We start from the raw sequence: 57,671 nt of genomic DNA on the forward strand, positions 1-57,671 counted from the left end.
TTTTATTCGTCTCCTCTTTCAACCAACCTCAACCGAAAGTGCATATGCGTATCTACGTTGCTGGTCATCGCGGCATGGTGGGACAGGCGCTCGTGAAGCGCCTGCTGGATCTCGGGCATGAGCTCGTCACGCGCAGCCACGAGGAGCTCGATCTCCTCGACCAGGACGCCGTGCGGCGGTTTTTCGCCACGGAACGCATCGACCAGGTCTACCTCGCGGCGGCGAAGGTCGGCGGCATCCACGCCAACATGACCTACCCGGCGGAGTTCATCTACCAGAACCTGCTGATCGCCGCCAATGTCACGCACCAGGCGTTCCTTGCGAACGTCAGGCGTCTCCTGTTCCTCGGCTCGAGCTGCATCTACCCGAGGCTTGCCGACCAGCCCATCCACGAGAACGCGCTGCTAGGCGGAAAGCTCGAGCCGACGAACGAGCCCTATGCGATCGCCAAGATCGCGGGCATCAAGCTGTGTGAAAGCTACAACCGGCAGTACGGCGCCTCGCACGGCATCGACTACCGCAGCGTGATGCCCACCAATCTCTACGGCCCGGGCGACAACTACCACATCGAGAACAGCCATGTGGTGCCCGCGCTGATCCGTCGCTTCCACCTGGCCAAGACCACCAACGCGCCCGAGGTGCTGATCTGGGGCACGGGCCGGGCACGACGCGAGTTCCTCTTCGTCGACGACATGGCCGAGGGTTGCATCACGGTGATGGGGCTTTCGCGCGAGACCTATGCGCAGCACACGACCCCGACGTGCGCGCACATCAACCTCGGCACCGGCGAGGACCTGACCATCGCCGATCTCGCGGCGCTGATCGGCGAGGTGGTGGGCTACCGCGGCCGCATCCGCTTCGACACGTCGCAGCCCGACGGCGCCCCGCGCAAGCTGCTCGACGTGGCGTGCGCCGCCTCGCTCGGCTGGCGCGCCACGGTGCCGCTGGCCGAGGGCCTGCGCCGCACCTACATCGACTACCAGCGCGCGCTGCGCCCCATCGAGGAAGTGGCGCACGCCTGATCCGCGGACACCACCGACACGTTTCGAAGAGGCTCATATGAGAACACTCTGCTTCTGGTTCGGCATTGCCGCGGCCTTCGTCTGCGGCTGGGCAGACCCGGCCTGGGGCTATGCGGCCATCTGCGCACTGGCGCTGGTGCAGATCGCGATGCTTGCCGCGCCCGGCGCGAGCATGTTCCTGCTGATCCACTACACCACGGTGCTCACCTACTTCTCGCTCGCGCCGGCGCTGCAGATCGCCGCCGACGTGGCATTCTGGGACACCGGGCTCCTCGGCACCGAAGCGCACCGCCAGGCGCTGCTGCTGCTGTTGCTCTACATGGCAGGCATCGAGGCGGCGCGCCTCGGCATGCCGGCCCCGCCCGCACGACCGGCGCGACCGGTGCCCGCGGCGGGGCTGCAGCCGCTGCGCTCGGCAACGCCCATCGTGCTGCTGCTGGGCGGCGCGCTCGCGGCGTTCGCGGCGCTGTTCGTCCGGCCCGACCTCAACTTCGTCGCGCGCGGCATCATCCCCGTAGAGATCAACCAGCCGGTCGACTACATCGTCTTTTCGACGGTGCCGAAGCTCATGGTGGCGATGTGCTTCGTGGCACTCGCGATGCATGCCCTGCAACGCCGCACGGTCTGGGCCTGGAGCACCGCAGGCGTGGCCTTCGCGCTGGCGGCGCTGGCGGCCAACCCCGTCAACACGCCGCGGCAGATTTTGCTCATCGGGCTGCTGCCGCTCGCCATCCATGTCTTCAGCCAGCGGCGGCGCTGGGTGCTGCCGGTGCTCGTCTTCGGCACCATCGCGGGCCTGGGCCCGGTGCTGAATTTCATCTCGCGCGGCAGCTATTGGGACGAGGCGCTCACGGCCTTTCCGTTCAGCCCCGACTTCGACGCGATGTTCATCGTGGCCGGCATCATCGAGCGCGCGCCCTCGCCCGACCTCGGCATGGGACGCTACCTGCTGTCGGCGTTCTCGTTCTTCCTGCCGCGCGACCTGAAGATGTTCCCCGACTTCGATCCGCTGGGCTGGCCGTCGATCCTGAACAACTTCTCGCAGGCCAATCTCTCGCTGCCGCCCTTCACGACGGCGTACTTCGACTTCGGTTTGCTGGGGCCGGTGCTGCTCGGGCTTGCTATCTCGGCCGCTGCTCGCGTGGCCGACAGGCTCGTCGACCGGCCGGTCGCGGTGACGGGCAGCTACCTGGTGGCGCTGGTGCTGATCGCGGCGTACGTGCCGTTCTTGCGTGGGCCGATCCTCGGCTGGGGTCCGTTCGCTGCCTCGGGCGTGATCGCCGCGGTGCTCGCGGGCGTGCTGAGCGCGCGCGCCGCTGCCGGGCGGCATCGCCGCATCGCAACGCTGGCGCCGGCCGGCACGGCCTGATACCGCCATGGCGAGCTACCTCTTCTACGACACCATCCGCCTGAACCGTGGCGCGGGCGGCGTGCTGAACGTGTCGGACCTGCTGCTGCGCGGCATGCAGCTTTCCGAAGGCGACCGCATCGTGCCCGTCAGCGAGCGGCATCCGCGGCTCTTTGCCGCGGCGCGGCGCGTCGGGTTCAGCCGCTTCCTGCTCGAGACGCTGATCTACAACTACCACCGCCTGCGCATGCTGGCCACGGGCGAGCGGATGCTCTCGCTGTTCCCGAACTACTTCCTTCCGTTTTCGCCGTTCGGGCGGCACCGCGATTCGATCGTGATCGTGCACGACCTGCAGTACAAGTCGTACCCGCAGTATTTCAGCGCCGCCAAGCGGCTGTGGCTCGACTGGAGCCTGCGCCGCGCGGCGCGCAGCCAGGCCCACGTGGTCTTCATCAGCCAGAGCAGCCAGGAGGATTTCGAGCGCCACTTTCCGCGCTGCCGGCATGCCACGGTGATCTTCAATCCCGTGGACGCGGTGCAGGCACCCGCACCGGATGCCGCGGCCGGGGCCGCGCCCGGCGAGCGTTACCTGATCGCCGCCTATCACTACTACCCGCACAAGAACTTCAGCGGCACGCTGGCGTTGTTCACGCGCATGAAGCGCGAAGGCATGGTCGATTTCCTCGACATCACCGGCAACGGCGCGGCCGAGGTGAAGCGCATGGTGGCGGGCCTCGATCCGGCCCTCCGCGCCTGCATCCGGCACCGCGGCCTGGTCTCGCGCGACGAACTGATCCGCCTGTATGGCGGGGCGGCGGCGTTCATCTCGCTGTCGACCTTCGAGGGCTTCAACCTGTCAGCTGCCGAGGCCGCGACGCTTGGCGTGCCGTTGGTTCTGTCGAACATACCGGTGCACCGCGAGCTGTTCGGCGGCTACGCGTTCCTCGTCGACGACGAAGCCTGCGACCTCAATGCGCTCGGCCACTACCTGGCCACACACCGGGCGACGAAGCGGCCCTGGTCGCTGGCCGAGGCCTGCACGCCGGGCGCGGTGGCGGGGCGCTACCTCACGCTCAAGCAACGCGAGCCGGCTGTGCTCGCGGGAGCGCTGCCATGAAGATGATGAAGAAGAAACAAGCCCTGCGCGCGGTCCGGCGGCTCGCGGCGACGGCGCTGCTCGGCGCCGCGCCGGCACTCGCCATCGCCCAGCCGCAGGAGGCACCCGTGCCCGGCTTCGGCGTGATGATTCACTACCTGCCCGACAAGCAGACCGTGGCCGACGTCGCGCGCTTCGACGTCGAGGCGCTGGCCGCCGCGCTTGCGGGCATGCGCGCCTCGTACCTGGTGCTCACGCTCGGCCAGAACAACGGCCAGTTCATCGCCCCCAATGCCGCACTCGAGGCGCTCTGCCCCGAGAGCGCGCGGCACCGCCCGCCGCGCGACCTGCCGCTCGAGATCGGCCGCGCGCTCGAACGCCGCGGCATCGGGCTGGTGCTTTACTTGCCGTTCCGCGCGCCGCAAGCCGACCCGTACCTGATGGCGTGCCTGGGCGACGTGTCGGAGCAGCAGCCGCCGCCCGCGCGCTTCACGGCCGCCTGGAGTGCGGTGATCCGCTACTGGTCGGAACACTACGGGCCGCTTGCCCGCGGCTGGTGGTTCGACGGCACCTACAACACGCAGGGCATGTCGCCCGAAAGCTGGAACGCGCTCTGCGCCGCGGCAAAGAGCGGCGGCGGCGCGAACCGTTGGCTGGCTTTCAATGCGGGCGAGGGCCCGGCGCGCTTCAGCGCACGCGCCGCACCGTGCCAGAACCTGATGGCGGGCGAGTTCATGCAGCCGCCCCCGCCGACGTCGCTGTCGGCAACCCTGGCCGAACGGCCCTCGAACCTGGTCTTCCACCTGCTCACGCCGCTGGGCGCCTCGTGGGGCCAGACCACCGCGCCGCGCTTCTCGGCCGACCAGCTGCGCGGCTGGATCGCCGACGCTCGGGCGCGCGGTGGCCTCTTCACGCTCGACCTGCCGCTCGACAACGGACTGCGCCTGTTGCCCGCGCACGTCGCCCTGGTGCGCAGCGCGACCGCACCCACCCGGCCCTGAAACCAGCCAACTCCGATCGACCCATTCCATGAACATGAACAACACGCCCCTGGTCTTCGTCGTGGTGGAAGACCGCCAGAACAAGACGCTGCAACTGTGCCGCGAATCCGCCGCGCGGGCGCAAGAGCCGCTTGTGGTGCTTTCGGGCACCGACGCCGGGCCCGCCTACGAGCGCCTGTGCAGCAGCTACGTCCACTTGTCGAGCAACCCGCCAGAGTTCGAGAAGATCTGCTTTCGGCGCTATTTCCTGCTGGCCAATTTTCTCGACGCCAACCCCGACTGCCGCGAGTTCGTGCTGATCGACAGCGACGTGCTGCTGTTCCGCGGCATCGGTGCGCACATCCGCCGCGTGGCTGGCAAGGCCGATTTCTCGGGCTCGTACATGCGCCCACCGGCCGGCTGGGACCCCTGCCAGGTCTCGCCGCATGTGAGCTACTGGACGGCCATCGGCCTGCGCCGCTTTCTGGCCTTCGTGCTCAACACCTACGCCACGCCCTCGGGGCGCCGCAAGCTGCGCGCGATCGCGGCGCGCTTCGGCGCGCGCGGTGTGCGCGGCGGCGTCTCGGACATGACGCTGCTGCATCTGTGGGCGCAGGCAAGCGGAAACTTCGAGCCCATCAATCGCGTGTTCGGTGGGCGCGTGATCGATCACAACATCAATGGCGGCCACAACCTGCATCCGAACGAATTCGAGGTGCGCGGCGGGGCCAAGCGCATCGTGCACATCGACGGGCTGCCGCGCGTGGTCAAGCCCACTGGCGAAATGATCGACGTGCTGGCGCTGCACTTTCAGGGCAGCGCCAAGATGGCGATGGCGCATGCGCTCGAAGGCCGCACCGGCATGGTGGCGCTGCTGACCTATGCGCTGCATTTCGCGCGCCGCGCCAAGAACTTCGCCTTCGTCTTCGGTCTGCGCTCGCGGCGCGCTGTGGACGCCGGCCTCCTGGCCGACGCCCGCGTGTCGAAATGACGAGCCCGCTCCTGCACCGCGCGATCGGACTGGCCGGCTTCGGTGCCGCGCCCGGTGCCGGGCTTCGCGGGCTGGGCGCGCTGGCTTCGCGGCTGTACGTGTACCTCGCGGGCTTCGTCGCGCTGTTCGCCATGGCGGCCTATGTGCCGCCGGCGGAGTTCGGCGCCTACTCGATCTACCAGTCGGTGCTCGAGGTGGCGATGGTCATGGCCACGCTCGGCAGCTCGCTGCTGTTCTCGCGCGAAGCCGCACACGTGCCGCCCGGTGTGCAGAGCGGCGACATCGGGCGCACGCTCGCGATCGGGCTGCCGGCGGGCATCCTGCTGGTCGCGGGCATCCTCGCGCTGCAGCACCTGCCGGTGATGGGCGCGCCCTTCGCATTGCTGGCCGTCACGCTCGCGCTGTTCTCGGTCATCAGCCTGCGGCTGTCGTTCAGCCGGGGCATGGGCTATGCGGGGTTGCTGAACCTCGAAGCCGGCATCCGCGCGACCGTGCTGCTGATCGGCGTCGCCGCGCTCGCGGCACTGGGCGTGGGCATCAGCGCATCGCACCTACTGCTCGTCAACCTGGTGGCGCTGCTGCTCGTGGGCGCGGCCAGCCTGCGCACCGGTTGGGCCGAGGGGCCGCCCGCCGGGCCCGCGGCGCTTGCGCTGCCTGCGCAGGCGCGCGCCACCGGCTATTCGCTGCTGATGTTCCTGCTGCGCAAGTCCGACCTGCTGGTGGTCGCGTTCTTCATGCCGCTCGGCTATGTGGGCGCGTTCAAAATCGCGTTCCTGCTGGCCGAGGCGCCCTCGCAGTTCGTACAGGCCTTTCTGTACACCCGCACGCGCGCCATGCTGGGCGTCGAGGGTGGCAGCCACGAGGCTTCGACGCTGCAGCTCGCGAAGCAGTCGCTGCTGCTCGGTGCGGTGCTCTTTGCCGGGCTCGCCGTGGTCATCACGCTGGCCGCGCCGCTCCTGAAGATGGGTGGCGAGGCGCTCGAGATCTTCCTCTGCATTGCGCCCTACTTCCTGCTGCGCACCTACACCATCCACCACGAGATGCAGCTCGCGCTGAAGACGCCGATGGGCGCGCTCGGGCGCTGGGCCTTGCTCGAGGTGCTGCTGCGGCTGGCGTCGTACGCGGTGGTGGTGCCGCTCTACCCCACCAAGCCGCACTACGTGTTCTTCATTGCCTGCCTGACCGACTTCGTTCTCTATGAAGTGCGCATGCGCCGGCAGTTCGGCTTCTATCCGTTCGTGCGGCTGGTCCGCGGCTCCCCCGAAAGATCGACCCCGTGAAAATCCTTCTGTATTCGATGAACTTCACGCCCGAGCTCGTCGGCATCGGCAAGTACTCGGGCGAGATGGCCCAGTGGCTGCACGCCAAGGGCCATGAGGTGCGCGTGATCGCGTCGCCGCCCTTCTTTCCGCACTGGGTGCCATTCGAAGGGCATCGGGCCTGGGCCTACAGCAAGACCGAGTGCGGCGGCATCACCGTGTGGCGCGCGCCCACCTGGGTGCCCGCACGGCCGCGCGCACTGGCCAGGCTGGCGCATCTGCTGTCGTTCATGGTGTCGAGCGTGCCGCTGCTGTTCGGGCAGATCCGCTGGAAGCCCGACATCGTCTTCGTCGTGGAGCCGCCGCTCATGTGCGCGCCGGCGGTGCTTTTCTTCTCGCGCATGCTCGGCATCAAGTCGTGGCTGCACATCCAGGACTACGAGGTCGATGCCGCTTTCGACCTGGGCCTGGTGCGCGGCGCGCGCGTGCGGCGCCTGGCGCTGTCGGCCGAGCGCTGGCTGCTCGGGCGCTTCCATCGCGTGTCGACCATCTCGGCCGCCATGCTCGACAAGGCGCGCGGCAAGGGCATCGACGAGACCCGCCTCGTGCTGTTGCCCAACTGGGTGGACGTGCGCACGATCTTTCCGCAGCCCGCCGCTTCGGCGGCCGATGGCGTCCCGGCGCCGAACGGCTACCGCGCCGCGCTCGGCATCGCAGCCGACGACGTCGTCGTGCTCTATGCGGGCAGCCTCGGCAACAAGCAGGGCATCGAGCTGCTGGCCGACGCGGCGCACCGGCTGGTGGCGGCGGCACACATCCACTTCGTGCTGTGCGGCAACGGGCCGAGCCGTGAGCCGCTCAAGGCCGCCTGCGCCGACCTGGCGCGCGTTCATTTTCTCGATCTCCAGCCCGCCGATCGGCTCAACGAACTGCTCGGCATGGCCGACATCCACGTGCTGCCGCAGCGCGCCGATGCCGCCGACCTCGTGATGCCCTCGAAGCTCGCGGGCATGCTCGCGAGCGGCAAGCCCGTGATCGTCACCGCGCATGAAGGCACCGAACTGAGCCGCGTGGTCGCGGGCCGCGGCCTCGTGGTGCCGCCCGGCGACGCCGACGCGCTGGCCGACGCCATTGCACGGCTCGCGGTGTCGCGCCCGCAACGCGAGGCCATGGGCGCCGCCGCGCGCGCGTTCGCGGAAACCGAGCTGGACCGAAACGCCATCCTGCTGCGGCTCGAGCAGGAGCTGCTGCGCTGCGTCGCCGACTGATCCGACTGATCGACCCGTACAACCGCCATCCCACAGGGAAATCACATGCCCGATACCGTGCCTCTTTCTTCCGACAGCCCCGACGGTAGCCGAGCGCAGGAGCGCCGGCCCATGTACCCGGGTGGCGTCGTGCCACCACCCGAGCCGCTGTGGCCGCACTTCCTCACGGGCCAGGAAGATGCGCCCGTGCGCGTGCTGCTGGTCGACGACGACGAATTCATGCGCCGCGTGATCGCCCAGGAGCTGCTCTCGGACCTGCGCATCCAGCTCGAAGCCCAGGCCGGCAGCGTGCGCGACGGGCGGCGGCTGCTCGCCACCCACCAGTTCGACGTGCTCATGGTCGACCTGCGGCTCGGCGACGGCTCTGGCTTCGACCTGATCCGCGAAGCGCGCAAGCTCAACCGGCACTGCGAGATCATCGTTATCTCGGCGCTCGAGGACGATGCCCACGTGATCCATTCGTTCGAGCTCGGCGCCACCGGCTACCTGCTCAAGCACGCCTGGCTCCAGAGCTTCGCGCAGGCTGTGCTGCACGTGGTGAACGGCGGCGCCGTCATCACGCCCAAGCTCACGCGCCGCCTGCTGTCGCGCATGAACCTGCAAGGCACCGAGGAGCCGCCCGCGCCCGAGACGCCGACGCGCGAAGTCACCCTGACCGCGCGCGAACGCGAGGTGCTGCGCTGCGTGGCGCGCGGCTGCGTGTCGAAGGAGATCAGCCTGCGACTCGGCATCTCGGGGCAGACCGTCAACGCCCACATCAAGAACATCTACAAGAAGCTGCACGTGCATTCGCGCGCCCAGGCCGTGAGCCTTGCCACCCACACCGGCCAGCTCTGAGAACGAGCGCCATTCCAAGGAACATTTCCATGAACATGAACACCGACATCCTCCACTTCAGCGACAACGCGGGGGATCCCGTCATCCACCCCGTCGTGCTGTGCGGCGGCAACGGCACGCGCCTGTGGCCGCTGTCGCGCAAGGCGCTGCCCAAGCAGTTTGCGCCGCTCATCGGCAGCAAGAGCCTGTTGCAGCTCACGCTCGAGCGGCTCGGCCGGCTCAATCGCAACATCACCTGCATCGCGTCGGAGGAGCACCGCTACCTGGTGCGCGAGGCCGTCGAGAACGCCGGCATCACCGGCCGCCAGATCCTCGAGCCCGTGGCGCGCAACACCGCGGCCGCCATCGCCGCTGCCGCGCTGCTCGCCGAGCACGACGACGACCTGCTGCTGTTCGCGCCGTCGGACCACCACATTCCCGACAGCGCGCTCTTCGCCGACACCGTGCGCAGCGGCATCGGCGCCGCGCTCGCGGGCCGCATCGTCACCTTCGGCATTGCGCCGAGCTTTGCGAGCACGGCCTACGGCTACATCGAGGCCGGCCCCGAACTGCCCGATGGCTGTGGCCGCGCCGTGATGCGCTTCATGGAGAAGCCTTCGGCCGACGTGGCCGAGTCGCTCATCCTGCATGGCGGCTATTGGTGGAACGCCGGCATCTTCCTGGCGCGCGCCGGCACGCTGCTCGGTGCACTGCGCACGCATGCGCCCGACATCGTCGAGGCCTGCGAGCGCGCGACCGCCGCCGTTTCGGTCGACGGCAGCTTCCAGCGGCTCGACCCGCAGGCCTTCGCCGCCTGCCGCAGCGAGAGCATCGACTACGCCGTGATGGAGAAGCACCGCGACATCGCCGTCGTCAAGTTCAACGGCAACTGGAGCGACGTCGGCAGTTGGAACGCCGTGGCCAAGCTGCACGAGGCCGACAGCGCCACCGGCAACCGCCTGAGCGGCCGGGCCACCGCTATCGGTTCGCGCGACACCTTCATCCATGCGCCGCACCGCCCCGTGGTGGCGCTCGGCACCGAGAACCTCATCATCGTCGACACCCCCGACGCCGTGCTCGTGGCCAGTGCCGATTGCGCCGAGCGCGTGGGCGAAGTGGTGAAGATGCTCGCGCTCGACGGCCAGGCCGAGGCCACCGAACACCGCCGCGTCGTCCGACCGTGGGGCGCCTACGACCGGCTCGACATGGGCGAGCGCTTCCAGGTCAAGCGCATCACCGTGAAGCCGGGCTGCAAGCTCTCGTTGCAGATGCACCACCACCGCGCCGAGCACTGGATCGTGGTGCAGGGCACCGCCAAGGCCACCTGCGACGGCCAGGTCAGCCTGGTGCGCGAGAACGAATCGATCTACCTGCCGCTCGGCGCCATCCACCGCCTGGAGAACCCCGGCATGACCATGCTCGAGGTGATCGAGGTACAGACCGGCGGCTACCTCGGCGAGGACGACATCGTGCGCTTCGACGACACCTACGGGCGCTGTGCGCCGGGGGCGGTGGCGAAGAGCGAACCGGTGATCGATCCGGTGCTGCTGCAGTTGGCGGCGCAGCAACTGGCTGCGCATCCACTGGCGGGGGCGGAGCGGCACTGAGTGGCGAATCAGGCAGGTCATGAGCGTTGCGGGCATCGCTGAGGGGGAGAATGCCTGTCCCCCTCTTCGCCATGGAGCCGCGCATGAGCCAACCCGCCACCACTCCGACAGCCGGACGCCCTCCGGCCATCCCCGTCATCACCGCCTTCGAAGCGTCGCCCGACGAGGGCCAGGGGCTGGCGCGCGACATGCGCGTGCGCTGGGCCTTCGAGGAAGTGGGCCAGCCCTACGCCGTGCGCCTGGTTTCGTTCGAGGCGATGAAGCAGGCGCCGCACCTCGCGCTGCATCCGTTCGGGCAGATCCCGACGTACGAAGAAGGCGATCTCGTGCTGTTCGAGTCGGGCGCGATCATCCTCCACATCGCGCAGCGGCACGCCGGCCTGCTGCCGGACGATGTCGATGCCCGTGCACGCGCCATTGCCTGGATGTTCGCAGCGCTCAACACCGTCGAACCGCCGATCGTGGAACGTGAGCAGGTGCCCTATGCCGAAGCCGACAAGCACTGGTACGCGGAGCGCCTGCCGCTCATCGAGGACCGGGTCCGGGTCCGGCTGGATCAGCTTTCACGCCGGCTCGGCGACGCCGAGTGGCTCGACGGCGCGTTCAGCGCCGGAGACCTGACGATGGTGCTGGTGCTGCGCCGGCTGGAAGGAACCGGCATCCTCGCCGAATACCCGAGCCTCGAGGCCTACGTCGCTCGCGCCGAGGCGCGTCCGGCGTACCGGCGCGCGTTCGATGCCCAACGTGCGGTCTTCACGGACAGGCGACCGAGGCGTTGAGAAGCTGGGTCCAGGTTTCCGTCAGCGGGCGAAATCTCCCCGCAAAAGCTATGCTTCGCTCTCCAGAACGAGGCCCCTCCCCCGGCCCATTGCCGCGAGACACCCCCCACCTTGCACCCCACCGGAACCCTGCGCGGCATCGCCGCAATGCTGCTGGCCTGCGCCTTCTTCGCCTGCATGGACGCACTGCTCAAGAACCTTTCGGGGCACTACCCGCCGGTGCAGGTGATGGCGCTGCGCGGTCTGACCGCGTTGCCGCTGGTGTGCGTCTACATCGCCTGGCGGCGCGAGGCTGCGGGCGTGTTCAACCGGCGGCTGCGCTGGCGCCTGCACCTGCTGCGCGCCACGTTGAACATGACGATGCTGGTGCTGTTCGTCTATGGCTTGAAGACCCTCGGCCTGGCCCAGGCCTACACGCTGAGCTTCATCGCGCCGCTCTTGATGGTGCTCATCGCGGTGCCGCTGCTCGGTGAGTCGGTCCAGCCGCGGCACTGGGTCGCGATCGGCCTGGGGTTCGTCGGCGTGGTGATCGCGCTGCGCCCCGAGCGGAGTTCGTTCCTGTCGATGGGCGCGATCGCAGTGCTCGCGGCCGCGGTCTGCTATGCGCTGTCGAACATGCTGGGCCGGCTCATCAGCCGCACCGAATCGAGCGCCGCGCTGGTCTTCTGGACCACGGCGGGCATGGCCGTGGGCGGCAGCCTGTTGGCGGCGCCGCAATGGGTGCCGATCCAGTCCGCGCAGCTGTGGGTGCTCGGGGGCCTGGCCGTCAGCGGCTTCCTGGGCCAGATGTGCATTGCCGAGGCGTTTCGCCACGGCCAGGCCGCGGCCATCGCGCCCTTCGAATACAGCGCCCTGGCCTGGGCGCTGGTGCTCGACTGGCTGTTCTGGCGGGCCACGCCCGACGCATGGACGCTGGGCGGCGCGGCGCTGATCGTCGCAAGCGGGCTGTGGCTCGCGCGAAGCGAAGCGCCGCGGTCGGCAAAGCCGGAGCGGCAGGCTGCTTGATGGTGGACTGCGGCGCGGTCTAAAATGATGCGATGCACAAGTGCCGCACCGCCATGACGCACCGCCCAGGCTTTCCTGGCAGCGGGCTTCCGCGCGGCTACTTCTGCACGGTGACCCCGCCCTGAGGTCCCGCCGATTCCGCTGCGCTGATTCGCGCACGCCTCTTCGCAAGCCTCGGCTTGCGCTTGATCTCTTCTGAATACCTGTGGCCGCCGGCTTCTTGCCCGGCGCGGCCCTTCTTTTTTCATGCTCCTTTCATCCATTCGCAAAGATTGGCTGTCCAACGTGCGCGGCGATCTCCTGGCCGGCCTCGTCGTGGCACTTGCCCTCATCCCGGAAGCCATCGCCTTCTCGATCATTGCCGGCGTCGATCCCCAGGTCGGTCTGTACGCCTCGTTCAGCATGGCCGTCGTCATCGCCATCGCCGGCGGGCGGCCGGGCATGATCTCCGCCGCCACCGGCGCCATGGCGCTGGTGATGGTGCTCCTCGTCAAGGAGCACGGGCTGCAGTACCTCCTTGCGGCCACCGTGTTGACGGGCCTGCTTCAGATCGTGGCCGGCCTGCTCAAGCTGGGCTCGCTGATGCGCTTCGTGTCCCGCTCGGTCGTCACGGGCTTCGTCAACGCGCTGGCCATCCTGATCTTCCTCGCACAGTTGCCCGAACTCACGAACGTCACCTGGGTCGTCTACGCGATGACGGCCGCCGGCCTCGCGATCATCTACGGCTTTCCGTACATCAGCCGTGCGATCCCCTCGCCGCTGGTGTGCATCGTCGTGCTGACCATCGTCGCCGTGGTGCTGAAGCTCGACATCCGCGCCGTGGGCGACATGGGCCAGCTGCCCGACAGCCTTCCGGTGTTCCTGCTGCCGGACGTACCGCTGAACCTCGAGACCCTGAGGATCATCCTGCCGTATGCACTGACGCTGACCGTCGTCGGCCTGCTCGAATCCATGATGACCGCGTCCATCGTGGACGACCTGACGGACACCACCAGCAACAAGAACCGCGAATGCATGGGCCAGGGCGTGGCCAACATCGCCACCGGGTTCATCGGCGGCATGGCGGGCTGCGCGATGATCGGCCAGTCGGTCATCAACGTGAAGTCGGGCGGCCGCGGGCGGCTTTCCACCTTCTGCGCCGGCTTGTTCCTGCTGATCCTGATCGTTTTTCTCGGGCCCTGGGTCAAGATGATTCCGATGGCGGCCCTGGTCGCCGTGATGATCATGGTCAGCATCGGCACCTTCAGCTGGGACTCGGTTCGCAAGCTGCGCGAGCACCCGCCGAGTTCATCGCTGGTGATGATCGCCACGGTGGCCGTGACGGTTTCCACGCACGACCTGGCCAAGGGCGTCTTCGTCGGCGTGCTGCTCTCGGGCATCTTCTTCGCGCACAAGGTCGGCCGCGTGCTGCGCATCGACCGCAGCAGCGACGCCGAGGGCCGCATGCGCAACTACGCGGTGGTTGGGCAGGTGTTCTTTGCCTCTTCCGAAGCGTTCGTCGGTGCCTTCGACTTCAAGGAAGTGGTCGAGAAGGTCCGGATCGACGTGAGCCGTGCCCACTTCTGGGACATCACCGCCGTCAGCGCGCTGGACAAGGTCGTGCTCAAGTTCAAGCGCGAAGGCACGGATGTCGAAGTCATCGGCCTCGACGAGGCCAGCGCGACGCTGGTGGACCGCTTCGCGCTCCACGACAAGCCGGGCGCCGTCGAAAAACTCATGCACTGAAGGAGACTCGCCATGAACAAGGTCTACGCCTGTATCGACGGGCTCGGCAATACTGCCGCGGTGATCGACTGGTCCGCCTGGTCGGCGCAGCGGCTGGATGTGCCACTGGAATTCCTGCATGTGCTGGAACGGCATCCGGGCCGCGCGTCGGCCGGCGACTACAGCGGCGCGATCGGGCTCGACGCCCAGGAGTCGTTGCTGCAGGAACTGAGCGAACTCGATGAGAAGCGCAGCAAGCTGGCCACCGAAAGCGGCCGCCGCCTGCTGGCTGCCGCGCGCGAACGCGCCGAGGCCGCAGGCGTCGGGCGCCACGATGCGCGGCTTCGCCATGGCGAGCTGGTCGACAGCGTGCTCGAGGTCGAGACCGAGGCGCGCCTGTTCGTGCTCGGCGAGCATCGGCGCGCAGAGGCGTCGCACGGCAGGGTTCATCTCGACCACCACGTCGAGCGCGTCATCCGCTCGGTCAAGCGCCCGGTTCTGGTCGCCACGAGCGACGGCTTCGCGGCCCCTGCACGGTTCGTCATTGCCTTCGACGGCAGCCCGACGGCGCGCAAGATGGTCGAGACCGTGGCGCGCAGCCCGATGCTGGCCGGTCTTCCGGCACTTCTGGCGATGGCCGGTTCCGAGACACCGGAAGCCCGGCGCCAGCTCGAGGATGCACGGCGCGTGCTCGCGGACGCAGGCTTCGCGGTGGAAACGGTGCTGGCCGCCGGCGACCCCGAGGATGTGCTGCCCGCGCTGGTTGCGGGCCAGGCGCCGGCGCTTCTGGTGATGGGCGCCTATGGCCACTCGCGCATCCGGCAACTGATCGTGGGAAGCACCACCACGACGCTGCTGCGCACGAGTGTGGCGCCGGTTCTCATCCTGCGCTGATGCGGGTACATCGATCGCCGCGAGCGCTTCCCGGGGGGCTGGAGCCTGTGCTGGCCGCAGCGCTGCTGTGCGCCATGTACCTGGCTTTCGACATCGGGTGGCGCGACTCGGCGAAAGCGGCACTGGTCTTCTGCCTCGGTGCCTGCGCACTGCGTGCGGTGCCTCCCCTGGCGGGGCTGCGCGCCGTTCTCGAGGTGGCATGGCGCCTCGGGTTCGCGGGGGACCTGCTGCTGCGCTCCTTTCTCATGGCCGTCTACCGGACCCATCCCGACGCGGCGCTCGTGCTCGATGCGGTCGGGAACACCTCGGCTGCGGAGTCGATGGAGTTCGCCCGGCACCATGCCGTCGACCTGGCGCTGCACCTGGCTGCGGCCGGCGCGGCGTCGTTGCTGCTCATTTGGTCGTGGCATCGGCGCAGGCGGGCGCGTTCGCATCCCGCCGCCGGCATCGTGTGCGTTGCGCTCTTTCTCGGCGTGCAGGTCAATGCAACGGCACGGGGATCGAATCCGTTCCTGTACTGGCCAGGGCAAGCGTCCAGCTACGTCGAGTACCAGGCGGGCATCCGCATGCTGGCGCTCAAGCGAGCTGCGACCGAGGACAAGCTCGATGCACTGGACGTCGCCTACACGGGGCCGGAGCGCAATACCGTTGCATTCGTCGTCGGAGAGAGCATCAACCGCAACAACTGGAGCCTCTACGGCTATGCGCGCGCGACATCACCCCGGCTCGATGCACGACAGGGCCAACTCGTGGTGTTCAAGGACGTGCTGTCGGCGAGCAGCCACACGGTCGGTGCGTTCCAGCACATGCTGACGGCGAGGGACCTGGAGAACGAGGTCGACGACGAAGCCGTACCGAGCGTGACCTTGATGGCGCGCGAGGCAGGCTACAAGACGTTCTGGATCTCGAACCAGCACGACCGCTACATCAACAACCGCTTTGCCGAGGAGGCCGACGTCAGGTTCCTTCCCAATCCGGGCGGAAGGCGCGGCGATCGAAGCCTGGATGAACGCCTTCTGCCTGCGTGGGCGGCCGCACTGAAGGACCCGGCACCGAGGAAGCTCATCATCGTTCACCTGCTCGGTGCGCATCCTCACTACGACCAGCGACGCCCGGATGAATTCAAGGTATTCAATGGCGTTGCCGACAGCGTGACGGCGCAAATGCGCAAGGCTGGCCGCATGCCCTGGATCGTGGCCCAACGCAATGAATACGACAACGCACTGCGCTATCACGACCACGTGGTCTCCAGCCTTCTCGATGGCTTCATGCAGCACAAGACGAACCAGCCCAGCGCCTTCCTCTACACCTCGGACCACGGCCAGGATGTCGGCCACACACGCAACCATGCGGGGCACGCCGAGAACCGGGCCGGCTACGAGGTGCCGATGCTGCTCTGGACATCCGGGGCCGTCAGCGCATCGACGCGCGCCGATCTTTCGGCGAGGCGCTTTCAAAGCGACATCCTCGACTGGACACTGCTGGACCTGCTCGACCTCAGCATTCGCAACGCTCAGCCGTGGCACTCGCTGATCAGCCCTGACTATCGCAGCCGCGACCGGAGCGTCAGTCCTTGAGGTGCGTTGCGGGCCGTCTCCCGCGCCGGCAAAATAACTGTACATCCATACAGTTCACCCTCTAGAATCGATCGTCTCCAAGAGCAACATTCGAGGCGACACCATGACCACCGCCCGCCCGCCGGCACCCTCTTCCCCCTCTGCGCGGGTCCTGTTTTTCTCGCCGCTGCTGCGCCAGCTGCCGCGGGCGCATGCGGCAGCGCGGCTGTCGACCTGGCCGTTCCGGGTGGCGATCGACGCGCACCCTGCCAAGCTTCGCGAAGGCGCCGACATCCGCGTTCAGGCGGCACGCGTCATCCGCACGACCGCGGTGTATTGGGGGTCGAAGGCCGGCTGAGCGGGTTGGCGTTGTGCTTCTTTTCTTTCGAGAAAGGCGCCGCGTTACCCGGCCAAGCTATCCGGCCGCGGCCGCGAGTTCGCCCAGCATGTCCTGCGCATCGTCGTCGAAGCCCGCAATGGGCTGCGCCTTCGCGAGCGCCATCCACACGCCGAAGGGAATGCGTTCGAAGGCGCGGTGCACGGCGGCGCGCGCGACGACGAGCCGCTCGCCGTCGAGCAAGAGCACGCCGCATTCGGCCGGTATCTCGTCGGGTGACGCGATGCAGCGGCCGCGCGCATCGTTGCCCAGCACGTACCAGCACTCGCCGCCCAGGTCGAGGTAGGCCGCGCGCTTGTCGGACTTGCGCAGGTCGCCGAGCAGGTCGGCGCGGCTGACCTTGACCTCGTGCACGATGGGGTGCGCATAGGCCTCGACGCTGGTGTTCCGGATCGAGAACACGTCGGGCCGGGCCATGCACCAGCGCGGCTTGCCGCCCTCTTCGAGCGCGGGCAGGCGCGCCCGCAGACCCAGGCCGCGCCAGGCGATGCGGCCGCCGCGGGTCATCTCGCGCGCCACGCGCTCGACCAGCGCCTCGTGCGGCGAGAGCGCCGCGCGGTTGAGGGTGAGCGTGGTGGCGATGCGTGCAATGCCGGCATCGGTGACGCGCAAGGTCTCGTGGCCGTGTGCGGTGCGCACGCGCTCCAGAAAGCCGCCCGCGAGCAGCTCGACCTCGATGGCGTCGCAGCAGGGCCAGCCGGCCGAACGGTAGATCTCGCGCAGCCGCCGCGCATGGTGCTTGCCGAACGGCACCTCGGCGCGCTGCATGGGCGGCGGCGGGTCGCCCACGGGCGGCGGAAAGCCGGGGTCTTCGATTGGCGGCACGACGGGCGGTGGATCGCCTTCGGGTGGCGGAGGCGGCGGCGGCATGGGAACCGGCACGTCGGGCGCGGGCGGCGGCGGACCGATGGGCCCGGCCACGGGAAGGTCAAGGACGAGTGCGGACATGGGCTACAGGTTAGCGAAAACGAGCGTCGGGCGCGAGCCATGGAACGATCGGTTGCATGGGGGTCTTCATGGGCATGCGGGCCGGCTTCAATGGAAATCGCGGCTGGTGTTGCTCTCGGCCAGTCGGCCCATGAGCGGGGTCAGGTCCTTGAAGCCGGTGGCAATGAGGTGCTGCACCTTGCCTTGGTTGTCGTCGTCGCGCTGCCAGGTGCCCTGCACCGCGAGCAGGTGCGACTTGAGCAGCGGCTCGCGCCAGGCGTCGATGACGTGGTTCCAGACGATGACATTGACGTTGCCGGTCTCGTCCTCGAGCGTGACGAAGATGGTGCCGTTGGCGGTGCCGGGCCGCTGGCGGCCCTTGACGATGCCGCAGGCGCGCACGGTCTGTCCGGTGGGCACCTGCCGAAGCTGCTCGGCACTCATGAGCTTCATGCGCGCGAGGCGCGGGCGCAGCAGCGCGAGCGGATGGCGCCGCAGCGTGAGGCCGAGCGCGGCGTAGTCGCCGACGATCTCTTCGCCCTCGGGCGCGGCGGGCAATTGCAAGGCCTCTTCGTTGACGGGCACACCGCGCAGCAAAGTGGCGCCGCGGCTGCCCGTGTCGCGCGTCGCGGTGGCGTCCCAGACCTGCTGGCGCCGATGGCCCGACAGCGACATCAGCGCATCGGCGGCGGCAAGCGCGGCCATGTCTCTGGCGTCGAGCTCGGCGCGCAGCGCAAGGTCTTCGGTGCTGTTGAAGGGCGCCTGGGCGCGGGCCGCGAGCAGGCGCTGGGCGCCTTCCTCGCCGAGCCCCGAGATGCGGTTGAGGCCAAGCCGCACCGCGGGCTGGTTGGGGTTGCCGAGGCGATCGGCATGGCGTTGGTCGGTGCCGGGCGGCATGCACGGCGCATCGGGCGCGCGGGCCTCGAGCGTGGTGTCGATCTCGCTGCACGCGACATCGACCGGCCGCACCTCGACGCCATGCCGACGCGCGTCCTGCACCAGTTGCGAAGGGCTGTAGAAGCCCATCGGCTGCGAATCGAGCAGCGCGGCCAGGAAGCAGGCGGGCTCGTGGCACTTGAGCCAGCTGCTCACGGTGACCAGCTTGGCAAAGCTCGCGGCATGGCTTTCGGGAAAGCCGTAGTCGCCAAAGCCGAGGATCTGCTTGAAGATGGCTTCGGCGAACTCGCGCTTGTAGTCTCTCGCAACCATGCCGTCGACGAGCTTCTGGTGGAACTTCTCGAGTCCGCCCTTGCGCTTCCAGGCGGCCATGGCGCGGCGCAGCTGGTCGGCCTCGTCGGCGCTGAAGCCGGCCGCGATCATCGCGATCTGCATCACCTGCTCCTGGAAGATGGGCACGCCGAGCGTGCGCCCGAGGGCCTCGCGGAGTTCCTCTTTCTCGTAGTGGATCGGCAGGCCCTTGGCGACACGCTCGCGCTGCTTGAGGTACGGATGCACCATGCCGCCCTGGATCGGGCCGGGCCGCACGATCGCGACCTCGATCACCAGGTCTTCGTAGCAGCGCGGCTTGAGGCGCGGCAGCATCGACATCTGCGCGCGGCTCTCGATCTGGAACACGCCCACGGTGTCGGCATCGCAGATCATTTCAAACACGTTCGGGTCGTCGTGCGGCACCTGGTGCATCTCCATCGTCGTGCCGCGCCAGCGGTTCATGTGGTCGAGGCCGCGTCGGATGGCGCTGAGCATGCCGAGCGCGAGCACGTCGACCTTGAGCATGCCCATGGCCTCGAGGTCGTCTTTTTCCCACTGGATGACGGAGCGGTCTTTCATCGATGCCTTCTCGACCGGCACCAGCCGCGTGAGCTTGGTGTGCGTGAGCACGAAGCCGCCGACGTGCTGGCTCAGGTGGCGCGGAAAGCCCTTGAGCCGCCGCGTCATCTCGATCCAGTGTTCGAGCCTGAGCGCGTCTTCCTGCACGCCGACGCGCTCGGCGGCCTTCTGCAGCTGTTCGCCGAGCACGGTGTCGTCGAACCAGTAGTGGTCTTTCGCGAACTCGTCGATCAGCCGCTCGTCGATGCCGATGGCCTTGCCCGCGTCCCGCAGGGCGCTGCGCGCGCGATAGCAGATGACGACGGCGGCGATGGCGGCGCGCTCGCGGCCGTACTTCTGGTAGATGTACTGAATGACTTCTTCGCGGCGCTGGTGCTCGAAGTCGACGTCGATGTCGGGCGGCTCGTTGCGGTGGCGGCTCAGGAAGCGTTCGAACAGCAGGTGGCCCTTGTCGGGATCGACTGCGGTGATGCCCAGGCAGTAGCAGACGGCCGAGTTGGCGGAAGACCCGCGGCCCTGGCAAAGGATGTTCTGCGAACGTGCGAAGCGCACGATGTCTTCCACCGTGAGGAAGAACATCTCGTACTTCATCTCGGTGATGAGGGCGAGTTCCTTCTCGACCTGCGCGCGCACCTGGTCGGGAATGCCCGCCGGATACCGCCCTGCCGCGCCCTCCCAGGTCTTGCGCAACAGCGTTTGCACGGGCGTCTCGTGGGTGCCCACGGTTTCGAGCGGGTATTTGTAGTTCTCGCGGATCACGGCGGGATCGAAGCGGCACCGCTCGGCCACGACGAGCGTGTTCGAGAGCATCTCGGGCATGTACAGCGCGGCCAGCCGCACGCGCTGCCGCAGATGCCGCTCGGCATTCGACTGCAGCGCGAAGCCGCACTCGGCCACCGCCTTGCCCTGGCGCACGGCCGTGAGCACGTCGTGCAGCGGCTTGACCGAACGCGCATGCATGTGCACGTCGCCTGCCGCCACCAGCGGCACGCCGGCCCGTTCGCCGGCCTGCACCAGCGAGACGAACCAGAGGTCGTCGTCGAGCTCGTTGAAGAGGCCGAGCGCGAGCCAGAGGTTCTCGCCGTAGAGCGCCTTGGCCGCCAGCAGGTCTTCGTGCAGCGTGGCGGTGTCCGGCGCCTGGCCGGGCTGCCGGTGCGGCACGAACAGCACCTGGCAGTGCTGCAGCGAGGCGACGTCGCTCTCGTCCCAACCCACGCGGTATTCGCCCTTGGGCAGTTCGGTGTTGCGCGCGGCGGTGATGAACTCGCAGAGGTTGCCCCAGCCCTCGGTGTCGTTCGCGATCACCACGAGCCGAAAGCGCTCGAAGCGGAACTCGCTGCCGAACAGCAGCCGGAAATCGGGGTTGCGCGGAATTTTCGGTTCGTCGGGGTGTTCGCGCTCGTATTCCGCCAGCTTGGCCGGCAGTTCGCGCAGGCAGACATGCGCGCGCACGATGCCCGCCACCGAGCATTCGTCGGTGATGGCCAGGGCCTTGTAGCCGAGCTGGTAGGCGCGCTCGACCACTTCTTCGGGCGTGGAGGCGCCGCGCTGGAAGCTGAAGTTGGTCAGGCAATGCAGCTCGGCATAGTCGGGCAGGCCAGGCACGGCGCGTGCCTTTGGCGGCAGCGCATGCACCTTGGCGGTGTTGCGTCCGCGCAGCTGCTTCTCGCTCAGGTCAGGCATAGAAACCCTGCAGGTACCAGCGCACTTCGCCCGACGGCGAAAACCGCGCCGAGGGCCGCTCGCGGAAGATCCACACCAGGCCGGCCTCGGGGCTTTCGGCGATGTAGTAGTCGCGCATGGCGGGCTGGCCGCCCTCTTCCTTGTCGCCCCACCAGCCGGCCTCGACGCGCTGCGGGCCGATGAGCCTGGCGAGCGGTCCGCGGTAGCAGGGGCGTTCGCCGTCCATCTCGAGCAGCAGGGGTTCGGGCAGCAGCCAGGCGGGGTAGATGGCGTCGGGCTGCTGCTGCGCCTGTTCGGCCTTCGGCTGCCTGCGCGCCTTGCCGGACGGTGCCTCGGGTTTCGCGTTCGCCTGCAGCGCTGGCCGCCAGGCCTGCTTGCGCTCGGGCCGGTGGTCGGCCTGCGCAGCGGGCACCACCACCCGCTCGGGCCCGAGCCGCACACTGAGCCGCTCGACCATCTCGTGCAGCTTGTCGCCCTTGCGGTTGTCCTCGGGCAGGAAGCTGGTGCTGGCGCCGGCCCACGGATCGGTCTCGAGCGTGCGCAGCCGAATCCAGCTGGCCGGCGCGGCGAGCGTGGCCAGCGCGAGCTTTTCGGACAGCAGGCGGCGCAGGTGCGCCATGTCCTGCGTGGGCTCGGCCGTGCGCACGGTGACCTGCTGGTACGGCGGCAGGTCGGCGCCGTTGAAGCGCCGCAGGTCGAGCGTCCATTGCAGCTCGAGCGCGCGCGCGCCGCGCTGGCGTGCGCGCAGCCAGATCTGCAGCGCCGACAGCAGCCGGTTGGCCGACCACATGAGCTCGGGTGCCGTTTCGGCCAGCGCGGGGAGTTCGAGCTTCTGCTCGAACACGTCGGGCAGCGTGAGCCACTGGTGGCTTTCTGGGCAGAAGCCCCAGGCAGCGTCGAGCGCATCGCGCAGCTCGGTGCCGAAGCGGCGCACGAAACCGCCGCGCGGCAGCGCCGCCACGTCGCCCCAGGTGCGGCAGCCCAGCCGCGCGAGCAGGTCGAGGTGGCCGCGCGCGGCGCTCAGGGTGTCGAGCGGCAGGCCCGCAGGCAAATCCCGAGGCCGGCGCTCGTTGCGCTCGAACAGGCGCAGCCGCGCGAGCGCGACCAGGCTGGTGGCGCCCTGCGCGCCGCGCATCACGGCGCCGGGCGCGGGGTTCTCGTGGGCCAGCTGGCGCATCAGCGACGTGCGCCCGCCCCACAGGCGTTCGCAGGCCGAGACTTCGAGCATCAGCGCCTCGTCCTGCCAGGCGACATGCGGCGTGTAGCGCAGCGCCCACCAGCCCAGCGCCTCGGGCGTGGGGAGCGTGGCGGCATCCGGCGCGTCGGGCGTGTCCGGCGCGTGAGGCTCAAGCGACCACCGCAATGCGATCCAGTGCATCGGGTCCCCCTTTCCACGCGTCGATGCGCACCACCGTGGCCGACGACGACGGCGCTGCGGCGGCCGGGTCGGCGGGCAGCATGCGGCCCTGCTGCTGCAGGCGCAGCTTGCGGCGCACCCGCGCGGCCGCGAGCAACGCACTCATGCGCTCGTTGCGTGCGGGCAGCACGACGGGCGCAGCCAGCGGCGGGCCGCGCCGCTTGAGGATGTGCAGCGCCATCTGCGAGGTGTCGGCCGGGTCGGTGTCGAGCTGGATGCGCAGCCGCGCGGGCGATGCCCCCTGCGCGGCCGAAGCGGGCCGGCATACGAACAGCAGCACCTCGTGCTGGGCGGCCGCGAGCTGCAGCCGCCGCAGTTCGCCGACGCGGGCCTGCGGCAGCCAGGCCAGCACCGCGGCCACCTCGGCGCAGCGCAGCGCCTGCTCGCAGGCCCAGAGCCGCGCGGGCGGCGCATGGCTCTTGATGCACATGAGCGCCTCGAGTGGCAGGCCCCCGGCCGCGAGCGAGGCGCCGCAGGGCTCGAAGGGCGCGCCGATCAGCACCACGGGACCGCCCCGCGCCTGCACCGCCTGGGCCAGCGCAGGCAGCAGCAGCTGCCAGACATGGGCCTCGGGCGTCGCCTGCAGCAACTCCGTCATCGCGCCCACGGGCCAGCCGCCGCCCGGCAGCTCGGCGTCGAGCGCGGCATGGCCGGTGGCGGCGACCTGGGCGTCGGCCAGGCCGAGCTCGTCGGCATGCCAGACGCCCCGGCCTGCGGCGGCGGAGAAGGAGTCGAGTGAAGGAAGACCCATGGTGATTGCGATTTAACTGTATTTTCATACAGTATTTGCCGCATTGGCAAGCGGCGGAAACCTTCTTTTCGGACGCCTTTCTCACATTCCTATGACTCATGTCACACGGACCAGAAAGCGTTTGAACGCCGACCGAGGCTCCGCTCCAATGCCTCTTTCGAAGGAGCCCCGCAATGACACCCAGCACCCCCATCACCGCCGGCCTCAATTACCTGCAGCCCGATGCGCTGCGACCTTTCAGCTACACCTTCCCGCCGCCGCCCGGCACGCCTTGGGAAAGTGGCCGCTATGCACTACACGCTGTGCCGATCGCGGATGCGCGCACGGCCACCGAGCCGCCGCGCATCGAACGCGAAGGCTTCGAACTGCGTGATGCGCCGACCGCCGTTTCGAACTTCCTGGACGACAACGAGGTCGCGGCCGTGTACCACCGCGAGGTGGCCGAACTGGCGCTCGCGGTCACTGGCGGCAGCCGCGCCCATGTGTTCGACCACCTGGTGCGCCGCCGCGAGGCCGACCGCACCGCGTTGAGCTTCGGACGGCGCGGTGCCGACGGCCGGGCCGCGGCCAACGGCCGCATCCACAACGACTACACCGAAGAGTCGGGCCGGCGCCGGCTCGCGCTGGTGCTCGGCGATACCGCCGAGGCGGCTTCGGTGCGGCGCTACTGCATCGTGAACGTGTGGCGCTCGATCCGCGGGCCCGTGCTCGACACGCCGCTGGCCGTTTGCGACGCGCGTTCGGTAATGGCCGCAGACCTGGTGAGCGCCGAGGTGCGCTACCCGCGCCGCACCGGCGAGATCTACCTGGCCACGCATTCGCCGGCGCATCGCTGGTCGTATTTCTCGGCGATGGACCGGCACGAGGCACTGGTCTTCAAGCAGTACGACGCGCAACTCGGCGGCGTCTCGCGCTTCACGCCGCATGCGGCCTTCGACCACCCCGACGCGCCGGCCGACGCGCCGCTGCGCGAGAGCATCGAGGCGCGCTGCCTGGTGGTGTTCGAATGACGTCGCCGCAAGCCCGCCCGGCGCTCGACTTCTGGTTCGACTTCGGCAGCAATTACAGCTATCTCAGCACCATGCGCATCGAGGAAGAGGCGGCCCGGCGCGGCATCGACATTCGCTGGCAGCCCTTTCTGCTGGGACCGATCTTCCGTTCCTTCGGCTGGGCCACGTCGCCCTTCGTGCTGCAGAAGGAAAAGGGCGACTACATGTGGAAGGACATGGCCCGCCAGTGCCGCAAGTACGACCTGCCATGGACGCAGCCCACGCGGTTTCCGAGAGCCGCCGTGCTGCCGCTGCGCATTGCGCTGGTGGGCGCATCGCAGCCGTGGATCGGCGCGTTCTGCCGCCGCACGATGGCGATGAACTTTGCGGACGACCGCGACATCGATTCGCCGCATGCGATGCGCGACGTGCTGGCCGCGCTCGGCCTGCCCGCGCACCGCATCCTCGAGGAAGCGGCTTCCGATGCGAACAAGGGGCCCTGCGGCGACAGACGGAAACCGCTGCAGAGGAAGGCATCTTCGGCGCGCCCACCTTCTTTGCAGGCAACGAGATGTTCTGGGGCAACGACCGGCTCGACGATGCGATGGACTTCATCGCACCCGGCGCGGACTGCTCAGGCGCTGGCGGCCCCGGCCGCGCTTGAACGCCCGGCCTCTTCCAGAAGCCAGGCAGCCACATGACGCACCTCTTCGCGCGGCGTGCCGTCGGCCTGGACCAGCCAGTAAGCGTGGCCCGAAGGCTGCACCGGCGCGAGCGTTGCCACGCGCACGAGCCGCTTGTCGGCAAGCAGCGGCCCGATGAGTTCGAGCCGCCCGAGCGCCACGCCCTGCCCCGCCAGCGCGGCCTGGATCAGCTGGTCGTACTGGTTGAAATGCAGCGCGGCCTGCGGCCGGGCATCGGCCCAGCCGGCCGAGGCCAGCCAGCCGCGCCACTGCAGCCACGGATGCTGCGGATCGTCGAAGTCGAGCAGGCACAGGTCCGTGAAGGCCGCAGCGCCATCGAGGGCGGTGAGCCCAAGCGACGGATGCGCCACCGGCGCCACCGTTTCGCCGAAGAGCCGCAATGCACCGGCCGGCGCAAGCGCCGGCGTGGTGTAGCGGATCGCCAGGTCGATGCCTTCGGTGCGCAGGTCGACCAGGCGGTTGTTGGCCGACACGCGAACGTCCACGCCCGGATGCAGGCGCTGCACCCGGCTGAGTCTGGGCAGCAGCCAGAGGCCGGTCATGCCGATGCTGGCGCTGAGCGTGACCGGGCGCTGCTCGCCGCGCCGGCCGATCGCGCCCATCACGTCCTGCAGTTGCTGCACCGCGCCGTCGGCGCTGCGAAAAAGCCGCTCGCCCTCGGCCGTGAACGAGATCGACCGGTGGCCGCGCACCAGCAGCTTCACGCCGAGCTGCTCCTCCAGGGCATGGACCTGCTTGCTGACCGCCGACTGGGTGAGGCAGAGGTCCTGCGCGGCGAGCGAGATGCTCATGCGCCGGCCGACCGCGACGAAGCCCCGCACCAGGTCGAGCGATGACAGGCGAAGCAGCGAGAGTGGCATTCCCATGGTGAATATCATGCCCGATCGAAAACGGCGGCCCGAGCCGCCATCGCCTCAACGCACTTCGCGCAGGCCCGCTCACGGTGGGCGCTACAGGGTAATCAGGGCATTCATCACGACCTCGGATGTGAAGATTTCACATCCCATCGTACGCCTGGTTACGCGTTCATGCCAGCCCGCCGAAAAGCAAGCGCGCGGGGCTACAGCGTTTTCTCGAGGACCTCCCTCGGCACAGGAAGCTGCGCGTCGGGCCGCGCCCGGTGCTATCGTGAGCGCGGTTTTTCGCCCCGCCGCAATGGAAACACCGCCGCCCTTCCCATGAAAGACCTCGGCCCGCACGATGCCTCGCCAGCGCATTGGCCCGGCGCACGCCTGACCCGCGCAGCATTCCTGCGGCTGGCCGCCGCACTGCCGCTCGGCGCCGCCGCCATGGCGAATGCAGCAACAGCGCCGCAACAACCCGCGAGCAAGATGAACACCCGCCCCATCCCGTCGACCCGCGAAGCGCTGCCGGTGATCGGCTGCGGCACCTGGATCGGCTTCGACCGCCGGCCGGGCAGCGACGAATACCAGCGCCTGCCGGGCGTGCTCGACGCGCTGTTCGCGGCCGGCGGCAAGGTGATCGACAGCTCGCCGATGTACGGCCGCTCGGAAGAAACCACGGGCGAACTGCTGGCCGCCGCCAGGCAGCGCGACCGGGCCTTCCTGGCGACCAAGGTCTGGACTTCGGGCCGGAAGGCCGGCATCGCGCAGATGGAACAGTCGTTCGCACGCCTGCGCACCAATCGCATCGACCTGATGCAGGTGCACAACCTCGTCGACTGGAAGACCCATCTCGCCACGCTGCGCGCCTGGAAGAAGCAGGGCCGCGTGCGCTACATCGGCATCACGCACTACACGGCCTCGGCCTACGGCGAGGTCGAGGCGGTGCTGCGCGCCGAGAAGCAGCTCGACTTCCTGCAGATCAACTACTCGCTCGACGCGCGCGACGCCGAGCACCGGCTGCTGCCGCTTGCGGCCGACCTGGGCGTGGCGGTGATCGTCAACATGCCCTTCGGCGGCGGCGGGCTGCTGCGCCGGCTGCAGGGCCGGCCACTGCCCGCATGGGCGGGCGAGATCGGCTGCACGAGCTGGGCGCAGGTGCTGCTGAAGTTCGTGCTGGGCCATCCGGCCGTGACCTGCGCGATCCCGGGCACCGGTCGCCCCGAGCACATGGCCGACAACGCCGCCGCGGGCGCGGGGCCCGTTCCCGATGCCGCGTTCTGGCGCAGCAACGCGCCCGCCATCGAGCGCTGAATCGCGCCGGCTACTCGAACTTCACGTTGTGCTCTCGCACGGTGGCGCCGAAGGCCTCGTACTGCGTGCGGAAGAATTCGGTGAACTTCGCGGGGCTCATGCCGTAGCCCTCGAAGCCCTGCTGCACCAGCTGCGCATGCACCTCGGGCCGCTTCAGCGTGTTCTGCAGCTCCTGCGACAGCCGCTCGGTGATGGCCTGCGGCAGCCCGGGCGGACCGAAGAAGCCGGCCCACGGCGTGATGGTGAGCTTGCCGAGCCCGAGCTCGCCGCCCGTGGGCACGTCGGGCAGCAGGCCGCTGCGCTGCGGCAGCAGCGTGACCAGCGCGCGGATGCGCCCTTCCTTCACGAAGCCCGGCGCCAGCGTGCCGGTGGTGAACATCATGTGGATCTGGCCGCCGAGCAGGTCGGTCATGGCCTGCATGTCGCCCTTGTAGCGCGCGTTGACCACCTTGCGCTCGCCCAGCAGCTGCAGCATCGCGAGCTCCGAGGCGCTGTTGCTCGAGGCCGAGTTGTAGGCGCCCGGCTTGGCCGCCACCAGCGCGAGCAGCTCGTTCACGCTCTTGGCCGGCAGGCTCGACGGCACCACCAGGAACATCGAGAACTGGCCGGCCGAGCTGATCGGCGTGAAGGCCTTGAACGGGTCGTAGGGCGGCGTCGGCCGCAGCGTGGGCGCGGCCACCATGGCGGTGTTGGTGCCCATCAGCAGCGTGTAGCCGTCGGGCTTGGCCGACGACGTGGCCTGCGCCGCGAGCACGCCGTCGGCGCCGGGTCGGTTCTCGACAATCACCTGCTGGCCGAGCTGCTTCGAGAGCCCTTCCGCAATGATCCGCGTGAGCACGTCGGCGCCGCCGCCGGGCGCGAAGCCGACGATCAGCCGCAGCGGCTTGTCGGGGAAGGCGCCGCCGGCGCTCCACGCCGCTGTGGCGGGCAGCGTGGCCGCGGCAAGTGCGGCGAGATTGAGGTGTCTGCGTTGCATGGGGTCGCTCCTTTCAGAACAGGTGCCGCACGCCGAACTCCCAGCCCGACGAACGCTGTCCGCCCGCCGGCGCCACGCCGCCGCTGACGACGTAGCGCGCCTGGCCGCTGTTCATGAGCCGTGCATAGGTGCCGTAGAGCGCGGTGCGCTTCGAGAGGTTGTGCACGTAGCCGATGCCGAACTGCCGCGCGTTGTCGCGGTTGCGCGGCATGCCGTCGGCATGGCGCAGGCTGTCGTCGCTGCGGTCGTCGAGGTAGGCGTAGCTCAGGCGGATGCGGCCGACCTCGAACGCCGGGATGTGCGCGCCGATCTCGGTGGTGCCTTTGCGCACCGTGCCGGCCGCGAGCTTCACCGTCACGCGGTTGTAGAGCGCGAAGAACTTCGCGAAGCCCGCGTCCCAGCTTGCGCCGACGTTGGCGTGCGTGTAGTTGCCGATGGCCGCGGTGGCGTCGAAATGCGTGCGCGTCACGGCCGCGGCGATGTCGAAGGCGCCCGAGGCGAAGCCGAAGCGCGCGCCGGCGAAGTTGCCGTCGTCGCGGTTCGGCGCCGTGGAGTCGTTCTCGCCGGTGCCGGCCATGGCCATGCCGTAGAAGCCGCCGAGCCCGGCCGGCAGCCAGTAGCTCACGGTGTTGCTGCCGGTGATGCCCGTGGGCAGCGGCCCCGTGCCCGCTCCCGCGAACGTGAGGTTGCCCGCGCGCGCCACGCCGTTGGCATTGAAGGGATCGAAGTAGATGCTGTTGTAGTGCGTGGGAATGAAGTCGCGGCCGAGGCGCACTTCGCCGAAGCGCTGGTGCGAAAGGCTCACGAAGGACATGCGGTCGAAGGCGATCGGCCCCGCCGTTCCCGCGCCGCTCGGCTGGTTGTTGGTGTTGCTGGCGCGGCCGCCGCCGGTGTCGGGGTTCAGGCTGGCTTCGAGCCAGAAGCCCGCGCGCAGGCCGCCGCCCAGGTCTTCGGTGCCGCGAAAGCCGAGGCGGCTGGTCGAGAGCCCGCCGTTCGACAGCGCGGTGACCGAGCCCCCGCCGCCGCTGCGCGTGTGCTGCACGCCGAGGTCCATCACGCCGAACACGGTGACGGACGACTGCGCATGCACTGCGCCGCCCGCCAGCCCCAGCGCCGAACACATCAATAGTCTTTTCATGGCTGTCTTGTCTCCTGCTTCTTCTCTTGGTTGAACAACAACTCGGGTGCGCGCAGGGCTGCGCCACCGGGGGCGGAACTGCGTCCGCGCCGGTTGCGAAAGCCGTGCGAGAAAAACTTACTGCTCGGTGCGCACGAGCACCGCGCCTTTCGAGAGAGGGCTCACGTTGCGCCGGTACTGCTGCAGCCATCCGGTGTCGTGCATCGGCGGCGGCGCCTGCCAGTCGGCGCGGCGCGTCTGCAGCTCGGCGTCGCTCAGGTCGACGTCGAGCCGGCGCGCATCGAGGTCGATGGTGATCCGGTCGCCGTCTCGCACCAGGCCGAGCGGCCCGCCGAGCGCGGCCTCGGGCGAGACCTCGGCCACCACGAGGCCCTTGCAGACCAGGCCCGAGAGGTGGCCGTCGGTCAGTATCGCGACCTGGTCGCCCAGGCCCGCGCCGTCGACCGCGAACACCACACGCGAGGCACCGCCGCCCATCGCAGGGCCGCCGCAGGCACCGGCGCCGCGCATCACGACCACTTGGCCCGGCACGATCTCGCCCTTTTTCAGCGCCGCGATGGCGGCATCGGACGTCCAGAAGCACACCGCCGGGCCGGTGAAGCGGCGCACCTTGCGCTCGGCGATGCCGGCCTTGACCAGCCCCGATTCGGGCGCGAGGTTGCCGCGCAGCAGCACGATGGCGGGCAGCGGTGCCACCGGGCGGTCGATGGGGCGGATCACCTCGGCATCGGCCACGGCCGCATCGCGCAGGTTCTCGGCCACGGTGGCGCCGGTGACGGTGAAAGCGTCGGTGTCGAGCAGCGGCGCCAACTGCTTCATGAGCGCGCGGCAGCCGCCGGCCGCCTCGAAGGCCTCGATGCTGTGCTCGCCGATCGGGCGCACGCCGGCCAGCACCGGGGTGTCGGGGCCGAGGCGCTCGAACAGGCCATACACGTCGACGCCGCATTCGCCTTCGGTCGACACGGCCTGCAGGTGCTTGGCCGTGTTGAGCGACGCGCCGGTGGCGAGCACCGCACGCACCGCGTTGGCGAAGGCGCCGGGCGAGAGGATGTCGCGCGGCTTCAGGTCGTCCCACACCATCTGCACGATGCGTGCGCCGGCGGCGCGCACGTCGGCCATCATCTTCGGGCTCAGTGCGGCGACCGGCGCGCTGCCGGGCAACGCCATGCCGAGCGCCTCGCAGACGATGTGCATCGAGTTGGCCGTGCCCAGGCCCGAGCACACGCCGGGGCCGCGGATCGCCTCGCGGCTCATGGCCACGAGTTCCTCGACCGGCAGGTTGCCCGTCACCGCATGCATCGCGCCGATGAACACCTCCTCGATGTCCATGTGCCGGCCGCGGTACTCGCCGCTGGGCTGGTAGCCGCAGGGCACGAGCAGGGTCGGGATGTTGAGCCGCGCCGCCGCCATGAGTTGGCCCGGCACGGTCTTGTCGCACGAGGTGAGGCAGACCATGCCGTCGAGCTGCGCGCCCTCGACCGCCACTTCGATGTCGTTGGTGACGAGGTCGCGCGCGCCGAGCATGTAGGCGCCGCGTGCGCCGGCGCCGGTGATGAAGTCGCTCGGCGCGGCGGTGCGGATCTCGAACGGCACGCCGCCCGCGGCGCGGATCGCGGTCTTGATCTCAGCCGCCACCTGGTCGAGGTGGCTGAAGCAAGCGGCCAGCTCGGACGAGCTGTTGACGATGGCGATCTTGGGCTTCTCGCAGTCTTCCTCCGGGATGCCGAGCGCGCGCCAATGCGCATTGCGCACCGACCAGAGGTAGGAGCCACGCGGGAAGTTGCTGCGCAGGGGGCGGGTCATGGGCGGTCTCCGGAGAGGTTCTTCTTCTTGGTGATCTCGATCACGCCGCGGTCGGCGTCCACGCGCACCCAGTCGCCGGTCGCGATGCATTCGAGCGGATCGCGTTCGAAGTCGGTCATGGCGGGCGCGTGGGTGACCACGGCGCCGAGCGCCATCTTGGTGGTCATCTCGTTGAACAGGAATGCGGCGGGCGCGACGTTCATGAGCCGCGTCATGTGGAACATGGCCGACCAGCCCGACGATCCCTTGGCGCCGGGAAACACCAGCACCTTGCCCGCGAAGCTCTGGCCGCGCAGTTCGTGCCGCGTCTCGACAATGCTGCCGGTGCGCGGGTCTATGCCGCCCCAGCCCGAGATGCGGTCGCGCGTGACGAGCGCCTCGCCCTCGGCGACGCCGCCGACGACCTTGCGGCCGCGGATGATCAACATGGTTTCGCTCAGGCTCGCGGCGCTCATTGCATGCCCCCATTCCACCGCCCCGTGCAGGCCGCATCGATGCATTCCGCCGTGCTGCCGAACCACGCCTGCACCCCGAGGATCGCCGGCAGGTAGTGCGCCTGCTTGGCGGAATCGAGCGCGACGGTCTTCGTGCCCTTGGGCACGGCGCGGCTCATCGCCGAGCAGCTGTCGGTCATGAGGATGCCGCCCGCGTCCTCGATGATCTTCGTGTAGCCGTTCCGGTCGGCAAGCGACTTGATGGCCCGCGGCGTGAAGATCCAGAGCTCGCAGCCGTCATGCACCTTGCGCCCCTCGATGAGCTGCGCGGCTTCCCAGATCTGCTCGATGGTGTAGTGCGGGCAGCCGAGCATCACGTACTGCACGTCGGCATCGCGGCCGGTGGCGTTGATCTTCTCGTAGGTGGCGCGGCGCTCGGCCTCGCCGTAGTGCAGCACCGCCTGCGGCTTGCGCCCACCGAGCGCCTGCTCGAGCGTCAGCGCCTCGGGCGTGATGCCGACGATGTGGTACATCTCCACGCCGCCCGACGACGACGCGGCCGCGCCGAAGTGCTTGAGCCGCGGCAGGTTCGGCACCCGGGCGATGCCGCGCCGGCTGTGCACCACCGGCACGCGCTCCTGCACGTGCTCGCCCATGAAGTAGCCCAGCAGGCCCCAGTCCTGCACCGACTCGACCTCGATGCCCGCGTCGAGCTCGATCACGTGCGTGGCATGGCGGTTCTCGTCGAGGTGGTAGCCCCAATAGGGAATGCGGCCGGTGAGCATGGCCGCGCCGGTGCTCTCGCGGCCCTCGGTGTTGGTGCGCGCGCCGAGCACCGAGTTGCAATACACCACCGCCGACGATTCCATCCACGCGCAGTGCTCGCCGCGCGTGGGGATGTTGCCTACCTGGTAGGGCGTGCAGGTGTTCATGATCTGCGCGCCGAGGCCGGCCGCGTGGCGCTCGCTGCGCTCGTAGAACTGCACGATCTCCTCGCTCACGCCCATGCGCTCGGGCTGGCCGGGGTCGAAGCCCAGCTGCAGGTGGCTCGTGAAGACCTTGAACTTCGGGATCTCGACGGTCTCCTGGCTGTCGAGGCTGAATTCGGAGAACACCGCGTCCATGCCGCCGCCCTTGGCGAGCGCGAAGTCGCGCTGGAACGGCGTGGTCGAGGTGATCGATGCGCAGACGTTGCGCGTCTCGACCAGCCGCTCGGCGCCGAGCGCTTCGCCGTAGCGCATCAGCAGGTCCATGGCCTTCTGCACGGCCGGTCCGTCGCGGCCGTCGTACATGGCTTTTTCTTCATCGCTCAGGTGCATGGCCTGTGTCTCCGTTCTTCTTTTCCGTCGTGGGGGGAATCTGGTGGTCGCTAGCCCGATGTGGGCGACGGCACGTGGCCGCCGATGTCGCGCGCGATGGTGAGTGCGATGTCGTGCAGCCGCGGCGCGAGTTCGTTGCGCAGCCGCTCCTCGGTGAACACGAAGGCCGCGCCGCCGCCGTTGAGCGCCATCACCTCGCCGTCGGGCCCGACGAGCGGCACCGACACCGAATTGATCTCGCGGTGGAACTCCCCGAGCGACAGGCAGTAGCCGAGCCGCTTCGCCTCGCCGATGGCACGCGCCATGGGCGCCGCAATGCCGTCCCATTCGGGGCCGCGCAGCAGGCGCAGCGAATCGACGAGCTGGTTGCGCGCGGCCTCGGGCAGCGCCGACAGGTAGGCGCGGCCGAGCGCCGAGTTGGGCAGCGGCGCGCGCGAGCCCACGTCGAGCCGCGCCGACAGCATCGACGAGCGCGGCCGGCAGGCTTCGATCAGCACCATCTCCATGCCGTCGCGCACCGCCAGGTAGACCGAGGCGCCGACCTCCTCGGCCATGGCCTGCATGCTGGGCCGCGCGGCGGCGCGCACGTCGAGGCTGCCGAGGAACACGCGCGAGAGCGACACCACGCCGGGGCCGAGCATGAGCCGGTCGGCCGCGGGCGCGCTCTTGAGCATGCCGAGCGAGAGCAGCGTCGCGACCAGCCGGTTGACGGTGGCGCGCGGGATGCCGGTCATGCGCGCGATGTCGGCATGGCCCAGCACCGGCCGCTCTTCGCTGAAGCAGCGCAGCACCGAGATGCCGCGCTCGAGCGCGCTCACGGTGTCGGAGCGGTCGGCACGCGACTCAGCGGCGTCGGGCGATGCAGAAAGTGAGGAGGTTTCGTTCTTTTCAGTGGACATGGGAAAACCCGTTGCAAGACCCAGGACCATGCAATGTAGAGGTTCAGGCTTCGGCCGCTGCTGCCGGCGCCTGCGCGCCCTGCCCCGCACCGGCGCGCAGGTACACGCCCTGCGCGAGCAGCGCCGACTGCAAGGCGCCGATGCCGACCGCGCGCGGCGCGATGCCGCCCTGCGAGGCCAGCGCGGCGGCCACGCCCGCGGCCTGGCCGGTGATCCAGCATTGCGGGATCTCGCGCATGAAGCCGTGCGAATTCCGGTCGCACGAGATGTGCCGGCCGCAGGCGAGCAGGCCGTCGAGCTGCTGCGGCACCAGCGCGCCGTAGGGAATGGAGATGTTCGGGAATTTCGGCGACACCGCGGGCGTCACGCCGATCTCGTCGGCCAGCGCCACGCCGTCGGGCCACTGGCTGCGCAGCACCGCACCCACGCCCGTGAGGCGCCGCGCATGGCGCACGCCGATCTGCGGCGCGCTGAGCATCAGGTAGGCGTCCTCGAAGCCCGGCGCATGGGCACGGAAATAGTCGAGGTGCGCGGCCATCGCGCGATGCGAGCGCACCTCGACCGCGGTGAGGTCGTCGACGTCGAGCGCCGAGTAGCCCGACTGGCGCGGCCCCATGAACAACGCCACGTCGTTGCGCCAGGAGACGAAGGGGCGCTCGAACAGGCCGAGCTGCTCGCGTCCAAGCGCCATGAAAGCGCTGAACGCCTCGGGCTGGCCGGCCTTGAACGCGATCCAGCGGTTCATGTCCACGCCGCCGAAGAGCCACGAGGTGTTCATGCAATGGTGCACGTCGGCTTCCTCGATGTCGTTGACGAAGGCGGCGCCGGCGCGCGCGAACAGGTCGCCGTCGCCGGTGGCGTCGACCACCACGTCGGCCATGATCGCCATGCGCCCTTCCTTGCTTTCGAACACCACGCCCTTCACGGCGCCGTCCTGCACGATCGGGATCGCGGCCCACGAGTGATAGATGAGCTTGACCTGGCGCTCGAGCACGATCTCCTGCGACAGCAGCTTGAGCCGCTCGGGGTCGATGGTGGGCGACCAGGTGACCACGCCGTGGTAGGCGGCGGTGCGCTGCGACCAGTGCGCGGCCTTGGCCGGGTCCTGCGAGCCCCAATCCTCGCGCGCCGGGCCGGCGATGGCCTCGGCCGGCAGGCGGTCGAACAGCTCCTCCGCAAAGCCGCGGATCACGAGCTGGCCCTCCCAGTCGGTCATGCGGTCGATCCAGATCACGAGCCCGCCGGTGGAAAGGCCGCCCAGGTGGTTGTAGCGCTCGAGCAGCGCCACGTCGGCGCCGGCGCGCGCGGCCGCCGCGGCCGCGGCCGTGCCCGACGGGCCGCCGCCGACCACCAGCACGCCGCAGCGGTGGTAGACCGGAATCTGCTTGCCGGGCTCGGCCCAGCTGCCATGGTCAGGGCGCTTGACACGGCTGTCGCGGTCGAAGATGTCGGAGGACAGGATGCGCTCGTCGGTGCGGACGACAGTTTTCATGAATGCGTTCTCGGCTAAGCTGGTTTCGTCATATTTTGATTTCAACTTCCATTTTGTCAACTTGATTGATGTATGTTCGGGGTATTCCCTAGTGAATATGGCTTTTTATGGTTTTCAAGATCAATATACGCGCCGAAAACCAACGGAGACATAGATGAACAAACTTCCAGGCACCCGCCGCGCGTTCAGCTCGGCGCTGGGCGCCGCGGCCCTGCTGGGGTTGGCGCCGCGCGCCTTCGCGCAGGAAGCGCAGGGCTTTCCCGCACGCGGCAAGCCGATCCGGATCGTGGTCGGCTTCACGGCCGGCGGCGGCACCGACGCGCAGGCGCGGATCGTGGCGCAGAAGCTCGGCGAAGTGCTCGGCACCGGCGTGATCGTCGACAACCGCCCCGGCGCCAGCACCATGCTTGCCGCCAGCGAGGTGGCGCGCGCCCTGCCCGATGGCCACACGCTGCTCTACGCGCCCTCGTCCACCATGGCGCAGAACCCCCACACCTTCGCCCAGGTGCCCTACGACCCGTTCAAGGACTTCACCGCCATCTCGATGGGCGGGCGCGGGCCGCTGGTGCTGTCGGTGAGCACCACGGTGCCGGCCTCGAACGTGAAGGAACTCGTCGCCTGGGTGAAGGGCCGTCCGGGCCAGGTGAGCTACGCCTCGTTCGGTGCGGGCACCTCGTCGCACATCTACGGCGAGGCCTTCGTGCAGAAGACCGGCATCGACGCGGTGCACATCCCGTACAAGGGCGGCTCCGACGCGGCCAAGGACCTGATCGGCGGGCGCGTGCAGTACATGTTCGACTCCGCCTCCTCGGCCATCATCACTTCGGCCACGGGCAAGGTGAAGATCCTCGCCGTGGCCGCGAACGCGCGCATTTCCGCGCTGCCCGAGGTGCCGACCTTCACCGAGCAGGGCTACGCCGGCCTCGACCTGCCGAGCTGGCTCGGCTTCTACGGACCGGCGCGCATGCCGCCGGCCGTGGTCGCCACGCTCAACGCCGCACTCGCCAAGGTGCTCGCCATGCCGCAGGTGCAGGCGTTCTACCGCACCGGCGGCTACGAGGCCGGCGGCTCGACGCCCGAGGAATTCGCCGGCATCACGCGCTCGACCTACGAGCGCTGGGGCGCGATGGTCCAGCAGGTCGGGCTGGCCAAGCAATGACGGACGGCACCATGCATTCTTCTTCGCGCCGGCGCCGACTCGCCGCTTCGCTCGCGCTGCTGCCGCTCGCTGCGCTGCCGTCGATGTCGGTTCGCGCAGCCGACGCGCCCGCCTTTCCCGACAAGGGCCGCACCGTCCGCATCGTGCTCGGCCTCGCGGCCGGCGGCGCTTCCGATGCGCAGGCGCGCTTCGTCGCCATCAAGCTCGCCGAGGTGCTGCAGACGCCCGTCATCGTCGAGAACCGGCCCGGCGCGAGCTTCATCCTCGCCACCGAAGAGGTGATCGCGCCGCGCCCGACGGCTACACCCTGATGTATGCGCCCTCTTCCGTGGTGGCGCAGAACCCTCAGACGCTCGCGCAGGTGCGCTACGACCCGTTCAAGGACCTTGCGCCGATCTCGCTCGGCGCGCGCGGGCCGCTGGTGCTCACCGTGCATGCGAGCGTGCCCGCACGCAACGTGCAGGAGCTCATCGCCTACATCAAGGCCAACCCCGGCAAGATCGCCTACGCCTCGTTCGGCACCGGCACCTCGTCGCACATCTACGGCGAGGCCTTTGCCCAGCAGGCCGGACTCGACGTGGTGCATGTGCCCTACAAGGGCGGCGCCGACGCCGCGAAGGATTTTCTCGCGGGCCGCGTGCACTTCTACTTCGATGCCGCGCCCAACGCGATCCAGAACACCGCCACCGGCAAGGTCCGCATGCTCGCCGTCGCAGCGCCCCAGTCCAGCCCGCTGTTGCCTGGCGTGCCGACGATGGGCGAGCAAGGCGTGAGCGGCGTCGACATGCCGAGCTGGCTCGGCTTCTACGGCCCCGCGCGCATGCCCGCGCCCGTGGTCGCCAGGCTCAACGCGGCGCTCGCGCAGGTGCTCGCCATGCCCGCCACGCGCGACTTCTTCCGCCAGGGCGCCTACGAGGCCGAGTCGTCGACGCCGCAGCAACTGGCCGAGCTGACGCGCGCGACGTATGTGCAGTGGGGGGCGACGATCAAGCGGCTGGGGTTGGCGAAGCAATGACGAGGTTCAGCGCAGGAAGTCGAGCACGCGTCGGTTGAACGCATCGGCGCGCTCGTACTGCGCCCAATGCCCCGCCCCATCGATCACCGCCCCTTCGCGCTCGGCGTGCCCGGCGACCAGCTGCGCCACGAGCGGCCGCGGATCGGCAGTCACGTCGTATTCACCCCAGAGCAGCAGCTGCGGCCCGCCGATCGCGTCGAGCGCGGCCTGCAGCCCGCCGGCTTGCGACACGTCCTTGCTGCGAAAGCGCGTGCCGTGGCAGGCGATGTCGTGGATCTCGAAGGCGAGCGCATCGATGGCCGCGTTGTCGTGCAGCATCAGCGCGCCGAGGTTGTGCAGCAGCGCGGCACGTTCCGCGTCGCGGCCCGCCGCGACGCGCCAGTTGATCATTTGCACGGCCATGCGCCGGAGCGTCCCGTGGCCGCCGCTGCCCACGAGCAGCAGGCGCCGGATGGCACCACGCCGCACCGCAAAGCGCGCGGCGGTGAGGCCGCCGAACGAGAAACCGCCGAGATCGATGGGCGTGTCCGCGCCGATCAGCTGGTCGAGCGAGCCGCCGAGCGCATCGAGCAGCGGACCGAGCGGGTCGCCGCCGGGCACCGCGGGTGACGGCGCATCGGAATCGTTGAAGCCCGGCATGTCGGGCAGCCACAGCGTGCGGCCGGCCGACAGCGCCTCGACGTTGCGCAGCCAGTGCATCCAGCTGCCGTGGCCGCCGTGCAGCAAGACGAGCGGCGGCTTGCCGCTTTCGGCGGCATCGCCGAAGCGGCGCCAGCAGACGCGCACGCCGCCGTGCTCTACGTCATGCCGCGTGCCAAGCGCGGCGATGCGGTCGATGGTGGCGCGGGCCGCGCGCTCGGCGGAAGGATCGGGAATCGGGGAAGAAGGCATCGCCCGATTTTGCCAAGGCGCGCTGCCCGTTCGTCCGCGGCTTCTCAGCCCGCCGCAGCGCCGAAGCGATAGCTCGACACCACGAGCCCGCCCATGAAGTCCTCCTCGTGGTAAATGCGCTCGCCGGGCTCCTGCTCGGCCGCGCCCACCGCGACCATCAGCGGGATCAGGTGCTCCTCGCGCGGATGCGCCATGCGCGCCGACGGCGCAGAGGCCCATTGGTGCAGGCGCAGCACGCGTTCGGCGGGCGCCGAATCCACGGCCGTGTGATCGAGCCAGTCGCCGAAGTCCTTCGAGACGCCATGCGCCTGCGGCCCGAAGTTGCGCAGGTTGTGATAGCTCAGGCCGCTGCCGACGATGAGCACGTTCTCGTCGCGCAGCGGCGCGATCGAGCGGCCGAGCGCGAGGTGCTCGGCGGCATCGAGGCCGCGCTTCAGCGACAGCTGCACCACAGGCACGCTGGCGTCGGGAATCATCGCGGCCATCGGCGAGAACATGCCGTGGTCGAAGCCGCGCTGGGGGTCGATGGCCACGGGCAGCCCGGCCGCACCGAGCAGCGCTGCGACCCGCTCGGCGAGCGCGGGCGAACCGGGCGCGTCGTAGCGCACCTGGTAGGTGTGGGCCGGGAAGCCGCCGTAGTCGTAGACCATCGGCGGGCGCGGGTTGCCCTGCACCATGAAGACCGGCGCCTCCCAATGCGCCGACACCATGAGCACGGCCGCGGGCGTGCGGCCGATCTGGCGCGGCATGTCGGCGAGGGCGGCGGCAAGCTGGTCGTAGGTGCCGCCCATCTCCTTCCTCATCCAGGGCCAGGGGCCGCCGCCGTGCGAGATGAAATAGGTGGGAAGGCGGGTCATGTCGATGCTCCTTGGTTCAGGCATGGCATCGACTGTAGACATTTCCGAAGCCCGAGCGCGCCCTAAGGCGCACCACTCTGTTTCTCCACGGGAAACCCTTCGACCCGCAGCACGGCGTCGGCCGGCAGCGCCTGCCAGTCGATCCATTCCCCGGCGGCGGCGTGGTGCGTGGGCGTGGCGGCATCGCCGGGCGTTCCCCATTGCAGCGCCAGGCGCCGTGCGCCGAGCCGCAGCGCGATCTCGAAGCCCGGCCAGTGCGCGGGCACGCGCGGCGTCAGCGACAGCAGGCGCCCCTTGACGCTGAGGCCCAGCAGCGTTTCGACGGCGGCGCGGTGCAGCCATGCGGCCGAGCCGGTGTACCAGCTCCAGCCGCCGCGGCCGACATACGGCGCGGCGCCGTAGATGTCGCCGGCCATCACGTAGGGCTCCAGTTCGTAGGCGGGCCCGCGCTCGGGGTGCACCGCGCGGTGCGCCGGGCTCAGGCCCTCGAAGCTCTGCCATGCCGCCTCGTGGTCGCCCTGCAGCGCCTGGGCCATCAGCGCCCAGACGGCCCCGTGCGAATACTGGCCGCCGTTCTCGCGCACACCGGGCGGGTAGGCCTGGATGTAGCCGGGGTTGTCGCTCGCCTGGGCGAAGGGCGGGGTCAGCAGGCGCAGCAGGCCGGCGGGCTCGTCGAGAAGGTGCCGCCGGACGGCGGCCATGGCCGGCACGGTGTGGGCCTCGTCCGAGGCGCCCGAGAGCACCGACCAGGCCTGCGCGATCAGGTCGATGCGGCACTCGTCGTTGGCCGACGAACCGAGCGGCGCGCCGTTGTCGAAGAAGGCGCGGCGGAACCAGGCGCCGTCCCATCCGGCATCGTGCAGCGCGACGATCCAGCCGCGGCGCGCCTCGTTCCAGCGCGCGGCGCGCGCGTGCTCGCCGCGGCCCTGCGCGATCGGCGCGAACTGCGCGACGACGCTGCACAGGAACCACGCCAGCCAGACCGATTCGCCGCGGCCTTCATGGCCGACGCGGTTCATGCCGTCGTTCCAGTCGCCGGTGCCCATCAGCGGCAGGCCATGCACGCCGGTGGCCAGGCTGCGGTCGATGGCCAGCGCGCCGTGCTCGAACACGCTCGCCATGCGGCCGCTGTACTGCGGCGCGTAATAGGCGTCTTCGGCGCCATCGGGAATCGCGGGGCCTTCAATGAAGCCCACGGCGTGGTCGAGCAGCGCCTTGTCGCCGGTCACCTCGACGTAGTGCGCGGTCGCAAAGGGCAGCCACAGCAGGTCGTCCGAGAAATGCGTGCGCACGCCGGCACCGCCGGGCATGTGCCACCAGTGCTGCACGTCGCCTTCGGGAAACTGGCGCGCCGCATTGACCAGGATCTGCTCGCGCAGCCGCGACGGATCGGTGAGCGCAAAGGCCATGGCGTCCTGCAGCTGGTCGCGAAAGCCGAAGGCGCCACCGGCCTGGTAGAAGCCGGCCTTCGACCAGAGCCGGCAGGCCAGGGTCTGGTAGATGAGCCAGCGGTTGACCATGGCGTCGAACAGCGGGTCGGGCGTGCGCACCTGCAGGCGGCCCAGCAGCTCGTCCCAGAAGCCGCGCACCTTTGCCAGGGCTTCGGGCACGTCGCGCTCGCGCCAGCGGCGGGCCAGCGCCAACGCGGCATCAGCGTCGCCGGCGTGGCCCAGCACGAAAGTGAAGCTGGCGCTCTCGCCCGCCCCGACGACGAACTCGCCGCCGATGGCCGCACACGCGTCGAGCCCGCCACCGGCGCGCTGCGCCAGCGCGTCGGGCACTTCGACGATGCCGCGCCCGGCGAAGAACTCGCTGCGGTCGCAGGTCCACTCGGTGGCGCCCGGCAGGCCCGCGAGCAGCAGGAAGGCCGTGCTGCCGCCAAAGCCGGCGCTCGCCTCGCGCTGCTGGCCAAACACCGCGCCCTGGTCTTCGGGCTTCCAGCAATGCACAGTCCGCCGTTCGCCGCGTGCAGCGCCCAACTGCCACTCGACCATGCCGAGCGCGCGCAGCCGCCGCGTGCCGGTGCCCTGGTTGTGCACGCGCACATGCACCAGCTTGACCGGCTCGTCGCGGTCCGCGAAGAAGGTGGTCTCGAGGGCCAGCGCCTGCTGCCGGCATTCGAACACCGTGTAGCCCTGGCCATGGCGCACGTGGTGGCGCACCTCGCTGCCGTCGTCCGGCGCCGACGCGCCCTGCCCGGCGGGCGTGAGCGGCAGCAGCACGCCGGAGGCGATGTCCTGCAGCAGGTAGTGCTCGAAGGCCGGGTCCTGCACCGGGTCGTTCGACCAGGGCGTGACCTGGTGCATGCGGCTGTTGCCGGCCCAGGTGAAGCCGGTGCCCCATTCGGACACCTGGAAGCCGAACGCGGCATTCGCGATCACGTTGATCCAGGGGCGCGGTGTGCGGTGCGCCGCATCGACGTCGAAGCGGTACTCGCCGCTCTCGGCGTCGAAGCTTCCGGCGGGCGCTGCTTCGTCGGCCGCGGCCTGCGCGGACCGCTCTACCGCGGGACGGGCCAGGAGCGCGGCACGCGGCGCTGCCGCCGGCGTCTCGGCTGCGGCTTCGTGCAGCGCCGCCACCTGCGTTTCGAGCGAGCGTCCGTCGGCGGTGAACACCACGCGTGCCAGCTTCGACAGCGCGGCCTTTTCCGAGGCGGACACCTCCTGCTCGCGCAGCAGGTAGAAGCCGGCCGTGTCGTTGCGCGGAAAGCTGTTCTCGGTCTGGTGCGCGACGCGCTGGCGCAGGGCCTCGATCTCGCGCTGCAGCGGCATCAGGTAGGCGTTGGGCTCGCCGTTGAGCACCACCAGGTCGCAGGCCACGCCGCCAAAGCCCCACCACGGCTGCGCGCGCAGCAGCGCGTTGACCAGCCCCAGGCCGATCATCGAGTGGATCGCGACCAGCACGATGGGTTTGTCGCCCGAGATGCCGAAGCGCCAGAGCTGCCGCAGGTCGACGACGCCGCGGTTCGTGGTCGCGCGCGGCGTGGTGTAGGTGAGGATGGTCGTCAGGTCCTGCAGGGCGAAGGTCTGCGCGGGCGCGATGCGCAGGTCGCGCAGCCGCACCTGCGCCAGCGTGGCGGCCATGCGCGTGGCGCGCTCGACGTGCATCGGCTCCAGGTAGCGGTCGATGCTCGGCATCAGCGCTTCGACGCTCTTGTCGGCGGCGGTCGCGAAGCTCAGGCGCGCGGTCGCGCCCGCCGCGATCGACAGGCGCACGCGCAGGCAGGCGATGGGGTCGAGGCCGTTCACCGGCGTGCCGTCGGCCGCCAGTGGCTGGGCATCGAGCGCGGGACTCGCGAGCGAGCGGTTGCGGCCGATGAAGGCGCGCCGGTCCGTCATGCAGTCGACCGACAGCACGTGGGCGTCGACCGAGGCAAGAAAGTGCGCGGCGGCCACCACCGGGTCGCCGTGCAGCCGCGGCTTGCGCGTGAGCAGCAGCGCGCGCCAGGCCGGTTCCCAGTGCGATTCGACGAACAGGTTGGCAAAGGCCGGATGCGCCTCGTCGGCCTTGGGGTAGGACAGCACGGGCTCGAAGTACGAGACGAGCTCGAGCGTGCGGGTCACGCTGCCTGTGTTGTGCAGCGTGATGTTGCGCAGCTCGGTGTCGTCTTCGGGGCTGATCAGCACCGTGGTGCGCACCTGCAGGCCGTCGCTCGAGGCATCGAACTGCACCTGTTCGGCGAGAAAGCGGGTGCGGTAGGTCCAGCCGGCGCCCGGCGCCGGCAGCGCGGTGAGCGAGACGAGGTCGGATGGCGTCTGCCCCGTTTCGATGTCGCGCAGATAGAAGAAGGTGCCGTGGCTGTCGCGCAGCGGGTCGTCGCGCCAGCGGGTCACGTTGAACGCGTGCCAGCGGCTGACGCCCGCGCCATTGGCGCGCAGCGCCACGGTGTAGCGCCCATTCGACAGCAGGTGCGTGGGCTGGAAGCCAGGCACCATCGGGTTGACCGTGCGCGGCTGGAACAGCGGCGCGAGCTCGGCCACGCTCGGCTCGGGCGGCGTGCGCGGGTCGGCGCTGCCGATGATCTGCCGCGGCGTGCGCTCATGCAGCAGCGATTCGTGCGCCTGCACCAGCGCGGCGCTTGCGAACCAGCGGCGCGGCGCCTCGGCGCGCAGCACGTGGCACAGCGCGACCAGCGACATGCCCTGGTGGTGCGCCATGAAGTTGCGCACCACGGTGAACGCCTCGCCCTTGGCCTGGCGCGAGGCGGTGAAGTCGACCGCGTCGTGAAAGCCGAACTCGCCGCGCGCGCCCATGGCTTCGAGCCGTTCGAGGTTGGCCACCGCGGCGGCCGGGGCCAGTACGGCCGCCATGGCGCTGGCATAGGGCGCCACCACGCGGTCGGTGGGCGGCGTGCGGCGCAGCGCCAGGCGCGGCACGCCGAACGGCGAGTACTGGTAGGCGAGCGAATGGTCCTGCCCGAAATAGGCCGACTCCGAAACGCCCCACGGCAGGTCGAGCGACCGGCCGAAGGCCTGCTGCTCGGCGATGGCCGCGCTGTTGGCCACCTGCAGCAGGCCGTCGGCGGGCTCGGACATCACGAGCGCGGGCATGAGGTACTCGAACATCGAGCCCGACCACGACTTGAGCCCGGGCTGGAACCCCACCAGCAGGAACGGCCGGCCGAGCGCCGTCCAGTGGCGCCGGGGCACATCGCCTTTGGCGATCGCAAGGAAGCTCAACAGCCGCGACTCGGAGGCCAGCAGGTCGTAGTAGCTCGCGTCGAGCATGTTCTCCTCGACGCGCAGGCCGATGTGGAACAGGTGGCGCTTCGGGTCGTACAGGCCGCTGAAGTCCATGCCGGTGTGCAGCGCGTCGCAGCGCCGTGCCAGCGCGTGCAGCGCCGTCTGCTCAGGGCGCTGGCAGCCCGCTTCCACAGCGAAGGCACGGCAGGCCTCGGCCACGGCCACCAGGTGGCCGGCGAGGTTGCCGCTGTCCACACTGGAGACGTAGTCGGGCGGCAGCGGCCGCAGCGTCTGGGTGTCGTACCAGTTGAAGAGATGGCCGCGGTGCTTCTGCATGCGGTCCACGGTGTCGAGCGTGGCCGCGAGCCGCGCAAGCAGCGCCGGGGTGTCAATCCAGCCGAACTCGCGCGCACAGCAGGTGGCCAGCAGGTACATGCCGATGTTGGTCGGCGATGTGCGGTGGGCAATGGTCGGCTGCGGCTCGAGCTGCAGGTTGTCGGGCGGCAGGTGGTTGTCGTCCGGACCGACCACGTGTTCGAAGAAGCGCCAGGTGTCGTGCGCGAGCTTTTCGAGATAGCTGCGCTGTTCGGCGCTCAACGGGTCGGGTGCCTTCGCGGCGACGCGGCTGCCCCACCAGGCGGCGAATGGCGCCAGCGCCCAGACGAGGAACAGCAGCGGCCCTGCCACCGGGTAGGCGCTCCAGCGCGCCGCGGCCACGGCCAGCACCAGGCAGAGCACGCTGGCGAGCGCCGCATTGCGCAGGAACGGCGGCAGCCGCTGGCTGGACTGGGCCTCAGCCTGGGCTGTCGTGGTCCACTGGAGCAGGTGCCTGCGGCTCACGGTGAGCCGCCATGTCGCGAGAAAGATCGCATCGAGCAGCAGGCGCGACTGTGCCGCCAGCTGCACGAACTGCCAGGCTGCGCCGGCCATGGCGCGCAGCAGCTCGACCGCGCCGACGTCGAAGAAATGGCGCAGCTCGATGGCGCGGCGCGTGGGCACCAGCCCGGCCAGTGCGCCGAGCAGCGGCCCGAGCGTGAGCGCCGAGGCGACCGCGGCGATCGCCCATGCCAGCGGCATCGCCTCAGTGAAGATCACCAGAACCAGCAGCGCGAACGAGGCAGGCACCACCAGCGAGCGGCGCAGGTTGTCGCCCATCTTCCAGAGCCCGAGCGCATCGATGCCGAAGCGCCCGGCGCGCCAGATCAACGGCAGCAGTTGCCAGTCGCCGCGCACCCAGCGGTGCACGCGCGAGGCGGCCACGCCGGCATGGTGCGGATGGTCCTCGATCAGCACCACGTCGCTCACCATGGCGCAGCGCGCGACGCTGCCCTCGAGCAGGTCGTGGCTCAGCACCGCGCCGTCGGGCAGGCGGTTGTCGAGCGCGGCATGCACCGCGCGCACGTTCAGCAGGCCCTTGCCGGTGAAGGACCCGCTGCCGAACACGTCCTGGTAGATGTCGGACGCGCCGCTGCCGTACGGGTCGAGCCCGCATTGCCCGGCAAACATCCAGTGGAAGAACGAGCGTTCGCTGCGCTTGGGAAACGGCGTCACGATGCGCGGCTGCAGGATGCCGAAGCCCGCGACCACGCGCCGGCTCTGCGGGTCGACCTCGGGCGCGTTCAGCGGATGGGCCGCGATCGACACCAGGTCACGCAGCACGCCCGGCGGCAGGCCGGTGTCGCTGTCGAGCGTGAGCACGTAGGGCGTTCGCCCGGCGGCCAGTTGCTGGCCCGGCGCCAGCGGCAGAAAGCCACTGGCGTCGCCGACGGCCAGCAGGCGCACCAGCATCTCGAGCTTGCCGCGCTTGCGTTCCCAGCCCATCCAGCGTGCTTCGGTGCCGCTCCAGCTGCGCGGCCGGTGCAGCAGCAGGAAGCGCGCGGCCATGCCGGCGGGCGGCGGATATTTCGCATTGAGCGCGTCGATGCGCCGGTTGGCATCGGCCAGCAGCGGCGCGTCCTGCGGCAGCGAGGCGTGCGCCGCATCGGCCCAGTCGGTCAGCAACGCGAACTGCGCATGCGCCTCGCGGTTCGCGAGCCAGTGCAGTTCGAGCCGATGGGCGAGCTGCGCGTTGTTCGCGGGCGAGCTCAACAGCGTGGGAATGACGACGAGCGTGCGGTGCTTCTCGGGAATGCCGGCCGCGAAGTCGAGGCGCGGCAATGCCTGCACGCGCACCGACTCGGCCATGATGCGCTGCGCCAGCGCGATCAGCGCCTCGGAAAGCGGCCAGGCCAGCAGCGCCATCGCGGCGATGGTGGTCCAGCCGCGCGGCGGCGGCAGGCCGTGCGCCACGCTCGCCAGCAGCCCCACGGTGCCCAGCACGACGAACAGCACATAGGCCGGCAGGCGCCAGCCGCTGCGGCTTTGCGGCGGCCGGGCCGTCCTCGCCGGACGGCCGATGCCGCTCGCCGCCGCGTTGGCCTGCAGCGCCGCGACCAGCACGGCGCGGCCCTGGCCGAAAAGGTGGTAGCCGGCCGTGCCATCGGCGCGATCGCCCTGGTCGGCAGGATCGGCGCCGGCTGCTGCGGCAGCGGCCGCGAGCCGAACCACGGCCTCGGCCACTTCGCGCTCGGAGCGGCCGCTGTCGTGCGCGACCCGCTCCATCGCATGCGTGATCTGCTGGCGCGTGCGCTCGCTTTCGTCGGCAAAGCTCGGCAGGCCGCGCAGCACGCGCAGCGAACGGCTGACGGGTTCGATCAGGTCGCTCCACTCGACCTGGCCGATCATGCGCAGCGTGGTGATGATGTTGCCGACCGTGAGGTTGGCCGCGGCCTGCGCGTTGTGCGCTTCGCCGATCAGCGCGGGCCCGTTGGGGCAATGCAGTTCGGTCCAGCGCACGAGCGCGGGCATGGCCTCGCCCTGCTCCACCGGCAGGCGCTGCCACAGCTGCGTGAGGTAGGCGTCCTGCAGGTCGTGGCTCTGCAATGCGCGGTACAGCGTGTCGAGGTCTTGCGCCGACAGATGCGGCGCCGCGTCCCAGACGGCATGCGCGATCTCGCGCGCCACCTTGTTCTCGGCGATGCTTTCGGCCACGCGGCGCAGGTTCTCGAGCAACACCACGCGCAGCGTGGTGGGCAGCGCCCAGAGTTCGCCGAGCGTGAGCTCGTCGATGTCCTGGTAGGCGTTGAGAAAGGCCGTGAACAGCGTGTTGTTGAGCACGCTGTCGGTGTGTGCCACGTAAGCCCACGCAATGCCATATACGCGCGGCAGGCCCGCGAGCGGCGGCGTGGCGAGCTTGGGCAGGCGCGCGTAGTAGCTGCGCGGCACGCCTTCGTGGATCTGCTGCAGCTGCGCTTCGACCAGGTGGAAGTTGTCGAGCAGCCATTCGGCCGCAGGCGACACGTAGCGCCCGCTTTGCGAAATGAGCGCGATGTAGTCGAACGCCTGGCGCAGCGATTCGAGGTTTTCGTCCACCCGCGGGAAAAACGGCGCGCCCTCGCGCGCGCGGCGCGGGTCGGCCTCGACCGGCTGGGCGCGCGCCAGGCTGTGGCCGTGCTGCTCGAAGCGCTGTGTGCCGAAGAGTTCGGCCCGGATCGGGGGCGCCACCGGATCGTGCGGCGCGAGCAGCAGCGCGCGCGCGTAGGCACTCAGGTTGGCGAGCCGGTCAACGACGAAAGCGGCGCTCACGAGAGCACCCTCGACGCGGCCGCCCTCAAGCGAAGGCGAACAGGACGATGCCGAGCGCGGCTACGACGCAGGCCAGCGTGACGATCCGGCCCGCAGCCAGCGCACGGGCGCGCTGCATGTGGCTTTGCATCGAGAACCACGGGCCGTGGGCACGCGCGCAATGGCGCATGTGGGAGGCCAGGGCTTCGAAGTCGCCATGAACGAAATCGATCTGTGAACGGGTGAGTGATTGGGGGGTGGACATGGCAACGGGCTCCTGAATACGACTCGGGCCGCCGCGCGAATGCGGGATATAGCGAGAATCTTGGGGTATTCCCGACCCTACTCTTTTAATTGACCTTACGGGTTGCTATTGCGGGCGCACCTGCGTAGGAAAGACGCTCGAAGCTGTCGGAACGCACCTTTCCGGGGCAGGGAAAAGCCGTCCCGGCTAGAGTCCGGGGCTCGATTCCGCTGGAGATCCCCCGTCTTGTTCCGTTTCTTTGAAAAACTGATTCATCCCTACCCCGCCGCCGAACCCGCTCTGCCGCCGACCGGATTCTTCGCCTTTCTCTGGGCCTGCACCCGGGGCGTGCGCCTCAAGATCGCCGCGATGGCAGCGCTCACGGCGCTCATGTCGGGGTTCGAGGCGCTGCTGTTCGGGGTTCTCGGGCGCGTGGTCGACTGGCTCGGCGGCCAGGAGCCGTCGCGGCTCTGGGACGACCGCGGGAACACGCTGGGCTGGCTCGGTGCGCTGCTCGCGATCAGCATCGGCGTGGTGGCGCTGCAGACCATCGTGAAGCACCAGACGCTGGCGATCAACCTGCCGATGCGGCTGCGCTGGAACTTCCACCGCCTGATGCTGGGCCAGAGCATGGCCTTCTACCAGGACGAATTCGCGGGCCGCATCACCGCCAAGGTGATGCAGACCGCGCTTGCCGTGCGCGACACGGTGTTCGTGCTGGCCGACGTGGTGGTGGCAATGGGTGTGTACATCGTGACCATCGTCGTGCTGGTGAGCGTGCTCGACCTGCAGCTGGTGCTGCCCTTCGTCGTCTGGCTCGTGCTGTATGCGGCCTCGCTCGCGTATTTCGTGCCGCGACTCGGCAAGATCGGCAAGGCGCAGGCCGATGCGCGCGCGCTCATGACCGGCCGCATCACCGATGCCTACACCAACATCGCGACCGTCAAGCTGTTCTCGCACACGCAGCGCGAGGCCGGCTTTGCGCGCGACGCCATGCGCGACTTCATGCACACCGGCTACGGCCAGATGCGGCTCGTGAGCGCGTTCGAGATCGTCAACCACGCGCTCAGCATGGGCCTCACCGCCGGCATGGCGGGCATGGCGCTGTGGCTCTGGTCGCAGGGCACGGTCGGCGTCGGCGCCGTGGCGGCGGCCACCGCGATGGCGCTGCGCCTGCAGGGCATGTCGCACTGGATCATGTGGGAGATGACCAGCCTGTTCGAGAACATCGGCACGGTGCAGGACGGCATGAAGACGCTGTCGCGCGCGCGCACCGTGCTCGACGCGCCGGGCGCCGGCGTGCTCGAGGTACCGCGCGGCGAAGTGCGCTTCGCGCATGCGAGCTTCCGCTATGCCGACGCCGGCCGCCGCGTGATCGACGACTTGAACCTGGTGGTGCGCCCCGGCGAGAAGATCGGCCTGGTCGGCCGCTCGGGCGCGGGCAAGTCGACGCTGGTGAACCTGCTGCTGCGCTTCCATGACCTCGAAAGCGGCCGCATCCTGATCGACGGGCAGGACATCGCTCAGGTGACGCAGGATTCGCTGCGCACCCACATCGGCATGGTCACGCAGGACACCTCGCTGCTGCACCGCTCGGTGGCCGACAACATCGCCTACGGCCGCCCCGACGCCACACGCGAAGAGATCGAGGCCGCCGCGCGCCGCGCCGAGGCGCACGATTTCATCCAGACGCTCGGCGATGCACACGGCCGCCACGGCTACGACGCGCACGTCGGCGAGCGCGGCGTGAAGCTCTCGGGCGGCCAGCGCCAGCGCGTGGCCATTGCGCGCGTGATGCTGAAGGACGCGCCGATCCTTTTGCTCGACGAGGCCACGAGCGCGCTCGACTCCGAGGTCGAGGCCGCCATCCAGCAGAGCCTCTACCGGCTGATGGAGGGCAAGACCGTGATCGCGATCGCGCACCGGCTCTCGACCATCGCGGCCATGGACCGGCTCGTGGTGCTCGACGAAGGCCGCGTGGTGGAAGAAGGCGACCACCGCACGCTGATGGCCAAGGGCGGGCTCTATGCGCGCCTGTGGGCGCACCAGAGCGGCGGTTTCCTCGGCGAGGACCTCGACGAGGGCGAGGCCGAGGAGGCGCTGCGCGCCTGAGCGGGCTTCAGTTCACGGCTTCTCAGCCCGGCAGCGCGCCCGCCTCGTACTGGGCCGCGAATTCCGCGCTCGGCGGAATCGGCTTGATGATGTCGATCAGCACGCCGTTCGGGTCGCGCGTGATGAAGTGGCGCTGTCCGAAGGCCTCGTCGCGCAGCGGCAGCAGGATCGGCAGCCCGGCCGCGGCAAGCCGGTCGTGCGCCGCATCGGGGTCGTCGACCTCGAAATTGAGCAGCAGCCCGCCCACCACCTGCCCGCGCGCCGCTTCGGGGATCGTCTCGTGGCGGCCGTCGAGCACCGCGAGGTTGACCGCAGGCCCGCCCTCCAGCTGCAGGTGCACGTACCAGTCGCTCGTGAACAGCGGCACGAAGCCGAAATGCGCCTGATAGAAGGCCGCGGTCTGCGCGACATCGCGGGTCATGATCACCGGGTAGTAGCTCGTCACTTTCATGGCTGGTTCCTTTCAATTAACATACAAACTGCATGTAAGTTGAATCTTATCTACAGACAGTCTGTATGTAAATGACCTGGAACGTCATGGCCACACCCCGCACCAACCGCGAACGCACCGAAACCACCCGACTGGCGTTGATCGACGCCGCGCGCGCCCTCTTCGTCAGCAAGGGCTACGGCGACACCTCCACGCCCGAGATCGCAGAGGCCGCCGGCATCACGCGCGGCGCGCTTTACCACCACTTCGCCGACAAGCGCGACCTGTTCCGCCAGGTGCTGGTACGCGAGGCCGAAGCCGTGGCCGCCTGCATCGAAGCCGCCGCGCCGGCGCCGCTCGCCCCGCGCGATGCGCTGCTCGAAGGCAGCAAGGCCTACCTCGACGCGATGACCGCGCCGGGCCGCACCCGGCTGCTGCTGATCGACGGCCCCGCGGTGCTGGGCCGCGAGGAGATCACGGCGATCGACGATGCGACGTCGGCGGCCTCGCTGCGCGAAGGGCTGGCGCAGCTGCAGACCGGCAAGGCAGAGGTGCCGCTCGATGCGCGCGCGCGCCTGCTGTCGGCCGCCTTCGACCGCGCCGCACTCGAGATCGATGGCGGTGCCGATGCGGCCGAGGTGCGCTCGGCCATGCTGTGGCTGCTGGAGCGGGCGCTGCCCGCACCCGCGCCGCGCAAGCGGCGCGCCTGAGGCGGCGCGCCGCGGCACTGGCGCTCGCCCGGCCCTTGGCGAGTCCTACAGCACAGGCCGTCTCTTGCCGACAGCCCCGCGCCACCCTGGGCGCGATGCTGGCGCTGTCGTCAACAAAGAGGAGTCCTCGCGTGAATTCCATCATCTATATCGTCGGTCTGGTCGTGGTCGTGGTCGCTGTGCTTTCGTTCTTCGGCCTGCGCTGACCGGTCATCGGCACACCGCGGACCCGGCTTGCGGGCCGCCGGTGGTGCCTCCTTCAGCGCGAGGCGGCGGCCTCGAGTCATGTCGCTACCGGGCGTTGGCATAATTTGCAGGGCCAAAGAGCGAAGGGACCCTGTTGACCAACACCGCATTGCGCGAACCAGTTTTTACCGATGCGGTCGTCACCGAAGCGATCCGCTGGACCGAACAGCAAGGTCCGCTCGACGATGCGCAAGCCATGCGCATCGCCCTTTCTTCCCCCAACACCGACCGCCACGCGCAGATCACTGCCCGAGCGCTTTCGCTTGGCGAACGCATCGGGCTCTCGGCCGAACTGACGCGCGCGCGCCAGTGGGCACCCTGGGTGCTGCTCGGGCTCGTGGCGCTCATCGTCATCGCCGGGCTCGGGCTGGCCGGCAACGTGGTCGGCAGCGGTGAGCGGCACATCAACGTCATCGTCGCGCTCGCCAGCCTGTTGGGGCTGCATGCGCTCACGCTGCTGCTCTGGCTCGTGGGGCTGTGGCTGCCGGCGGGCGTCTTCAATGGCGCATCGCTCGGGTCGCTCTGGCTGTCGCTCACTGCGCGCGTCGCGGGCGGGCGCCGCGGCCAGGCGCCGCTGCTGGTGCGCTCGGCCACCGACCTGCTCGCGCGCGCCCGGCTGCTGCCCTGGGCCTTCGGGCTGGTCAGCCATGGCATCTGGGCGCTCTCGTTCGCCGTGGTGCTTGCCGCGCTGCTGTTCGCGCTGGCGTTCCGCAGCTACACGCTGAGCTGGGAAACCACCATCCTCGACCCTGCGTTCTTCGTGCGCGCCGTACAGCTGCTGGGCTGGGCGCCGGCGCAGATCGGCTTTCCGGTGCCCGAAGCCGCGACCGTTCTCTCTCCCGTGGCCGGCGCCTCGGGCCAGCGCAGTTGGGCGCTATGGCTCACCGGCTGCATCGTGGTCTACGGACTGCTGCCGCGCGTCGCATTGGTACTGCTGAGCGCCCTGGTGTGGCGGCGCCGCCGCAGCGCATTGCAGCCGGATTGGCACACGCCCTACTACCGCAGGCTGGCGGACCGCCTGGCGGCGCTGGTGCCGCCCACGATCGTCGATGCCGACCCGGGGCATGCGCGCGGTGCGGTGCCCGCGGGCCTCGCGCCTTCCGAATGGCATGACGACGCGCTCTTCGTGCTCGGCTTCGAACTGCCGCCCGACATGGCATGGTCGCCCGAAGGCCTGCCGGCCGCCGCCGAGGTGCGGCGCATCGACGGCAGCGCGCCCGCGCGCCGCGAAGTGCTCGACCTGCTCGCGCAGGCGCATCCGCGCGCCGTGCTGCTGGTGTGCCATGCCGCCTCGAGCCCCGACCGCGGCACCGAGCGCTTCGTGCGCGAACTGTTGGCCCATTGCGGCGAGTGCCGGCTCTGGCTGGCCGGCGCGGGGCCCGTCGAGCGCTGGACCGACTGGCTCGCCGAGACCGGCCTCGCACCGCGGGTCGCGGCCACGCCGCGCCTCGATGACGCACTGCAGGCGCTGGCCGCGACGACATGACGAACGAAGCCCCACCCATCCGCATTGCCGTGGTCGGCCACACCAATGCCGGCAAGACCTCGCTGCTGCGCACGCTGACGCGGCGCGCCGGCTTTGGCGAGGTGTCGCAGCGGCCCGGCACCACGCGCCATGTCGAGTCGGTCGATCTCGAGGTGAACGGCCGGCCCGCGGTGCGCTTCCTGGACACGCCGGGCCTCGAGGACGCGGTGGCGCTGCGCGAGCACCTCGCGGGCTACGACACCAAGGCCACGCCGCCCGAACGCATCCGCCAGTTCCTGCAGGGCCCCGAAGCGCACGGCGTGTTCGAACAAGAGGCCAAGGTGCTGCGCACCATGCTCGACATCGATGCCGCGTTCCTGGTGATCGACGTGCGCGAGGCGGTGCTGCCCAAGTTCCGCGACGAGATCGAGCTGCTCAACGCCTGTGCGCGGCCGGTGCTGCCGGTGCTGAACTTCGTGCGGGATGCGGCGAGCCGCGAGGCGGCCTGGAAGGAGCTGCTCTCGGCCTATGGCCTGCACGTGCAGGTGCGCTTCGATGCCGCGGCGCCCTTCGTGGGCGCCGAACGCGAGCTCTACAACGACCTTGCCACGCTGCTGCGCGACCGGCGCGAGCTGCTGCGCGCCGTGGTCGATTCGCTCGCGGCCGAGGCCGCCGAGCGCCGTGATGCGGCCTGCACGCGCATCGCGCAGTGGCTGGTCGACGCGGCCGCGCTGCGCCGCACGGTGCCGGCGCACGAGTTCGCCGACCTGCAACGGCGCAAGACGATCGTCGCGGCCCTGCAGAAAGAGGTATTCGACAAGGCACAGCACTGCACCGACGACCTGCTCGCGCTGTTCGGCTTTCGGCAGGACGATGCGAGCGAGGCGCCGCTGCCGCTGGTGGAAGGCCGCTGGTCGCTCGACTTCTTCAGCCCCGAAGCCATGAAGGAGGCCGGCCTGCGGCTCGGCAAGGGCGCCGTGATCGGTGCGGCGGTGGGCGTGGTGGCCGACCTCGCGGTGGCCGGCATCTCGCTCGGCGCGGGCGCCGCGATGGGCGGCGCCATCGGCGGCGCGGTGTCGCAGGGCTGGGGGCCGCTCGGCCGCAAGCTGGCGAACCGGCTGCGCGACCTGCACGAGCTCACGGTCGAGGACGGTGTGCTGTTCGCGGTGGTGGCCTGGCAACTGAAGCTCACGCACGCGCTCGAGCAGCGTGGCCATGCGGCCACCGACCGCATCGCGGCCGCAGCACCCGGCACCGAAGACGGCACGGCCACGCGCGCCACCGCCGCGGCGGTGCGCGCGGCGCGGCCCGCGCGCAGCCATCCCGAATGGGAGACCAAGGGCGTGGCGACACGCGCCTTCTGGCGCCCGGCGCCGCAGCGCGACGCGCTGGTGGCGGAGATCGCGCAGGCGCTGCACGGCGCGTTCGAGGCCTGAGCGCGGCCGCACCGCAGCACCGCCGCGGCACAGTCACCGTGCGGTCACGCGGCCTGCCTAGCATCGGCAGGCCCCTCCTCCACCCGACCTCACCAGGACTGCGCTGTCGCGATGTACCCCGGCGAAAGGCTCAACGGCTACAGCCATCTGCTGGGCCTGCTGCTCGCGCTGCCGGCCACGGCGCTGCTGCTGGCCAAGACACTGCCCACCGGCGATGCCGCGCGCATTGCGGGCGCGCTGGTGTTTTCGCTCTCGGCGGTGGCGCTGTACGCGGCCTCGACGCTGTTCCACAGCACGCGCGGGAAGCTGAAGCGGTTCTGGGAGCGTGCCGACCACTGCGCCATCTACCTGCTGATCGCGGGCACCTACACGCCGTTCGCGCTCGTCACGCTGCGGGGCCCCTGGGGCTGGCTGCTGCTCGCCGCCGCATGGGGCGCGGCGGTGTTCGGCATTGCGCGCGAACTCCGGCAGGCCGGCGACACGTCCTCGAAGCCGCCGCTGTCGCTCTACCTCGGCATGGGGTGGCTCGGCGTGCTCGCGGCAGCGCCGCTGGCCGCACGGCTCGACGGCGGCGGCCTGGCATGGCTGCTGGCGGGCGGCGTGCTCTACACCGTGGGCACGGTGTTCTATCGCAATCGCCGCGGCTTCCGGCATGCCCATGGCGCCTGGCACCTGTTCGTGCTCGGCGGCACCGCGAGCCACTTCGTCGCGGTCGGCTGGTTCGTGCTCTGAGAAGCTGTAAGCGACCGTTACCGCACGGCGTGCGGTCAGAGTGCCTTCGCGGATGTGCAAAATGCGCACCATGCCAAATATTGCCTCCATCCTGAAAGCCGAGATCACCCGCGTCGCCCGCAAGGAAGTGCGCACCGAGGTCGAGGCGCTCAGAAAAGCGTCCACCCTGCACCGTGCCTCGATCGCCGCACTGCGCCGGCAGGTCGACCAGCTCGAGAAGGAACTGCGCCGCACCGCCAAGGGAAGCGCGCGCGCCGCGGCCCCGGCCGACGACGAAGCCGATTCCGCCCCGCCGCGGCGCTTCAGTGCCAGCCGCCTGGCCTCGCATCGCGAGAAGCTCGGGCTCTCGGCCGCCGCCTACGGCAAGCTGGTGGGGGTGACGGGGCAGACCATCTACAAGTGGGAACAGGGCAAGGCACGTCCGCGCAAGGCCCAGCTAGAAGGCCTGGCCTCGGTGCGCGGGCTGAGCCCGCGCGAAGCCGCGCAGCAGCTCGAAGCGGCCTGAGCTTTCCCTCTCTCCTTTCCTCTTCCCATGTCCAACCTCATCGTGCACGGCGGCACGCCGCTTCGGGGCCGCATCACGCCTTCCGCCAACAAGAACGCCGTGCTGCCGGTGCTCTGCGCCACGCTGCTCACGCGCGAGCCGCTGCGCCTCTATGGCGTGCCCGACATCACCGACGTGCGCAAGATCCTCGACATCTTCCGCAGCCTCGGCAGCGACGCGCAGATGGACCACGCCACGGGCACGCTCGAACTGCACCACCGCGACACGACGTTCGACCCTGCGCGCGACCGGCTGCCCGAGGAGATGCGCTCGTCGATCATGCTGGTGCCGCCGCTGCTCGCGCGCTTCGGCGTGGCGCGCCTCGAAGACAACGTCAAGGGCTGCACACTGGGCGTGCGCGAGATCGATCCGCACGTCGAGGTGTTCCGCCACTTCGGCGGCGAGGTGGAACGTGCGAGCGGCTCGCTGCTCGTGCGCAGCAACGGCGAGCGGCTCAGGCCCGTGGCGCACTGGCTCGACTACGCCTCGGTGACGACCACCGAGAACTTCGTGCTCTGCGCGGCCGCGGCCGACGGGGTCTCCACCCTCACCAATGCCGCGTCCGAGCCGCACGTGCAGGAGTTCTGCCGCTTCATGACGATGCTGGGCGTGCGCATCGACGGCATCGGCACTTCGCGGCTCACGGTGCACGGCGGCGTGGCGCTCGGCGGCGGCGAGTTCCGCTTCGACGAGGACTTCCACGAGATCACCACCTTCCTCGCGCTCGGCGCGATCACGGGCGGCGACGTGGTGGTGCGCAACAGCGCGCCGGCCAACTTTCCGCTGATCGACCGCACCTTCGCCAAGTTCGGCGTCACCGTCACGCACGAGGACGGCTGGTCGCGCGCCAGCACCAACGGGCCGCTCAAGGTGCAGACGCCCTTCACGAGCAACGTGCTTACCAAGGTGGAGGCCGCGCCCTGGCCCTACTTTCCGGTCGACCTGCTGCCGATCTTCATCGCGCTGGGCGTGCGCGCGCAGGGCAACGCGATGTTCTGGAACAAGGTGTACGACGGCGCGCTGGGCTGGACCGGCGAGCTCTCGAAGTTCGGCGCGCACGTGTTCTCGTCCGACCCGCACCGGCTCATCACCTTCGGCGGCAGCCCGCTCACGCCGGCCGTGGTCGAGAGCCCCTACATCATCCGCGTGGCGATCGCGCTCCTGATGGTGGCGGCCAGCATCGAGGGCCGCTCCGAGATCCGCAACGCCACGCCGATCCGCCGCGCCCATCCGCGCTTTGCGGAGAACCTGCGCAGCTTGGGCGTGCAGGTCGAATGGACAAGTGAAGACTAGCGAGCCTCAGCCGCGCAGCGCGTTCACCGCGATGCGCACCGCCGAGGCGACGACGTCGTTGCGCACCGGCGCGTCCTTGGCCGGGAAGGTGAGATAGATCGCCACCACCAGCGGCGCACCGGCCGGCGGCCACAGCACGCCGACGTCGTTGTTGGTGCCGTAATCGCCGCCACCGGTCTTGTCGCCCACCTTCCAGTCCGCCGGCACGCCAGCACGCATGCGCGTGGCGCTGGTGGTGTTGCCGAGCAGCCATTCCTGCAGCTGGCGGCGCTCGGCGGCGCCGAGCGCATCGCCCAGCACCAGCCGCTCGACGCTCGCGGCCATGGCCTCGGGCGTGGTCGTGTCGCGCGGGTCGCCCGGAATCGCCGTGTTGAGCTCGACCTCCCAGCGGTCGAGCCTGAAGGTGGTGTCGCCGATGGATCGCGCATAGGCGGTCACCGCGGAGGGCCCGCCGAGGATCGTCATCAGCAGGTTGGCCGCGGCGTTGTCGCTGTACTGGACGGTCGCGGCGCAGAGCGCGGCCACGCTCATGCCCTGGTCCAGATGCTTGCCGGTGATCGGCGAATGGGGCTGCAGGTCGCTGCGGGCGTAGCGCACATGGCGCGCCAGCAGCGCCGGCTCGCGCGTACTGCGTGCAAGGATGGCCGCGGCCAGCACCGTCTTGAAGGTGCTGCACATCGGGAAGCGTTCGGTGGCGCGGTGGCTCACGCGGGCGCCGGTGCCGGTGTCGAATGCGGCCACGCCGAGCCGCGCGCCCACCGATGCCTCGAGCGCCGCGAGCGCGGCCTCGGCTTCGGCCGCGCGCGCGCCCGGGCGCTTCGCGAGCCCGGCGGTGCAGGCGCTCGCAAGCGGCAGCGCGGAGGCGGCGAGCAGGAATGTGCGACGCTGAGTGAAGAAAATCGAAGAAGTCATGTGCTTGGGTTTCAGACGAGTGGATGGAACGAAGGGCATCGTAGGAGCGCAGCCGCGCCGGCTCCAGCGCCCGGCGGCGCGGCCGCGTCCCGGGTGTATCGGCTGTAACGCCGGGCCGGACGCGTCGGCGCGCGACTACAGG

General features: G+C 69.8%; 43 protein-coding genes and 2 pseudogenes. 27 read left to right on the forward strand and 18 right to left on the reverse strand.

The features are described from left to right. Positions 1 to 44 precede the first annotated feature (44 nt). From AC3A6J_RS19075 to AC3A6J_RS19145, 15 genes are all read left to right on the forward strand, one after another. A complete protein-coding gene (locus AC3A6J_RS19075) occupies positions 45 to 1,022 on the forward strand; it encodes a GDP-L-fucose synthase family protein (RefSeq protein ID WP_487861547.1) in 978 nt (325 codons plus the stop codon). A gap of 37 nt (positions 1,023 to 1,059) precedes the next feature. Continuing rightward, positions 1,060 to 2,391, forward strand: a complete 1,332-nt coding sequence (locus tag AC3A6J_RS19080) for a hypothetical protein (protein ID WP_487861548.1) — start codon at positions 1,060 to 1,062, stop codon at positions 2,389 to 2,391. Positions 2,392 to 2,398: 7 nt separating this feature from the next. Then, the gene (locus tag AC3A6J_RS19085; protein ID WP_487861549.1) at positions 2,399 to 3,487 is read left to right on the forward strand and encodes a glycosyltransferase; all 1,089 of its coding nucleotides are present in this window, start codon (positions 2,399 to 2,401) and stop codon (positions 3,485 to 3,487) included. Next, positions 3,484 to 4,467: a hypothetical protein gene (locus AC3A6J_RS19090; protein ID WP_487861550.1), complete on the forward strand. Its 984-nt coding sequence runs from the start codon at positions 3,484 to 3,486 to the stop codon at positions 4,465 to 4,467. The genes AC3A6J_RS19085 and AC3A6J_RS19090 overlap by 4 nt, the downstream gene beginning before the upstream one ends. Positions 4,468 to 4,501: 34 nt before the next feature. Continuing rightward, positions 4,502 to 5,437 carry a hypothetical protein gene (locus tag AC3A6J_RS19095; protein WP_487861551.1) on the forward strand — a complete coding sequence of 312 codons (936 nt, stop codon included), beginning with the start codon at positions 4,502 to 4,504 and terminating at the stop codon, positions 5,435 to 5,437. Further along, positions 5,434 to 6,717: a lipopolysaccharide biosynthesis protein gene (locus AC3A6J_RS19100; RefSeq protein WP_487861552.1), complete on the forward strand. Its 1,284-nt coding sequence runs from the start codon at positions 5,434 to 5,436 to the stop codon at positions 6,715 to 6,717. Before AC3A6J_RS19095 ends, AC3A6J_RS19100 begins: the two co-directional genes overlap by 4 nt. Further along, positions 6,714 to 7,964 (forward strand): WcaI family glycosyltransferase, encoded by a 1,251-nt coding sequence (locus tag AC3A6J_RS19105; protein ID WP_487861553.1) that lies wholly within the window; start codon positions 6,714 to 6,716, stop codon positions 7,962 to 7,964. The genes AC3A6J_RS19100 and AC3A6J_RS19105 overlap by 4 nt, the downstream gene beginning before the upstream one ends. Before the next feature lie 45 nt (positions 7,965 to 8,009). After that, complete coding sequence (locus AC3A6J_RS19110; protein ID WP_487861554.1) at positions 8,010 to 8,801, forward strand: LuxR C-terminal-related transcriptional regulator; 792 nt, start codon at positions 8,010 to 8,012, stop codon at positions 8,799 to 8,801. Positions 8,802 to 8,830: 29 nt separating this feature from the next. Further along, positions 8,831 to 10,387, forward strand: coding sequence for a mannose-1-phosphate guanylyltransferase/mannose-6-phosphate isomerase (locus AC3A6J_RS19115; RefSeq protein ID WP_487861555.1), 1,557 nt, complete (start codon positions 8,831 to 8,833; stop codon positions 10,385 to 10,387). Between the two features lie 83 nt (positions 10,388 to 10,470). Continuing rightward, a complete protein-coding gene (locus tag AC3A6J_RS19120; RefSeq protein ID WP_487861556.1) occupies positions 10,471 to 11,166 on the forward strand; it encodes a glutathione S-transferase family protein in 696 nt (231 codons plus the stop codon). A 111-nt stretch (positions 11,167 to 11,277) separates the two neighbouring features. Continuing rightward, complete coding sequence (locus AC3A6J_RS19125) at positions 11,278 to 12,171, forward strand: DMT family transporter (protein WP_487861557.1); 894 nt, start codon at positions 11,278 to 11,280, stop codon at positions 12,169 to 12,171. 246 nt (positions 12,172 to 12,417) lie between these two features. Beyond that, positions 12,418 to 13,896 (forward strand): SulP family inorganic anion transporter, encoded by a 1,479-nt coding sequence (locus AC3A6J_RS19130; protein ID WP_487861558.1) that lies wholly within the window; start codon positions 12,418 to 12,420, stop codon positions 13,894 to 13,896. Positions 13,897 to 13,908: 12 nt separating this feature from the next. Then, complete coding sequence (locus AC3A6J_RS19135; protein ID WP_487861559.1) at positions 13,909 to 14,769, forward strand: universal stress protein; 861 nt, start codon at positions 13,909 to 13,911, stop codon at positions 14,767 to 14,769. A 47-nt stretch (positions 14,770 to 14,816) separates the two neighbouring features. Further along, entirely contained in the window at positions 14,817 to 16,346 is a 1,530-nt protein-coding gene (locus AC3A6J_RS19140) for a phosphoethanolamine transferase (protein ID WP_487861560.1), read from the forward strand. Positions 16,347 to 16,449: 103 nt separating this feature from the next. Further along, positions 16,450 to 16,683 carry a hypothetical protein gene (locus AC3A6J_RS19145; RefSeq protein ID WP_487861561.1) on the forward strand — a complete coding sequence of 78 codons (234 nt, stop codon included), beginning with the start codon at positions 16,450 to 16,452 and terminating at the stop codon, positions 16,681 to 16,683. A gap of 57 nt (positions 16,684 to 16,740) precedes the next feature. Here AC3A6J_RS19145 and AC3A6J_RS19150 read toward each other — a convergent pair whose 3' ends face one another. The 4 genes from AC3A6J_RS19150 to imuA form a co-directional block, all read right to left on the reverse strand. Then, positions 16,741 to 17,670: a hypothetical protein gene (locus AC3A6J_RS19150; protein ID WP_487861562.1), complete on the reverse strand. Its 930-nt coding sequence runs from the start codon at positions 17,668 to 17,670 to the stop codon at positions 16,741 to 16,743. Positions 17,671 to 17,757: 87 nt separating this feature from the next. Next, entirely contained in the window at positions 17,758 to 21,120 is a 3,363-nt protein-coding gene (locus AC3A6J_RS19155) for an error-prone DNA polymerase (RefSeq protein WP_487861563.1), read from the reverse strand. Continuing rightward, positions 21,113 to 22,498 (reverse strand): Y-family DNA polymerase, encoded by a 1,386-nt coding sequence (locus AC3A6J_RS19160; RefSeq protein ID WP_487861564.1) that lies wholly within the window; start codon positions 22,496 to 22,498, stop codon positions 21,113 to 21,115. Before AC3A6J_RS19160 ends, AC3A6J_RS19155 begins: the two co-directional genes overlap by 8 nt. Continuing rightward, positions 22,467 to 23,288 (reverse strand): translesion DNA synthesis-associated protein ImuA, encoded by an 822-nt coding sequence (gene imuA / locus AC3A6J_RS19165; RefSeq protein WP_487861565.1) that lies wholly within the window; start codon positions 23,286 to 23,288, stop codon positions 22,467 to 22,469. The genes AC3A6J_RS19160 and imuA overlap by 32 nt, the downstream gene beginning before the upstream one ends. Positions 23,289 to 23,461: 173 nt before the next feature. Here imuA and AC3A6J_RS19170 point away from each other — a divergent pair, with 173 nt between their 5' ends. Continuing rightward, positions 23,462 to 24,298, forward strand: a complete 837-nt coding sequence (locus tag AC3A6J_RS19170; protein WP_487861566.1) for a CmcJ/NvfI family oxidoreductase — start codon at positions 23,462 to 23,464, stop codon at positions 24,296 to 24,298. Then, positions 24,295 to 24,941 (forward strand): annotated as a pseudogene (locus AC3A6J_RS19175) (DsbA family protein). Before AC3A6J_RS19170 ends, AC3A6J_RS19175 begins: the two are co-directional and overlap by 4 nt. Here AC3A6J_RS19175 and AC3A6J_RS19180 read toward each other — a convergent pair. Beyond that, the gene (locus tag AC3A6J_RS19180) at positions 24,912 to 25,841 is read right to left on the reverse strand and encodes a LysR substrate-binding domain-containing protein (protein WP_487861659.1); all 930 of its coding nucleotides are present in this window, start codon (positions 25,839 to 25,841) and stop codon (positions 24,912 to 24,914) included. The pseudogene AC3A6J_RS19175 and the gene AC3A6J_RS19180 sit on opposite strands and share 30 nt — an antisense overlap. A 318-nt stretch (positions 25,842 to 26,159) precedes the next feature. On the opposite strand from AC3A6J_RS19180, the gene AC3A6J_RS19185 reads away from it, so the two are divergent. Further along, positions 26,160 to 27,137, forward strand: a complete 978-nt coding sequence (locus AC3A6J_RS19185; RefSeq protein WP_487861567.1) for an aldo/keto reductase — start codon at positions 26,160 to 26,162, stop codon at positions 27,135 to 27,137. A gap of 10 nt (positions 27,138 to 27,147) precedes the next feature. Here the strand turns inward: AC3A6J_RS19185 and AC3A6J_RS19190 are convergent, their stop codons facing one another. From AC3A6J_RS19190 to AC3A6J_RS19220, 7 genes are all read right to left on the reverse strand, one after another. After that, complete coding sequence (locus AC3A6J_RS19190) at positions 27,148 to 28,113, reverse strand: Bug family tripartite tricarboxylate transporter substrate binding protein (RefSeq protein WP_487861568.1); 966 nt, start codon at positions 28,111 to 28,113, stop codon at positions 27,148 to 27,150. A 13-nt stretch (positions 28,114 to 28,126) separates the two neighbouring features. Continuing rightward, on the reverse strand, positions 28,127 to 29,251 hold the full coding sequence (locus tag AC3A6J_RS19195; protein WP_487861569.1) for a porin: 1,125 nt from the start codon (positions 29,249 to 29,251) through the stop codon (positions 28,127 to 28,129). 117 nt (positions 29,252 to 29,368) lie between these two features. Continuing rightward, positions 29,369 to 31,054 (reverse strand): dihydroxy-acid dehydratase, encoded by a 1,686-nt coding sequence (gene ilvD, locus AC3A6J_RS19200; protein ID WP_487861570.1) that lies wholly within the window; start codon positions 31,052 to 31,054, stop codon positions 29,369 to 29,371. Then, positions 31,051 to 31,482 (reverse strand): aconitase X swivel domain-containing protein, encoded by a 432-nt coding sequence (locus AC3A6J_RS19205; RefSeq protein ID WP_487861571.1) that lies wholly within the window; start codon positions 31,480 to 31,482, stop codon positions 31,051 to 31,053. The genes ilvD and AC3A6J_RS19205 overlap by 4 nt, the downstream gene beginning before the upstream one ends. A gap of 23 nt (positions 31,483 to 31,505) precedes the next feature. Beyond that, on the reverse strand, positions 31,506 to 32,807 hold the full coding sequence (locus AC3A6J_RS19210) for an aconitase X (RefSeq protein ID WP_487861572.1): 1,302 nt from the start codon (positions 32,805 to 32,807) through the stop codon (positions 31,506 to 31,508). A 50-nt stretch (positions 32,808 to 32,857) separates the two neighbouring features. Beyond that, the gene (locus AC3A6J_RS19215; RefSeq protein WP_487861573.1) at positions 32,858 to 33,706 is read right to left on the reverse strand and encodes an IclR family transcriptional regulator; all 849 of its coding nucleotides are present in this window, start codon (positions 33,704 to 33,706) and stop codon (positions 32,858 to 32,860) included. Positions 33,707 to 33,749: 43 nt separating this feature from the next. Then, positions 33,750 to 35,198, reverse strand: coding sequence for an FAD-dependent oxidoreductase (locus AC3A6J_RS19220; RefSeq protein ID WP_487861574.1), 1,449 nt, complete (start codon positions 35,196 to 35,198; stop codon positions 33,750 to 33,752). Positions 35,199 to 35,352: 154 nt separating this feature from the next. On the opposite strand from AC3A6J_RS19220, the gene AC3A6J_RS19225 reads away from it, so the two are divergent. Continuing rightward, positions 35,353 to 36,357 carry a Bug family tripartite tricarboxylate transporter substrate binding protein gene (locus tag AC3A6J_RS19225; protein ID WP_487861575.1) on the forward strand — a complete coding sequence of 335 codons (1,005 nt, stop codon included), beginning with the start codon at positions 35,353 to 35,355 and terminating at the stop codon, positions 36,355 to 36,357. 11 nt (positions 36,358 to 36,368) lie between these two features. Beyond that, positions 36,369 to 37,372, forward strand: a pseudogene (locus tag AC3A6J_RS19230) (Bug family tripartite tricarboxylate transporter substrate binding protein). 6 nt (positions 37,373 to 37,378) lie between these two features. Here AC3A6J_RS19230 and AC3A6J_RS19235 read toward each other — a convergent pair. From AC3A6J_RS19235 to AC3A6J_RS19250, 4 genes are all read right to left on the reverse strand, one after another. Further along, positions 37,379 to 38,263 carry an alpha/beta fold hydrolase gene (locus AC3A6J_RS19235; RefSeq protein WP_487861576.1) on the reverse strand — a complete coding sequence of 295 codons (885 nt, stop codon included), beginning with the start codon at positions 38,261 to 38,263 and terminating at the stop codon, positions 37,379 to 37,381. Positions 38,264 to 38,307: 44 nt separating this feature from the next. Beyond that, entirely contained in the window at positions 38,308 to 39,120 is an 813-nt protein-coding gene (locus AC3A6J_RS19240; RefSeq protein WP_487861577.1) for a DODA-type extradiol aromatic ring-opening family dioxygenase, read from the reverse strand. Positions 39,121 to 39,182: 62 nt separating this feature from the next. Then, on the reverse strand, positions 39,183 to 47,426 hold the full coding sequence (locus AC3A6J_RS19245; protein ID WP_487861578.1) for a glycoside hydrolase family 94 protein: 8,244 nt from the start codon (positions 47,424 to 47,426) through the stop codon (positions 39,183 to 39,185). A gap of 25 nt (positions 47,427 to 47,451) precedes the next feature. Beyond that, positions 47,452 to 47,670 (reverse strand): hypothetical protein, encoded by a 219-nt coding sequence (locus AC3A6J_RS19250; RefSeq protein ID WP_487861579.1) that lies wholly within the window; start codon positions 47,668 to 47,670, stop codon positions 47,452 to 47,454. A gap of 225 nt (positions 47,671 to 47,895) precedes the next feature. On the opposite strand from AC3A6J_RS19250, the gene AC3A6J_RS19255 reads away from it, so the two are divergent. Next, positions 47,896 to 49,761 (forward strand): ABC transporter ATP-binding protein, encoded by a 1,866-nt coding sequence (locus tag AC3A6J_RS19255; protein ID WP_487861580.1) that lies wholly within the window; start codon positions 47,896 to 47,898, stop codon positions 49,759 to 49,761. A 22-nt stretch (positions 49,762 to 49,783) separates the two neighbouring features. On the opposite strand, the gene AC3A6J_RS19260 is transcribed toward AC3A6J_RS19255, so the two are convergent. Next, positions 49,784 to 50,212, reverse strand: a complete 429-nt coding sequence (locus tag AC3A6J_RS19260) for a VOC family protein (RefSeq protein WP_487861581.1) — start codon at positions 50,210 to 50,212, stop codon at positions 49,784 to 49,786. 86 nt (positions 50,213 to 50,298) lie between these two features. On the opposite strand from AC3A6J_RS19260, the gene AC3A6J_RS19265 reads away from it, so the two are divergent. From AC3A6J_RS19265 to AC3A6J_RS19290, 6 genes are all read left to right on the forward strand, one after another. Then, positions 50,299 to 50,901: a TetR/AcrR family transcriptional regulator gene (locus AC3A6J_RS19265; RefSeq protein ID WP_487861582.1), complete on the forward strand. Its 603-nt coding sequence runs from the start codon at positions 50,299 to 50,301 to the stop codon at positions 50,899 to 50,901. Positions 50,902 to 51,241: 340 nt separating this feature from the next. Beyond that, entirely contained in the window at positions 51,242 to 52,633 is a 1,392-nt protein-coding gene (locus AC3A6J_RS19270; protein ID WP_487861583.1) for a DUF2868 domain-containing protein, read from the forward strand. Then, the gene (locus AC3A6J_RS19275; RefSeq protein ID WP_487861584.1) at positions 52,630 to 54,048 is read left to right on the forward strand and encodes a GTPase/DUF3482 domain-containing protein; all 1,419 of its coding nucleotides are present in this window, start codon (positions 52,630 to 52,632) and stop codon (positions 54,046 to 54,048) included. Before AC3A6J_RS19270 ends, AC3A6J_RS19275 begins: the two co-directional genes overlap by 4 nt. 111 nt (positions 54,049 to 54,159) lie before the next feature. Beyond that, positions 54,160 to 54,780: a PAQR family membrane homeostasis protein TrhA gene (trhA, locus tag AC3A6J_RS19280; protein ID WP_487861585.1), complete on the forward strand. Its 621-nt coding sequence runs from the start codon at positions 54,160 to 54,162 to the stop codon at positions 54,778 to 54,780. Between the two features lie 70 nt (positions 54,781 to 54,850). Then, positions 54,851 to 55,285 (forward strand): helix-turn-helix domain-containing protein, encoded by a 435-nt coding sequence (locus AC3A6J_RS19285; protein ID WP_487861586.1) that lies wholly within the window; start codon positions 54,851 to 54,853, stop codon positions 55,283 to 55,285. Between the two features lie 27 nt (positions 55,286 to 55,312). After that, positions 55,313 to 56,617: a UDP-N-acetylglucosamine 1-carboxyvinyltransferase gene (locus AC3A6J_RS19290; protein ID WP_487861587.1), complete on the forward strand. Its 1,305-nt coding sequence runs from the start codon at positions 55,313 to 55,315 to the stop codon at positions 56,615 to 56,617. 6 nt (positions 56,618 to 56,623) lie between these two features. Here the strand turns inward: AC3A6J_RS19290 and bla are convergent, their stop codons facing one another. Then, positions 56,624 to 57,529: a class A beta-lactamase gene (bla, locus tag AC3A6J_RS19295; RefSeq protein WP_487861588.1), complete on the reverse strand. Its 906-nt coding sequence runs from the start codon at positions 57,527 to 57,529 to the stop codon at positions 56,624 to 56,626. Positions 57,530 to 57,671: the final 142 nt, after the last annotated feature.

It is taken from the genome of Variovorax sp. Soil_C_39, assembly GCF_057656815.1.

Excerpts from the sequence above, each read along its gene's own strand:
- AC3A6J_RS19075 (WP_487861547.1), top strand. The coding sequence starts at position 45 with ATGCGTATCTACGTTGCTGGTCATCGCGGCATGGTGGGACAGGCGCTC.
- AC3A6J_RS19080 (WP_487861548.1), top strand. The coding sequence starts at position 1,060 with ATGAGAACACTCTGCTTCTGGTTCGGCATTGCCGCGGCCTTCGTCTGC.
- AC3A6J_RS19085 (WP_487861549.1), top strand. The coding sequence starts at position 2,399 with ATGGCGAGCTACCTCTTCTACGACACCATCCGCCTGAACCGTGGCGCG.
- AC3A6J_RS19090 (WP_487861550.1), top strand. The coding sequence starts at position 3,484 with ATGAAGATGATGAAGAAGAAACAAGCCCTGCGCGCGGTCCGGCGGCTC.
- AC3A6J_RS19095 (WP_487861551.1), top strand. The coding sequence starts at position 4,502 with ATGAACAACACGCCCCTGGTCTTCGTCGTGGTGGAAGACCGCCAGAAC.
- AC3A6J_RS19100 (WP_487861552.1), top strand. The coding sequence starts at position 5,434 with ATGACGAGCCCGCTCCTGCACCGCGCGATCGGACTGGCCGGCTTCGGT.
- AC3A6J_RS19110 (WP_487861554.1), top strand. The coding sequence starts at position 8,010 with ATGCCCGATACCGTGCCTCTTTCTTCCGACAGCCCCGACGGTAGCCGA.
- AC3A6J_RS19115 (WP_487861555.1), top strand. The coding sequence starts at position 8,831 with ATGAACATGAACACCGACATCCTCCACTTCAGCGACAACGCGGGGGAT.
- AC3A6J_RS19120 (WP_487861556.1), top strand. The coding sequence starts at position 10,471 with ATGAGCCAACCCGCCACCACTCCGACAGCCGGACGCCCTCCGGCCATC.
- AC3A6J_RS19130 (WP_487861558.1), top strand. The coding sequence starts at position 12,418 with ATGCTCCTTTCATCCATTCGCAAAGATTGGCTGTCCAACGTGCGCGGC.
- AC3A6J_RS19135 (WP_487861559.1), top strand. The coding sequence starts at position 13,909 with ATGAACAAGGTCTACGCCTGTATCGACGGGCTCGGCAATACTGCCGCG.
- AC3A6J_RS19145 (WP_487861561.1), top strand. The coding sequence starts at position 16,450 with ATGACCACCGCCCGCCCGCCGGCACCCTCTTCCCCCTCTGCGCGGGTC.
- AC3A6J_RS19150 (WP_487861562.1), bottom strand. The coding sequence starts at position 17,670 with ATGTCCGCACTCGTCCTTGACCTTCCCGTGGCCGGGCCCATCGGTCCG.
- AC3A6J_RS19155 (WP_487861563.1), bottom strand. The coding sequence starts at position 21,120 with ATGCCTGACCTGAGCGAGAAGCAGCTGCGCGGACGCAACACCGCCAAG.
- AC3A6J_RS19160 (WP_487861564.1), bottom strand. The coding sequence starts at position 22,498 with ATGCACTGGATCGCATTGCGGTGGTCGCTTGAGCCTCACGCGCCGGAC.
- imuA (WP_487861565.1), bottom strand. The coding sequence starts at position 23,288 with ATGGGTCTTCCTTCACTCGACTCCTTCTCCGCCGCCGCAGGCCGGGGC.
- AC3A6J_RS19170 (WP_487861566.1), top strand. The coding sequence starts at position 23,462 with ATGACACCCAGCACCCCCATCACCGCCGGCCTCAATTACCTGCAGCCC.
- AC3A6J_RS19180 (WP_487861659.1), bottom strand. The coding sequence starts at position 25,841 with ATGCCACTCTCGCTGCTTCGCCTGTCATCGCTCGACCTGGTGCGGGGC.
- AC3A6J_RS19185 (WP_487861567.1), top strand. The coding sequence starts at position 26,160 with ATGAAAGACCTCGGCCCGCACGATGCCTCGCCAGCGCATTGGCCCGGC.
- AC3A6J_RS19190 (WP_487861568.1), bottom strand. The coding sequence starts at position 28,113 with ATGCAACGCAGACACCTCAATCTCGCCGCACTTGCCGCGGCCACGCTG.
- AC3A6J_RS19195 (WP_487861569.1), bottom strand. The coding sequence starts at position 29,251 with ATGAAAAGACTATTGATGTGTTCGGCGCTGGGGCTGGCGGGCGGCGCA.
- ilvD (WP_487861570.1), bottom strand. The coding sequence starts at position 31,054 with ATGACCCGCCCCCTGCGCAGCAACTTCCCGCGTGGCTCCTACCTCTGG.
- AC3A6J_RS19205 (WP_487861571.1), bottom strand. The coding sequence starts at position 31,482 with ATGTTGATCATCCGCGGCCGCAAGGTCGTCGGCGGCGTCGCCGAGGGC.
- AC3A6J_RS19210 (WP_487861572.1), bottom strand. The coding sequence starts at position 32,807 with ATGCACCTGAGCGATGAAGAAAAAGCCATGTACGACGGCCGCGACGGA.
- AC3A6J_RS19215 (WP_487861573.1), bottom strand. The coding sequence starts at position 33,706 with ATGTCCACTGAAAAGAACGAAACCTCCTCACTTTCTGCATCGCCCGAC.
- AC3A6J_RS19220 (WP_487861574.1), bottom strand. The coding sequence starts at position 35,198 with ATGAAAACTGTCGTCCGCACCGACGAGCGCATCCTGTCCTCCGACATC.
- AC3A6J_RS19225 (WP_487861575.1), top strand. The coding sequence starts at position 35,353 with ATGAACAAACTTCCAGGCACCCGCCGCGCGTTCAGCTCGGCGCTGGGC.
- AC3A6J_RS19235 (WP_487861576.1), bottom strand. The coding sequence starts at position 38,263 with ATGCCTTCTTCCCCGATTCCCGATCCTTCCGCCGAGCGCGCGGCCCGC.
- AC3A6J_RS19240 (WP_487861577.1), bottom strand. The coding sequence starts at position 39,120 with ATGACCCGCCTTCCCACCTATTTCATCTCGCACGGCGGCGGCCCCTGG.
- AC3A6J_RS19250 (WP_487861579.1), bottom strand. The coding sequence starts at position 47,670 with ATGTCCACCCCCCAATCACTCACCCGTTCACAGATCGATTTCGTTCAT.
- AC3A6J_RS19260 (WP_487861581.1), bottom strand. The coding sequence starts at position 50,212 with ATGAAAGTGACGAGCTACTACCCGGTGATCATGACCCGCGATGTCGCG.
- AC3A6J_RS19265 (WP_487861582.1), top strand. The coding sequence starts at position 50,299 with ATGGCCACACCCCGCACCAACCGCGAACGCACCGAAACCACCCGACTG.
- AC3A6J_RS19275 (WP_487861584.1), top strand. The coding sequence starts at position 52,630 with ATGACGAACGAAGCCCCACCCATCCGCATTGCCGTGGTCGGCCACACC.
- trhA (WP_487861585.1), top strand. The coding sequence starts at position 54,160 with ATGTACCCCGGCGAAAGGCTCAACGGCTACAGCCATCTGCTGGGCCTG.
- AC3A6J_RS19285 (WP_487861586.1), top strand. The coding sequence starts at position 54,851 with ATGCCAAATATTGCCTCCATCCTGAAAGCCGAGATCACCCGCGTCGCC.
- AC3A6J_RS19290 (WP_487861587.1), top strand. The coding sequence starts at position 55,313 with ATGTCCAACCTCATCGTGCACGGCGGCACGCCGCTTCGGGGCCGCATC.
- bla (WP_487861588.1), bottom strand. The coding sequence starts at position 57,529 with ATGACTTCTTCGATTTTCTTCACTCAGCGTCGCACATTCCTGCTCGCC.